This is a genomic window from Streptomyces sp. NPDC057950 (assembly GCF_042887295.1).
Taxonomy (GTDB): Bacteria; Actinomycetota; Actinomycetes; order Streptomycetales; family Streptomycetaceae; genus Streptomyces; species Streptomyces kaempferi.
Window position 1 is genome coordinate 1 of sequence record NZ_JBHVPP010000040.1, and the last position, 48,517, is coordinate 48,517.

The 48,517-nt window shown below is 69.5% G+C and carries 49 protein-coding genes, 3 tRNA genes and 2 pseudogenes; 26 read left to right on the plus strand and 28 right to left on the minus strand.

Annotated features, from left to right (window positions below; all coding sequences use genetic code 11):
• The 7 genes and pseudogenes from ACFVTC_RS41025 to ACFVTC_RS41055 all read left to right on the plus strand — a co-directional run.
• A pseudogene (locus tag ACFVTC_RS41025) lies at nt 1-105 on the plus strand (6-phosphogluconate dehydrogenase); the annotation flags it as partial.
• Between the two features lie 83 nt (nt 106-188).
• Nucleotides 189-1,313 (plus strand): DNA replication/repair protein RecF, encoded by a 1,125-nt coding sequence (gene recF, locus ACFVTC_RS41030; protein WP_390134713.1) that lies wholly within the window; start codon nt 189-191, stop codon nt 1,311-1,313.
• Nucleotides 1,310-1,882, plus strand: coding sequence for a DUF721 domain-containing protein (locus tag ACFVTC_RS41035; protein WP_390134714.1), 573 nt, complete (start codon nt 1,310-1,312; stop codon nt 1,880-1,882). Before recF ends, ACFVTC_RS41035 begins: the two co-directional genes overlap by 4 nt.
• Before the next feature lie 389 nt (nt 1,883-2,271).
• Nucleotides 2,272-4,332: a DNA topoisomerase (ATP-hydrolyzing) subunit B gene (gene gyrB, locus ACFVTC_RS41040; protein ID WP_390134715.1), complete on the plus strand. Its 2,061-nt coding sequence runs from the start codon at nt 2,272-2,274 to the stop codon at nt 4,330-4,332.
• A gap of 42 nt (nt 4,333-4,374) precedes the next feature.
• Nucleotides 4,375-6,966: a DNA gyrase subunit A gene (gyrA, locus tag ACFVTC_RS41045; protein WP_390134716.1), complete on the plus strand. Its 2,592-nt coding sequence runs from the start codon at nt 4,375-4,377 to the stop codon at nt 6,964-6,966.
• A gap of 18 nt (nt 6,967-6,984) precedes the next feature.
• The gene (locus ACFVTC_RS41050; RefSeq protein WP_390134718.1) at nt 6,985-7,764 is read left to right on the plus strand and encodes a DUF3566 domain-containing protein; all 780 of its coding nucleotides are present in this window, start codon (nt 6,985-6,987) and stop codon (nt 7,762-7,764) included.
• 111 nt (nt 7,765-7,875) lie between these two features.
• Nucleotides 7,876-7,952 (plus strand) — tRNA-Ile (locus ACFVTC_RS41055).
• 69 nt (nt 7,953-8,021) lie between these two features.
• Here ACFVTC_RS41055 and ACFVTC_RS41060 read toward each other — a convergent pair.
• The 11 genes from ACFVTC_RS41060 to ACFVTC_RS41110 all read right to left on the minus strand — a co-directional run bounded on the left by ACFVTC_RS41060 (nt 8,022) and on the right by ACFVTC_RS41110 (nt 14,374).
• The gene (locus ACFVTC_RS41060) at nt 8,022-9,179 is read right to left on the minus strand and encodes a tyrosine-type recombinase/integrase (RefSeq protein WP_390134720.1); all 1,158 of its coding nucleotides are present in this window, start codon (nt 9,177-9,179) and stop codon (nt 8,022-8,024) included.
• The gene (locus ACFVTC_RS41065) at nt 9,179-9,367 is read right to left on the minus strand and encodes a helix-turn-helix domain-containing protein (protein ID WP_351636716.1); all 189 of its coding nucleotides are present in this window, start codon (nt 9,365-9,367) and stop codon (nt 9,179-9,181) included. The genes ACFVTC_RS41060 and ACFVTC_RS41065 overlap by 1 nt, the downstream gene beginning before the upstream one ends.
• A complete protein-coding gene (repSA, locus tag ACFVTC_RS41070) occupies nt 9,364-10,755 on the minus strand; it encodes a replication initiator protein RepSA (protein WP_390134722.1) in 1,392 nt (463 codons plus the stop codon). The genes ACFVTC_RS41065 and repSA overlap by 4 nt, the downstream gene beginning before the upstream one ends.
• Nucleotides 10,752-10,922, minus strand: a complete 171-nt coding sequence (locus ACFVTC_RS41075) for a hypothetical protein (protein WP_390134724.1) — start codon at nt 10,920-10,922, stop codon at nt 10,752-10,754. Before ACFVTC_RS41075 ends, repSA begins: the two co-directional genes overlap by 4 nt.
• 5 nt (nt 10,923-10,927) lie before the next feature.
• On the minus strand, nt 10,928-11,107 hold the full coding sequence (locus ACFVTC_RS41080; RefSeq protein ID WP_390134726.1) for a hypothetical protein: 180 nt from the start codon (nt 11,105-11,107) through the stop codon (nt 10,928-10,930).
• A gap of 92 nt (nt 11,108-11,199) precedes the next feature.
• Nucleotides 11,200-11,475, minus strand: coding sequence for a hypothetical protein (locus ACFVTC_RS41085; protein WP_390134728.1), 276 nt, complete (start codon nt 11,473-11,475; stop codon nt 11,200-11,202).
• Nucleotides 11,476-11,492: 17 nt separating this feature from the next.
• A complete protein-coding gene (locus tag ACFVTC_RS41090; RefSeq protein ID WP_329322244.1) occupies nt 11,493-11,678 on the minus strand; it encodes a mobile element transfer protein in 186 nt (61 codons plus the stop codon).
• 20 nt (nt 11,679-11,698) lie between these two features.
• A complete protein-coding gene (locus ACFVTC_RS41095; RefSeq protein WP_390134730.1) occupies nt 11,699-12,367 on the minus strand; it encodes a DUF2637 domain-containing protein in 669 nt (222 codons plus the stop codon).
• A 74-nt stretch (nt 12,368-12,441) separates the two neighbouring features.
• Nucleotides 12,442-12,615: a hypothetical protein gene (locus tag ACFVTC_RS41100; RefSeq protein WP_390134732.1), complete on the minus strand. Its 174-nt coding sequence runs from the start codon at nt 12,613-12,615 to the stop codon at nt 12,442-12,444.
• Nucleotides 12,616-12,700: 85 nt separating this feature from the next.
• Nucleotides 12,701-14,041: an FtsK/SpoIIIE domain-containing protein gene (locus ACFVTC_RS41105; RefSeq protein WP_390134734.1), complete on the minus strand. Its 1,341-nt coding sequence runs from the start codon at nt 14,039-14,041 to the stop codon at nt 12,701-12,703.
• A gap of 3 nt (nt 14,042-14,044) precedes the next feature.
• On the minus strand, nt 14,045-14,374 hold the full coding sequence (locus ACFVTC_RS41110) for a hypothetical protein (RefSeq protein ID WP_390134736.1): 330 nt from the start codon (nt 14,372-14,374) through the stop codon (nt 14,045-14,047).
• Between the two features lie 205 nt (nt 14,375-14,579).
• On the opposite strand from ACFVTC_RS41110, the gene ACFVTC_RS41115 reads away from it, so the two are divergent.
• Nucleotides 14,580-15,338, plus strand: coding sequence for a GntR family transcriptional regulator (locus ACFVTC_RS41115; RefSeq protein WP_390134738.1), 759 nt, complete (start codon nt 14,580-14,582; stop codon nt 15,336-15,338).
• On the opposite strand, the gene ACFVTC_RS41120 is transcribed toward ACFVTC_RS41115, so the two are convergent.
• Together ACFVTC_RS41120 and ACFVTC_RS41125 are read right to left on the minus strand one after the other, a co-directional pair.
• Nucleotides 15,339-15,515: a hypothetical protein gene (locus ACFVTC_RS41120; protein ID WP_390134782.1), complete on the minus strand. Its 177-nt coding sequence runs from the start codon at nt 15,513-15,515 to the stop codon at nt 15,339-15,341. It lies immediately after the preceding gene.
• A gap of 6 nt (nt 15,516-15,521) precedes the next feature.
• Nucleotides 15,522-16,031: pseudogene (locus ACFVTC_RS41125) on the minus strand (nuclease-related domain-containing protein); the annotation flags it as partial.
• Here ACFVTC_RS41125 and ACFVTC_RS41130 point away from each other — a divergent pair.
• On the plus strand, nt 16,030-16,182 hold the full coding sequence (locus ACFVTC_RS41130) for a hypothetical protein (protein ID WP_390134739.1): 153 nt from the start codon (nt 16,030-16,032) through the stop codon (nt 16,180-16,182). The pseudogene ACFVTC_RS41125 and the gene ACFVTC_RS41130 sit on opposite strands and share 2 nt — an antisense overlap.
• Nucleotides 16,183-17,376: 1,194 nt before the next feature.
• Nucleotides 17,377-17,730: a VOC family protein gene (locus ACFVTC_RS41135; RefSeq protein WP_390134741.1), complete on the plus strand. Its 354-nt coding sequence runs from the start codon at nt 17,377-17,379 to the stop codon at nt 17,728-17,730.
• Nucleotides 17,731-17,889: 159 nt separating this feature from the next.
• Here the strand turns inward: ACFVTC_RS41135 and ACFVTC_RS41140 are convergent, their stop codons facing one another.
• Complete coding sequence (locus ACFVTC_RS41140) at nt 17,890-18,255, minus strand: DUF6344 domain-containing protein (RefSeq protein WP_390134743.1); 366 nt, start codon at nt 18,253-18,255, stop codon at nt 17,890-17,892.
• A 337-nt stretch (nt 18,256-18,592) separates the two neighbouring features.
• On the opposite strand from ACFVTC_RS41140, the gene ACFVTC_RS41145 reads away from it, so the two are divergent.
• Together ACFVTC_RS41145 and ACFVTC_RS41150 are read left to right on the plus strand one after the other, a co-directional pair.
• Nucleotides 18,593-18,721: a DLW-39 family protein gene (locus ACFVTC_RS41145; protein ID WP_003999697.1), complete on the plus strand. Its 129-nt coding sequence runs from the start codon at nt 18,593-18,595 to the stop codon at nt 18,719-18,721.
• A gap of 231 nt (nt 18,722-18,952) precedes the next feature.
• Nucleotides 18,953-20,413: a hypothetical protein gene (locus ACFVTC_RS41150; protein WP_390134746.1), complete on the plus strand. Its 1,461-nt coding sequence runs from the start codon at nt 18,953-18,955 to the stop codon at nt 20,411-20,413.
• Between the two features lie 382 nt (nt 20,414-20,795).
• On the opposite strand, the gene ACFVTC_RS41155 is transcribed toward ACFVTC_RS41150, so the two are convergent.
• Together ACFVTC_RS41155 and ACFVTC_RS41160 are read right to left on the minus strand one after the other, a co-directional pair.
• Entirely contained in the window at nt 20,796-22,583 is a 1,788-nt protein-coding gene (locus ACFVTC_RS41155; RefSeq protein ID WP_390134748.1) for a protein kinase, read from the minus strand.
• A gap of 129 nt (nt 22,584-22,712) precedes the next feature.
• Nucleotides 22,713-23,261, minus strand: coding sequence for a DNA-binding protein (locus ACFVTC_RS41160; RefSeq protein WP_266700296.1), 549 nt, complete (start codon nt 23,259-23,261; stop codon nt 22,713-22,715).
• 181 nt (nt 23,262-23,442) lie between these two features.
• Between ACFVTC_RS41160 and ACFVTC_RS41165 the strand changes: the two genes are divergently transcribed.
• Nucleotides 23,443-23,515, plus strand: a tRNA-Ala gene (locus ACFVTC_RS41165).
• A gap of 482 nt (nt 23,516-23,997) precedes the next feature.
• On the opposite strand, the gene ACFVTC_RS41170 is transcribed toward ACFVTC_RS41165, so the two are convergent.
• Complete coding sequence (locus ACFVTC_RS41170; RefSeq protein ID WP_390134750.1) at nt 23,998-24,699, minus strand: DUF5324 family protein; 702 nt, start codon at nt 24,697-24,699, stop codon at nt 23,998-24,000.
• A gap of 312 nt (nt 24,700-25,011) precedes the next feature.
• On the opposite strand from ACFVTC_RS41170, the gene ACFVTC_RS41175 reads away from it, so the two are divergent.
• Both ACFVTC_RS41175 and ACFVTC_RS41180 read left to right on the plus strand, forming a co-directional pair.
• Nucleotides 25,012-25,545, plus strand: coding sequence for a peptidylprolyl isomerase (locus ACFVTC_RS41175; RefSeq protein WP_390134752.1), 534 nt, complete (start codon nt 25,012-25,014; stop codon nt 25,543-25,545).
• 109 nt (nt 25,546-25,654) lie between these two features.
• Nucleotides 25,655-26,569, plus strand: coding sequence for a rhomboid family intramembrane serine protease (locus ACFVTC_RS41180; RefSeq protein ID WP_390134754.1), 915 nt, complete (start codon nt 25,655-25,657; stop codon nt 26,567-26,569).
• Nucleotides 26,570-26,849: 280 nt separating this feature from the next.
• Here the strand turns inward: ACFVTC_RS41180 and crgA are convergent, their stop codons facing one another.
• On the minus strand, nt 26,850-27,104 hold the full coding sequence (crgA, locus tag ACFVTC_RS41185) for a cell division protein CrgA (protein WP_390134756.1): 255 nt from the start codon (nt 27,102-27,104) through the stop codon (nt 26,850-26,852).
• A 142-nt stretch (nt 27,105-27,246) separates the two neighbouring features.
• On the opposite strand from crgA, the gene ACFVTC_RS41190 reads away from it, so the two are divergent.
• The 6 genes from ACFVTC_RS41190 to ACFVTC_RS41215 all read left to right on the plus strand — a co-directional run bounded on the left by ACFVTC_RS41190 (nt 27,247) and on the right by ACFVTC_RS41215 (nt 31,920).
• On the plus strand, nt 27,247-28,026 hold the full coding sequence (locus ACFVTC_RS41190; protein ID WP_390134758.1) for a DUF881 domain-containing protein: 780 nt from the start codon (nt 27,247-27,249) through the stop codon (nt 28,024-28,026).
• A 32-nt stretch (nt 28,027-28,058) separates the two neighbouring features.
• Entirely contained in the window at nt 28,059-28,757 is a 699-nt protein-coding gene (locus tag ACFVTC_RS41195) for a class E sortase (RefSeq protein WP_390134780.1), read from the plus strand.
• 37 nt (nt 28,758-28,794) lie between these two features.
• Nucleotides 28,795-28,992, plus strand: a complete 198-nt coding sequence (locus tag ACFVTC_RS41200; RefSeq protein ID WP_168524952.1) for a hypothetical protein — start codon at nt 28,795-28,797, stop codon at nt 28,990-28,992.
• Nucleotides 28,989-29,627 (plus strand): aminodeoxychorismate/anthranilate synthase component II, encoded by a 639-nt coding sequence (locus ACFVTC_RS41205; RefSeq protein WP_390134761.1) that lies wholly within the window; start codon nt 28,989-28,991, stop codon nt 29,625-29,627. The genes ACFVTC_RS41200 and ACFVTC_RS41205 overlap by 4 nt, the downstream gene beginning before the upstream one ends.
• Nucleotides 29,624-31,093, plus strand: coding sequence for a class E sortase (locus ACFVTC_RS41210; protein WP_390134763.1), 1,470 nt, complete (start codon nt 29,624-29,626; stop codon nt 31,091-31,093). The genes ACFVTC_RS41205 and ACFVTC_RS41210 overlap by 4 nt, the downstream gene beginning before the upstream one ends.
• Before the next feature lie 83 nt (nt 31,094-31,176).
• A complete protein-coding gene (locus tag ACFVTC_RS41215) occupies nt 31,177-31,920 on the plus strand; it encodes a class E sortase (RefSeq protein WP_390134764.1) in 744 nt (247 codons plus the stop codon).
• A 133-nt stretch (nt 31,921-32,053) separates the two neighbouring features.
• Here ACFVTC_RS41215 and pknB read toward each other — a convergent pair whose 3' ends face one another.
• The 7 genes from pknB to ACFVTC_RS41250 all read right to left on the minus strand — a co-directional run bounded on the left by pknB (nt 32,054) and on the right by ACFVTC_RS41250 (nt 40,350).
• Nucleotides 32,054-34,045: a Stk1 family PASTA domain-containing Ser/Thr kinase gene (gene pknB / locus ACFVTC_RS41220; RefSeq protein WP_390134765.1), complete on the minus strand. Its 1,992-nt coding sequence runs from the start codon at nt 34,043-34,045 to the stop codon at nt 32,054-32,056.
• 170 nt (nt 34,046-34,215) lie between these two features.
• Nucleotides 34,216-35,697 carry a peptidoglycan D,D-transpeptidase FtsI family protein gene (locus tag ACFVTC_RS41225; protein ID WP_390134766.1) on the minus strand — a complete coding sequence of 494 codons (1,482 nt, stop codon included), beginning with the start codon at nt 35,695-35,697 and terminating at the stop codon, nt 34,216-34,218.
• Nucleotides 35,694-37,118 carry an FtsW/RodA/SpoVE family cell cycle protein gene (locus ACFVTC_RS41230; RefSeq protein WP_390134767.1) on the minus strand — a complete coding sequence of 475 codons (1,425 nt, stop codon included), beginning with the start codon at nt 37,116-37,118 and terminating at the stop codon, nt 35,694-35,696. The genes ACFVTC_RS41225 and ACFVTC_RS41230 overlap by 4 nt, the downstream gene beginning before the upstream one ends.
• A gap of 26 nt (nt 37,119-37,144) precedes the next feature.
• A complete protein-coding gene (locus ACFVTC_RS41235) occupies nt 37,145-38,689 on the minus strand; it encodes a Stp1/IreP family PP2C-type Ser/Thr phosphatase (protein WP_390134768.1) in 1,545 nt (514 codons plus the stop codon).
• A gap of 128 nt (nt 38,690-38,817) precedes the next feature.
• Nucleotides 38,818-39,345, minus strand: a complete 528-nt coding sequence (locus ACFVTC_RS41240; protein WP_168529076.1) for an FHA domain-containing protein — start codon at nt 39,343-39,345, stop codon at nt 38,818-38,820.
• A 10-nt stretch (nt 39,346-39,355) separates the two neighbouring features.
• On the minus strand, nt 39,356-40,219 hold the full coding sequence (locus ACFVTC_RS41245; RefSeq protein WP_390134770.1) for an FhaA domain-containing protein: 864 nt from the start codon (nt 40,217-40,219) through the stop codon (nt 39,356-39,358).
• Nucleotides 40,207-40,350: a hypothetical protein gene (locus ACFVTC_RS41250; RefSeq protein WP_168529077.1), complete on the minus strand. Its 144-nt coding sequence runs from the start codon at nt 40,348-40,350 to the stop codon at nt 40,207-40,209. Before ACFVTC_RS41250 ends, ACFVTC_RS41245 begins: the two co-directional genes overlap by 13 nt.
• A 414-nt stretch (nt 40,351-40,764) precedes the next feature.
• Between ACFVTC_RS41250 and ACFVTC_RS41255 the strand changes: the two genes are divergently transcribed.
• Nucleotides 40,765-40,851, plus strand: a tRNA-Leu gene (locus ACFVTC_RS41255).
• 125 nt (nt 40,852-40,976) lie between these two features.
• Here ACFVTC_RS41255 and ACFVTC_RS41260 read toward each other — a convergent pair.
• Nucleotides 40,977-42,269 carry a hypothetical protein gene (locus tag ACFVTC_RS41260; protein WP_390134772.1) on the minus strand — a complete coding sequence of 431 codons (1,293 nt, stop codon included), beginning with the start codon at nt 42,267-42,269 and terminating at the stop codon, nt 40,977-40,979.
• A 309-nt stretch (nt 42,270-42,578) separates the two neighbouring features.
• Between ACFVTC_RS41260 and ACFVTC_RS41265 the strand changes: the two genes are divergently transcribed.
• Nucleotides 42,579-43,235 (plus strand): TetR family transcriptional regulator, encoded by a 657-nt coding sequence (locus ACFVTC_RS41265; protein ID WP_390134773.1) that lies wholly within the window; start codon nt 42,579-42,581, stop codon nt 43,233-43,235.
• Between the two features lie 568 nt (nt 43,236-43,803).
• Here ACFVTC_RS41265 and ACFVTC_RS41270 read toward each other — a convergent pair.
• Together ACFVTC_RS41270 and ACFVTC_RS41275 are read right to left on the minus strand one after the other, a co-directional pair.
• On the minus strand, nt 43,804-44,430 hold the full coding sequence (locus ACFVTC_RS41270; RefSeq protein WP_390134775.1) for a ScbR family autoregulator-binding transcription factor: 627 nt from the start codon (nt 44,428-44,430) through the stop codon (nt 43,804-43,806).
• 227 nt (nt 44,431-44,657) lie between these two features.
• Complete coding sequence (locus tag ACFVTC_RS41275) at nt 44,658-45,452, minus strand: response regulator transcription factor (RefSeq protein ID WP_390134776.1); 795 nt, start codon at nt 45,450-45,452, stop codon at nt 44,658-44,660.
• A 473-nt stretch (nt 45,453-45,925) separates the two neighbouring features.
• Here ACFVTC_RS41275 and ACFVTC_RS41280 point away from each other — a divergent pair, with 473 nt between their 5' ends.
• From ACFVTC_RS41280 to ACFVTC_RS41290, 3 genes are all read left to right on the plus strand, one after another.
• Nucleotides 45,926-46,960: a ScbA/BarX family gamma-butyrolactone biosynthesis protein gene (locus ACFVTC_RS41280; protein WP_390134777.1), complete on the plus strand. Its 1,035-nt coding sequence runs from the start codon at nt 45,926-45,928 to the stop codon at nt 46,958-46,960.
• Nucleotides 46,961-47,015: 55 nt separating this feature from the next.
• Nucleotides 47,016-47,939: an NAD-dependent epimerase/dehydratase family protein gene (locus ACFVTC_RS41285; RefSeq protein WP_390134779.1), complete on the plus strand. Its 924-nt coding sequence runs from the start codon at nt 47,016-47,018 to the stop codon at nt 47,937-47,939.
• A gap of 410 nt (nt 47,940-48,349) precedes the next feature.
• Nucleotides 48,350-48,517 (plus strand): biotin carboxylase N-terminal domain-containing protein (locus ACFVTC_RS41290; RefSeq protein ID WP_390134781.1); only part of this gene is annotated, 168 nt, incomplete at its 3' end.

A 48,517-nucleotide genomic window follows, 5' to 3' on the forward strand; every position in this document is an offset into this window, starting at 1 on the left:
TCACTGTTCGCCCGCTTCGCCTCACGCCAGGACGACTCGCCGCAGATGAAGATGATCGCGGCACTGCGCAACCAGTTCGGCGGCCACGCCGTCGAACCGAAGTGATCCACAGATCCACATCCGTATCCACAGATCCGCGGGCCTGAAGGCCGGGGATCCGAGTCCCCGGGGGAGGTCGGCGAACGACCATGCACGTCACGCATCTGTCGCTGGCCGACTTCCGCTCCTACGCCCGGGTCGAGGTCCCGCTCGACCCGGGCGTCACCGCGTTCGTTGGCCCCAACGGACAGGGCAAGACGAACCTGGTCGAGGCGGTCGGCTATCTCGCGAGCCTCGGCAGCCACCGGGTCTCCTCGGACGCGCCCCTGGTGCGGATGGGCGCCGAGCGGGCGGTCATCCGTGCCAATGTCAGACAGGGTGAGCGTCAGCAGCTCATCGAGCTGGAGCTGAACCCCGGCCGGGCCAACCGCGCGCGCGTCAACAGGTCCTCGCAGGTCAGGCCCCGTGACGTGCTCGGCATCGTACGGACGGTGCTGTTCGCACCCGAGGACCTCGCGCTGGTCAAGGGCGACCCCGGTGAGCGACGCCGCTTCCTCGACGAACTGATCACCGCCCGCTCCCCGCGGATGGCGGGCGTCCGCTCCGACTACGACCGGGTCCTCAAGCAGCGCAACACCCTCCTCAAGACGGCCGCGCTGGCCCGCCGCCACGGCGGCCGCACCATGGACCTCTCCACGCTCGACGTCTGGGACCAGCACCTCGCGCGGGTGGGCGCCGAACTGCTCGCCCAGCGCCTCGACCTGGTCGCCGCGGTCCAGCCGCTGACCGACAAGGCATACGAACAGCTGGCGCCCGGTGGGGGCCCCGTCGCCCTGGAGTACAGGCCCTCGTCGGCCGTCCTCACCGGGCACACCCGCGAGGAGCTGTACGAGCAGCTGATGGAGGCCCTCGCCGAGTCCCGCAAGGCGGAGATCGAGCGGGGCGTCACCCTGGTGGGCCCGCACCGGGACGAGCTGCTGCTCAAGCTGGGCGAGCTGCCCGCCAAGGGATACGCGTCACACGGCGAGTCCTGGTCGTACGCGCTGGCGCTGCGACTGGCCTCGTACGACCTCCTGAGGGCCGAGGGCAACGAGCCGGTCCTGGTCCTGGACGACGTCTTCGCCGAGCTGGACAACCGCCGCAGGGAACGTCTGGCGGAACTCGTGGCCCCCGGCGAGCAGGTCCTCGTGACGGCGGCGGTCGACGACGACGTGCCGGGCGCCCTGGCGGGGACGCGTTACGCCGTCTCCGAGGGCACGGTGGAGCGGGTATGACGGAGAACACACCTCGGATCCCGGGGCCGTCCGCGCCGGCCGGTGAAGGCGCCGGGAAGACCCCCGAGCCGTCCGGCGTCGACCTCGCGCGCGTGGCACTGCGCGCCGCGAAGGAACAGGCACGCGCGCGGGGGGACGCGGCGCAGCAGAAGAAGCAGGCGCGCCGCGGCGGTCTGCGCTCCGGCGCGCGCGCCGACGGGCGCGACCCCATGGCGCTGGGCGCCGCGATCAACCGGCTGCTGACCGAGCGCGGCTGGGAGACGCCGGCCGCGGTGGGCGGGGTGATGGGGCGCTGGCCGCAGATCGTCGGAGACGACCTGGCCAAGCACTGCGTCCCGCTGCGGTACGACGACGACCCGGCCGAGCGGGTGCTGACCGTGCAGTGCGACTCGACCGCCTGGGCCACCCAGCTGCGGTTGCTCGCCCCGCAGCTGGTCGCGCGGCTGAACCAGGATCTCGGGCACGGCACCGTGAGGCTGATCAAGGTGCAGGGTCCGGGGGGGCCCGCGCGCCGGTTCGGGCCCCTGCGCGCCCCCGGGAGCACGGGTCCGGGCGACACCTACGGGTGACCGGGGCCAGTGGGAACCGGCCGCCGGGCGCGGGTGTCCGCGGTGGGTACGGGCAATCGCACGCGGTTGCGAACACCGACCTGACTCCGCAGTAGCGAAGGGTTGACACCCGGAAGCGCTGAGTGCCTCTGTGAGCCTCTTTGGGGCCGGGGCCGCATATGGGGAGTCGGGAGAGGCGGGTTCAGGGCGGCACATGCGGACTCAGGTACCGGCAAACCCCCATCACTGTCTGCGCTACCGGTAGACTGGAAGCTAATCCCGCCCCACTTGTGGGGACCGTCCGGGAGAAGCTGAGCAACGCTGATCAAGGCTTACCAACGCAACGTGCCGCAGCCGCTCCGGCAACCCGCCGACGAGCCTGGTTTGTGCTGTGCCAGAAAGGGCGCTTCGTGGCCGATTCCGGCAACCCCAACGAGAACATCCCGTCCACCGACGCAGGCGCCGTCGCCGGGGCAACCGCCTCGAACGGCGAGGTCACGGCCTCGTACGACGCCAGTGCCATCACCGTCCTCGAGGGTCTGGACGCGGTCCGCAAGCGACCCGGCATGTACATCGGCTCGACCGGTGAGCGCGGACTTCACCACCTCGTGTACGAGGTCGTCGACAACTCCGTGGACGAGGCGCTGGCCGGACACGCGGACACGATCGACATCACGATCCTGCCGGACGGCGGCGTGCGCGTGATCGACAACGGCCGCGGCATCCCGGTGGGCATCGTCGCCTCGGAGGGCAAGCCGGCCCTCGAGGTCGTGCTGACCGTCCTGCACGCGGGCGGCAAGTTCGGCGGCGGCGGCTACGCGGTCTCCGGTGGTCTGCACGGCGTGGGCGTCTCCGTCGTGAACGCCCTGTCGAGCAAGGTGTCCGTCGAGGTCAAGACGGACGGCCACCGCCACACGCAGGACTACAAGATGGGCGTCCCGACGGCCCCGCTGGTCCAGCACGAGGCCACCGAGGAGACGGGCACGTCGGTCACCTTCTGGGCCGACGCGGACATCTTCGAGACCACGGAGTACTCCTTCGAGACGCTCTCGCGGCGCTTCCAGGAGATGGCGTTCCTCAACAAGGGCCTGACGATCAACCTCACGGACGAGCGTGAGTCGGCGAAGGCCACCGCGGGCGCCGACGAGGCGGGCGCGGACGAGAAGGACGAGGTCAAGTCCGTCACGTATCACTACGAAGGCGGCATCGTCGACTTCGTGAAGTACCTCAACTCCCGCAAGGGGGACGTGGTGCACCCCACCGTCATCGACCTCGAGGCGGAGGACAAGGACAAGAGCCTGTCCCTCGAAGTCGCGATGCAGTGGAACAGCGGATACAGCGAGGGCGTGTACTCCTTCGCCAACATCATCCACACGCACGAGGGCGGTACGCACGAGGAGGGCTTCCGTGCGGCGCTGACCTCGCTGATCAACAAGTACGCGCGCGACAAGAAGCTGCTGCGCGAGAAGGACGACAACCTCACGGGTGACGACATCCGCGAGGGTCTGACCGCGATCATCTCGGTCAAGCTGAGCGAGCCGCAGTTCGAGGGCCAGACGAAGACCAAGCTGGGCAACACGGAGGCGAAGACCTTCGTCCAGCGCGCGGTCTACGAGCACCTCAACGACTGGCTGGACCGCAACCCGAACGAGGCCGCGGACATCATCCGCAAGTCCATCCAGGCGGCCACCGCGCGCGTGGCGGCCCGCAAGGCGCGCGACCTCACCCGCCGCAAGGGCCTGCTGGAGTCGGCGTCCCTGCCCGGCAAGCTGTCCGACTGCCAGTCGAACGACCCCACCAAGTGCGAGATCTTCATCGTCGAGGGTGACTCCGCCGGCGGCTCGGCCAAGTCCGGCCGTAACCCGCAGTACCAGGCGATCCTCCCGATCCGGGGAAAGATCCTCAACGTCGAGAAGGCGCGGATCGACAAGATCCTGCAGAACCAGGAGATCCAGGCGCTGATCTCCGCCTTCGGCACCGGAGTCCACGAGGACTTCGACATCGAGAAGCTCCGCTATCACAAGATCATCCTGATGGCGGACGCCGACGTCGACGGCCAGCACATCAACACCCTGCTGCTGACCTTCCTGTTCCGCTTCATGCGGCCGCTGGTCGAGGCCGGTCACGTGTTCCTGTCGCGCCCGCCGCTCTACAAGATCAAGTGGGGGCGGGACGACTTCGAGTACGCGTACTCGGACCGTGAGCGCGACGCGCTGATCGAGCTGGGCCGCCAGGCCGGCAAGCGCGTCCGTGAGGACTCCATCCAGCGATTCAAGGGTCTCGGCGAGATGAACGCCGAGGAACTGCGCATCACGACCATGGACCAGGAGCACCGCGTCCTCGGTCAGGTCACGCTCGACGACGCCGCCCAGGCCGACGACCTGTTCTCGGTCCTCATGGGCGAGGACGTCGAGGCGCGTCGCGCGTTCATCCAGCGCAACGCCAAGGACGTCCGCTTCCTCGACATCTGAGTCGGTCTCAGCTGACCGCGTCAGAAAGGATCTGCACCAGCAATGACCGACGAGAACACTCCGAGCGTCCCTGAAGAGGGCGAGATCGCCCTGCGCATCGAGCCCGTCGGGCTCGAGACCGAGATGCAGCGCTCGTACCTGGACTACGCGATGTCCGTCATCGTGTCGCGTGCGCTGCCCGACGTGCGGGACGGTCTCAAGCCCGTCCACCGCCGCGTCCTGTACGCCATGTACGACGGCGGCTACCGGCCCGAGAAGGGCTTCTACAAGTGCGCCCGCGTCGTCGGTGACGTCATGGGCACCTACCACCCGCACGGCGACTCCTCGATCTACGACGCGCTGGTCCGCCTCGCGCAGCCGTGGTCGATGCGGATGCCGCTGGTGGACTCCAACGGCAACTTCGGCTCTCCCGGCAACGACCCGGCCGCTGCCATGCGGTACACCGAGTGCAAGCTGAAGCCGCTGTCCATGGAGATGGTCCGCGACATCGACGAGGAGACCGTCGATTTCACGGACAACTATGACGGCCGCAACCAGGAGCCGACGGTCCTGCCGGCCCGCTTCCCGAACCTGCTGATCAACGGTTCGGCGGGCATCGCGGTTGGTATGGCCACGAACATCCCGCCGCACAACCTGCGCGAGGTCGCGGCCGGCGCCCAGTGGTACCTGGAGAATCCCGAGGCATCCCACGAGGAGCTTCTGGACGCCCTGATCGAGCGCATCAAGGGCCCGGATTTCCCCAGCGGCGCCCTGGTCGTGGGCCGCAAGGGCATCGAGGAGGCGTACCGCACGGGCCGTGGCTCCATCACGATGCGCGCGGTCGTCGACGTCGAGGAGATCCAGAACCGCCAGTGCCTGGTGGTCACCGAACTCCCGTACCAGACCAACCCCGACAACCTCGCCCAGAAGATCGCCGACCTGGTCAAGGACGGCAAGGTCGGCGGCATCGCCGACGTCCGCGACGAGACCAGCTCGCGTACGGGCCAGCGGCTCGTGATCGTGCTCAAGAGGGACGCGGTCGCCAAGGTCGTCCTGAACAACCTCTACAAGCACACCGATCTGCAGTCGAACTTCGGCGCCAACATGCTGGCGCTGGTCGACGGCGTCCCGCGCACGCTGTCGCTGGACGCGTTCATCCGGCACTGGGTGACGCACCAGATCGAGGTCATCGTCCGCCGGACGAAGTTCCGGCTGCGCAAGGCCGAGGAGCGCGCGCACATCCTGCGTGGCCTCCTGAAGGCCCTGGACGCCATCGACGAGGTCATCGCGCTCATCCGGCGCAGTGACACCGTGGAGATCGCGCGAGAGGGCCTGATGGGCCTCCTGGAGATCGACGAGATCCAGGCGAACGCCATCCTCGAGATGCAGCTGCGCCGACTGGCCGCCCTGGAACGTCAGAAGATCATCCAGGAGCACGACGAGCTCCAGGCGAAGATCACCGAGTACAACGCGATCCTGGCTTCGCCGGTGCGTCAGCGCGGCATCATCAGCGAGGAACTCGCCGCGATCGTCGAGAAGTTCGGCGACGACCGGCGTTCCAAGCTGGTGCCGTTCGACGGCGACATGTCCATCGAGGACCTGATCGCCGAAGAGGACATCGTCGTCACCATCACGCGCGGTGGCTACATCAAGCGCACCAAGACCGAGGACTACCGGTCGCAGAAGCGGGGCGGCAAGGGCGTCCGCGGCGCGAAGCTGAAGCAGGACGACATCGTCGACCACTTCTTCGTGTCGACGACGCACCACTGGCTGCTGTTCTTCACGAACAAGGGCCGTGTCTACCGGGCGAAGGCGTACGAGCTGCCGGACGCCGGCCGGGACGCCCGCGGGCAGCACGTCGCGAACCTGCTGGCCTTCCAGCCGGACGAGGCGATCGCCGAGATCCTCGCGATCCGCGACTACGAGGCGGCGTCCTACCTGGTCCTGGCCACCAAGGGCGGCCTGGTTAAGAAGACGCCACTGAAGGATTACGATTCCCCGCGCTCGGGCGGCGTCATCGCGATCAATCTTCGGGAGACGGAGGACGGATCCGATGACGAACTGATCGGAGCCGAACTCGTCTCGGCCGAGGATGATCTGCTTCTGATCAGCAAGAAGGCCCAGTCGATCAGGTTCACCGCAACGGACGACGCGTTGCGACCGATGGGCCGTGCCACCTCGGGCGTCAAGGGCATGAGTTTCCGCGAGGGGGACCAACTGCTCTCGATGAATGTTGTTCGACCCGGTACGTTCGTGTTCACTGCCACAGACGGTGGGTACGCGAAGCGCACCGCCGTCGACGAGTACCGCGTCCAGGGTCGCGGCGGCCTCGGTATCAAGGCCGCCAAGATCGTCGAGGACCGTGGTTCCCTGGTCGGCGCGCTGGTGGTCGAGGAGACCGACGAGATCCTCGCCATCACCCTGTCCGGCGGTGTGATTCGTACGCGAGTCAACGAGGTCAGGGAGACGGGCCGTGACACCATGGGCGTCCAACTGATCAACCTGGGCAAGCGCGATGCCGTGGTCGGTATCGCACGCAACGCCGAGGCAGGCCGCGAGGCCGAGGAAGTCGACGGCGAGGGTGCCGAGGACGAGACCGCCGAGGCCATCGAGGCCGTCGGTACGGACGAGGGCGAGCAGTCCTCGTCCGAGTAGCGCGAGGAGTGAGTCATCGTGAGCGGAGCCACGGGCGCCGGATCGGCCGGTACGGACACGGACGGCGGCCGTGGCCCCGCCACGAACTCGACTGACTCCCATGACTCTCATGGATCCCAGGGGGGAACTGTGACGGACACCCGAGGTTCGCAGGGCCAGCAGTACGCGGCCGGAGCGGGCCCCGCGGCTCCGGGCGGGCCGGCCGCGGCCGGCCCTGCCACGACCAAGGCGGCGCCCGGCGCGCCGGCCACTTCGCCGACGCCTCCCGCGGGCCCGGCCACGGCCGCTCCGGCGGGCGCATCCGCACTGCCGGGGGAGCGGCAGCCGCAGCAGCCCTCGCAGCCGTACCACCCACCGCAGGCGTACGCGGCCCAGACGCCGTCCGGCGCCGTGCGCCGGCCTCGGACCGGGGCGCGTACCACGCCGCGCACCCGCAAGGCGCGGCTGAGGGTGGCCAAGACCGACCCCTGGTCGGTGATGAAGGTCAGCTTCCTGCTCTCCATCGCGCTCGGCATCTGCACGGTCGTGGCGGCGGCGGTGCTGTGGATGGTCATGGACGCGATGGGCGTCTTCTCGACGGTCGGCGGCACGATCTCCGAGGCGACGGGGTCGAACGAGGCGAACGGTTTCGACCTGCAGTCGTTCCTCTCCCTGCCGAACGTCCTGTTGTTCACGTCGATCATCGCGGTCATCGACGTCGTGCTCGCCACGGCGCTCGCGACGCTCGGATCCTTCATCTACAACCTCTCCGCGGGCTTCGTCGGCGGCATTGAGCTGACCCTCGCCGAGGACGAATAGCGGCGGCCCGCGAGCCTCCGTGAGGGGCCCGGGATACCGATTTTGGGACTGGCCGCGTCGTGCGCTAATCTTCAGAGGTCAGCGCGCGGGACACACACCGCAAAGCGCGGCGGGGCTATAGCTCAGTTGGTTAGAGCGCATCCCTGATAAGGATGAGGCCACAGGTTCAAATCCTGTTAGCCCCACCAGCAGAAAGACCCCCGGTCCACTAGGGCCGGGGGTCTTTTGACACCCATGATTGACACCAACAGCGGCGATCAGCCGATGAGCGGGTCTTCTAGCAGCTCCGCAAGCAGCGTGACGGCTTCCCGTTCGCTGTCGCCCACCACGTGCGTATAGACGTCCATGGTCATGCTGATCTGGCTGTGCCGAAGGATCGCCTGAGCGACCTTGGGGTGCACCTTCAGGAAGGCGAGGAGGGTGCCGCAGGTATGCCGGGCGAGCCGGACCGTGATGCGGCGGACGCCGGCGCGCTTCACGAGACGATCGAAGGTCCGGGAGAATCCGGTGGGGTCGATCATGCCGCCGTGCTCTGAGGAAAAGATCAGATCGTGGCCTTCCTCCTGCACCCACCGGGCTCCAGCGATCTTCTGTTCCAGCTCTTGAAGAGTCCGGCGCTCCCTCAGGGCGCGGGCGCAGAACTCCGGGAGGGGGAGCACCGCCTGTGAGGACTCGGTCTTGAGGTCCTTGAGGACCAGGCCGACGCCCTTCTCACGCTGCACCTGTTTGACCGGGATGAACCGGTTTGCCTCGAAGTCGATGTCCTGCCACCGCAGGCCGAGGACTTCACTCCGCCGAAGGCCGAGCACCAGGACCAGCACACAGGCCGCGTACAGGCGGTGCGCGCGGACCGAACGAAGGAAGGCGATCGCCTCCCGCGCGTTCCACGCTGCGCCCTTGTCCTTGGAGACCTTGGGCATGTCCACCAGGAGCGCGACGTTTCGAGTGAGCAGTTCCTCCTGCATTGCCCGGTTGAGGGCGTTGCGAAGGACCCGAAGCACCTCGAAGCGGGTGGCCGCGCCGACCTTCTCGCGCTTGAGTGCCGCCATGAACGTACGGAGCTGCGCCGGCGTGAGCTTGACGAGCGGCTTCTTGCCGAGGTGAGGCAGCAGGTAGAGACGGACCTTGGACTCGTACTTTGCGTAGGTGTTGTGCTCGCGCTCCGGCAGGACGATGTGCTCCAACCAGTACGTCAGCCACTCACCCAGCGTCCAGGCACGAGACGGCACCGGGACCCCGTTACGCTCCTGATTCTGGAGGCCCCCGAGCTTCTCGTTCGCTTCGTCCCAGGTGGCGCCATACACGGTCTTACGGACACGATTCCCGTCCGTGTCCGTGACGTACGCACGGCCCATGTAGCGGCCGTCCGCACGCCTGGAGATGCTGCCCCCGCCGTTGGGGCGACGCTTAGCCATCAGGCAGCCTCTCCGATCTGACCAACGATGAAGGTGCGCACCGCGTCCGTGGGGATACGACGGCAGCCGTCGACCTTGATGGACACGAGCCGATGAGTGCGGATCAGGTCGTAGACCTTGGTACGGCCCACGTTGAGCCGTTGCATGACCTCGGGAACGGTCAGAAGCTCGGGCGTGGCAGCGGTCATGCAACGGCTCCTTCCAAGTCGAGCAGGGCGGGCAGTTCCTCGCGTGCGGTCTCGCGGTTGAGTTGGATGTCGCGGTGGATGTTGGCGGCGAGCCAGGATTCGCCGGGGGTGTGGCCGTGGCCGGCGTAGGTCCAGTGGGAGAGCACGAGGGTGGTGGCTTCCGGGTGGTCGTCGGGGTCGGGCAGGCCGAGGGCGGTGCGTTGCTGGGCTGCGCGGTAGTCGGCTCTGACCTGGCGGAGGGCGCCGAGGGTGGTGGAGTAGCGGCGGGATTTGGTGGAGAAGTGGCCGCGGAAGCCGAGCATGTGGGCCCACTCGCGTAACTTCCGGTCGGGGTAGAGCGCGTGGAGGTCGAGGCAGGCTTCCATCAGTCGGCGAGGATGCTCGGGCACGTCCAGGAGCACGAGGGCTTCCTTGTTGCCGACCCTGCGGTCCACGGCGCCCGTGTTCTCAGCGGCCTTCGTGGCGTACTTGGCGACGTAGGAGGCCACGGCCGCTTCCGTGATCTCCTTCCCCTCCCCGAAGGCGCTGATCGGCTGGACGTCGAGCTGTGTCCCCCACCGCAGCGTCCGAGCCGACTGGTCCCCCACGGCAGCCACGTCGACGGCTACGCGGGCAGCGGCGGCGCCGATTGCGTCGGTGAGAAGGTCGAGGGTGGCCCAGTGCGGGGGCGGGGTGTCGGGTCCTTCGGGTCCGTCGAAGCGGATCACGGCGTGGAAGTGGACGGCACCGCGCTTCTGATACTCGGCGACCTTCCCGAACGAGATCCGGGACTGTTCGCGAGCGTCCTTCTGTGTCAGGCCGGCGCGCTTGGCGATCTCGCGGCGGAGGTAGATCGAGAAGTAGCGCCACAGGTCGGATGCGTGGTTGTTCCACAGCACCGCCCCCGCGTAGTCGTACGACTCGGGATCGAGCGGCGTACCCAGCTCTGGCGCGTCCTCCGGGTGCCGGGCGCCGCAGCGGCAGGGCCGGTTGCCGGGCCGGTTGTGGACGGGGCCGAAGGAGGGGGCGGTGAGGGTGGCGAAGACGCGGGGGTGTTCGCGGACGGTGTGCGGGGTGCCCTTGTCCGGGTCTCCGGTGAGTCCGGCTCGGATGAGGTGGTAGGTGTCGCCGGCGTAGGTCCAGGCGCAGGCCGGGCAGCGGGAGGCGCGGCGGTTGCCGCACGCGATGCGGAGCATGCCGCCCGGCTCATCCTCGGTCGAGTAGTAGTGGAGAACGGTCTTCGTTGTCGGGTCGATGGTCTTGGTTGCGCCGGTCAGACGGATGGGGTCGGAGCAGCCTCCGGTGCGGCGGATCTGGTCTTGCCAGCGGTCGAAGTCAGCCGAACCGGCCACCCTCAGCACATCGGCGAGGGTGGCCGGGTCGAGACCCACCGCGGTGGGGGTCGTCACTGGTCGTCGTCCTTACGGGTGTGGGCATTGATCCAGTCCTCGGCGCAGACCTTGTGGACGGGCTTGCCCCGGTCGGAGCGCAGCGGGGTGGGCTTGGTGCAGATCACGCAGGGCTGGTCACCGGTGTGGTCGAAGTGCTCCGGAGAGCGCCAGTCGAGGAGAGCCATGCCCGTCACCTCCCGGCCCGGGCGAGGGCGGAGCGGCGGACCGTACCGGTGCCCTTGCAGGCCCGGCAGGCGATCTGGAGGGTGGTGCGGGAGCCGTCGCGGTCGCGTCCACCGGTGGTGATGGCGACGACGGGGAAGCCGTCGCAGTTGCGGCAGACGGGCGTGTTCGGGACGTGCTGAGGCATGATGAGCGAGCCCTTTCGGGTCGGAAGATCAGGAAGCGGTGGAGCCGTCCGGGGCGGCGGATACTTGGCGGTAGAGGCCGTCCCGGAGGGTGTTACTTGTGGCGGCGGTTGATCGTGTAGCTGATTCCGCCGCTCGCGGAGATGACCGCGACCGCAGCGGCGGCGATGACCTGGACGACGTAGGCGACCACCAGCAGGACCGCGATGGAGCCGGCGGCGATGACCAGGGTCAGGACGATGGGGCCCTTGTAGGAGCGGGGCGCTTCCTGCACGATCACCAGCCGGCGGACGTCGGTGCCGGGCGGGATCTGCCGGTAGAGGTCGGCGGGGATGTGACCGGCGCGAAGTTGGTCCTCGGGTATCTGCACGGTTCGGCCCTCCCGGCTCAGGCGGTGCAGCGGTGGGTGCGGGCGGCGAGTTCCGCGGCCGAGCGGTCGCGGTGCTCGGTGGAGAAGCCGCAGTTCGGGGCCGTGCAGGCGGCGGTGTGTCGGGTCTGGCCTCGGCCGTTGTTGAACGTGCCGACCTTGACCGGACCGATGCGGATCACGTCGTAGAAGCGGTTCGGACGCATGCGAGGGATCTCCCTTCTGATCAGGTGAGTTGGAGTTCAGCGGCGATCGCGTCGAAGGTGGGGCCGGGCAGACCGAGCCGGGCGGAGAGTGCGTCCGCCGGCATCGGGGCGCCCGTCGTGGCACGGTGCGCGTCGGCGATCTTCCGGGCGTGGTCGACCAACGCAGCCGGAACAGCCACCGCGGCCGCGGCAGGAACGTCGGGCCGTGCGGGTGGCAGCTCGGGAGCAGCCAGCGGGGACGGGGTGGGGTCGTCGCGGTGCATGTCGACCTCGGTCACGGCCGGTTCGCCCACAGGCTGTGGGCGAGGTTCGGTCGGGGCCGGGGTGTCGGTGGGCGAGTGGACGAGGAGGGTGCCGCCCAGGAAGGCGAGGGCGGGCCAGCCGGCGACGAGGATGCGCAGCCAGGCCGGGACGTCGCGCAGGTCGAGGAGTCCGGCGGTGGCGATGTTGGCACCGAGGGAGGCGACCAGGGCGATCACGAACCAGACCCAGGCCGCCCGGTCCCGGCGGGCCGTGCGCAGCCGGCGCCAGGCGGCGACCATCAGCAGGTCGACGCTGATCGGGTAGACCCATCCCTTCCACCCGGACTGGCCAGCGGCTTCGGCCAGGTCATGCAGGTGGGCGAAGGACAGAGCACCAGCGATCACGGCCTGGACGAGGACGGCATCGGGGCGCAGCGAGCGGGGCATGTCTTCACCTCCTTCACGGAGATCAGGCCGGGGACGGGGCGGGAGCGGTGTCCGTGCCGCCCCATCCCGGCAGGTCAGTTGGTGGCTTCGCCGGTGCCGAAGCAGGCCAGGCAGATACCGGCCTGTTGGCCGACCGTGCGGCGGTTGCGGCCCACACGGACCGCGGCGGGAACCTCTCCGGTGCCGCCGCAGGGGCCGCACTTCGGTGTGACCGGCGCCGGGGGCGGGGGCGGCTTTTTCGAGGCCACGGGATCAGTCCTCCTGTCTTGTGGCATGACGGGGTAGGGACTTGGCGCGAGGCGGTCACGCCAACCGGATGGGGCAGGGGATGCGCTATTCGGTGACCGGCCGGGGCTTCACGAGCGGCGGCGCGGTGGGCATCGGCACAGGGCGGACGGCCGGGCGGAACGGGGCCAGGAACGGCAGCTCCGGGGTCAGGTGGGCGAACTCCCGGCAGACGGCCGCAGCCTCATCCGGGGTGATCTCCGGGGTACGGATGCGGGACCAGCCACCGGAAGTGTCGCCGGCCACCGCGACGCCGGGGCGGTCCGGAGCGATCCCGGTCACCGCGACCACCGCGTCCGGGGCGATGTCGCCCAAGCCCATCTCTGCCGTCTGTTTGTCGTTGACGCGGTGCACGACACGGCCGGTGAGCTGGGCACGCAGGGCTGTGGCGCCCTTGCCGAGGTCGGAGCCGAAGCGCTGCCCGCAGACCTCCAGGTAGATCCCGACCGCACGGGCCATCTGTCCCAGCCGCACCAGTTGCATGACTGCCCGGTCGCGGGCCGGCTCCTCCTTCTTGGATGCCACGAGGAACAGTTCGGCGATCTCATCGATCAGGACCACCAGCGGCACCGGCCGCACCTTCTCCGGCAGGTCCCACAGCTCGGAGACCCCGTGACCGGCGAGCAGGTCGAAGCGGTCTTCCATCTCGGCGACGAGCACGTCGAGCAGGGCGCCGGCGGTCTCCGGGGTGGTGGCCAGGGCGGAGAGGCGAGGCGCGTAGCGGCCTTGTTCGACACCGCGCTTGCAGTCGATACCGACCAGGCCGATCGGCAGGCGTGCCAGGCCCGTCACCAGGTTGCGTTGGAACATCGACTTGCCCGACAGCGTGGCGCCGAGGGTGAGGGCCATCGGGACCTTGCGGTAGTCCCGCTCGAAGACCGTGCCGTCCTCCCGCAGAGCGACCGGGACGACCATGTCCGCGGGCACCGCCCGACGCGGCAGACGGACCCGGTTGAGGACGTCGTAACCGGTCATCCGCAGTTCCACGAACCCCGGCTTCGTCTCGACCACCGACACCGACCGCACGCCCCACGCATGACGCAGACGCTCCGCGGACGCGGCCAGATCGGCGGGCTCCAGACCGGCAGGCAGACGCAGGGTGATGCGCAGGCCGGCCGAGGTCGGACGGACCCGGCGGACCTTCGGCGGCACCGGTCGAACCTCACGCCGGGCGACGTTGCGAGTCATGAACGCCCTAAAGCCGGACGGCTGCACCGTCAGCCCGCAGACATCCATCGTGGACCGGTACGTCAGCGTGAACCGGCCCCACGTGGCCGGCAGTCCGACCAGCGACCAGTACACCCGCGGGGCCCGGACCTTCGCGTAGCCGAGACCACCAGCGCCGGTTAAGGCCCCGGTCGCCTCCAGCCACAGGGACAGATCGGTCATGGCTCAGACCCCGGCCGCGACGGCGACGGCGCGGAACGAGATGCCGTGGCGCTTCTGCCCGTTGAACTCGTTCTCCCAGTCACGGGCCTTGAGCCCGATCACCTTCACCGGGGTACCCGGCGCCAGGCCCTCCGGGATACCCGTCTCGGGAACAGCGACCTGGTAGAGGTTGCCCTCCCCCTCGTCGGAGACCAGCAGGCCCACCGTGGTCATGCCCGCACCGGTCTCCCGGTCCACGGCCCGCTCCCCGGTCTTCTTGTTGACCATCTTCGGCTCCGGCGCAGTCGCGACGAAGACCACAGCGGTCGAAAGGTCGATCTTGAACGACGGCATACGTCACTCCTCGTTCATGGAGGCGCTTGTGCAACCTCTCTAGACATCTCTATTTGAGCGCACATCTCTAGAGACGTCAACGCCTCTCTAGAGATGTTTCGAAGGCGGAGGTATGGCCAGTCGAGTTGCAAGGTTGTAGCGGCAGGCTGGTGTGGCCGTGTAGCTACAAACCCCTAAGGTGTCTAGAGAGGAAGGGAGGGATCACATGACCACCCAGGGCGGCGAACGCCAGCCGAAGTACCAGCGCATTGCCGACAAGCTGCGGGAAGCGATTCAGGCCGGCGAGTACGGCCCGGGCGACCGGCTACCAGGAGAGAACGAGCTCATGGCCACCTACGAGGTGGCCCGAATGACTGCACGGCAGGCTCTCGGCATGCTCCAGAACGAGGGACTGACCGAGTCCCGCAAGGGCGCCGGAGTGTTCGTACGGGACTTCAAGCCGCTTAGGCGTCGAGGAATTCAGCGACTGTCGCGGGACCAGTGGGGTTCGGGGCGGTCCATCTGGTCGGCAGACATCGAGGACCGCACTTTGGTCGTCGACCAGGTGCAGGTCTTCGAGGCGACTGCCCCCGAGCGGATCAGCCAGGTGCTCGACATCCAGGCCGGTGCGTCAGCATGCGTACGCAGCCGCCGCTTCGTGCTGGACGACAAGCCCGTTCTTCTGTCTACGTCGTACCTGCCCGCGGACATGGTGGCGGGGTCGGCGATCACTCAGGAAGACACCGGCCCTGGCGGCACCTACGCCCGTCTGGCCGAGCTTGGCTACAAGCCGGTCCACTTCCGCGAGGAGATCCGCGGGCGGATGCCGTCACAGGAGGAGGCAAGTCGCCTCCAGCTCTCCATGGGCACCCCTGTAATCATGATCTGCCGTACGGCATTCGCGGACGAGGGACGTCCCGTAGAGGTGAACGAGATGATCCTCGACTCTGCCGCCTATGTGTTGGAGTACGACTTCGACGCCTGATCAGCCGGCCCAGGTCCGAGCGTCCCGCGCCACACCGTAGATGTGCGCGACATGGTCGGGTGAGAGCGTGGGTGAGAGTCCCGACAGGACGCGGTCAAGGTGTTCCACGGCGAGGACGAGCACCGGAGGGCTTGCGCTCTTGATCGTGAGTTTCGCCGCGTGGACCACGGAGATCACAGGGCGGACAGAAACGTCAGTTCCGGAGCGCCTGGACAGGACACGCGACACGCGACGCGCTTCGGACTGACTGATCGCAATGTGCCGAGTGACGGACCCGTTCACGGTAATGGCGGAGTCGCCGTACCAAACGGACTTGCCCCGATGCCGCTTGGAGTTGATGGAGAAAACGCCGGCAGGGCCGATGGCGAGGTGGTCAATGTCTGCGCCGCTCGCCCACTGAACGGCGTGGAGGGTGAACCAGCCACGGCTCCGGAGTCTGTTCAATCGCCTACCGGTGGCCCGCTCACCGACAAGCCCGTCCGACCAACTACGGGTTTCCGAGCCCGGCACCCAGCGGTTGATCAGCCTCAGCGCCGGGTTCGGCTGGAGCTCCTGGATCTTCCGGCGCACCGCGTCGCCCGGCCGATTCCGTGCCAAGTCATCCGGTAACGGTTGCACCCTGCCCCCTTGTGAGCACCCTTTGCCGTCAGACGACCACGGAGGCATCCCGGCGCCAAGGCCCGTATCAGCCATGAGCTGTTACAGGTTTCTCTACCTCATCAAGCCCCGGCTGCGCTCCGCTCCGCCGGGCGCGCTCCCGGCTCTGGCTGCGCCCGCGCTCCTGCCTTCGGCCCGCTCGGCGCTGCCGCCGCCGACGCGCGCCCACATGTGGGTGGGCCGGTAGGCGTGAGTCGATCACCGCGTAGAGCGGCCTACGGTCAAGACGATGCCTCCGGCGGGGGATCGGCCGGCACCGGGATGGAGGGGGCGCCGTTCCCGACTGCGGGCCCGTAGTGGCGTGCGCAGGGTGCTCCCATCCCGTCCACCGTCGACCCAGGCAGAGCCGAGCAGACGCGGCCCATGGCGTCCAGGTCGTTCGTACAGTGGTGCGCTCCACCTGGACGCCATGAACCACGCCCGCTCCACGGTGTGTGGGTCGACGGCGGACGGGATGGGAGCTGGGGTGGGTGGTGGGCCGAGGTGGGGAAGCTTGGTTCCACGTGAAACGTCGATGAGTAGCGAAGGGTAAAACGATGCCCCCGGACCGCATCGAGGTCCAGGGGCAGGGGTGGCTAGGCAGGGGCGCCTACTGGGTCGGGCGGTGAACCATCACTCGCTCGTAGATCACGAGGAAAGGCGCCACATATCCGGAGGCTTCCGCAGGCGTAGCGCTATGAGTCGCGATCAGCGCCGCTCCAGCCATGAGAGCGCCGATGTAGGTGAGCCCGGTGACCCACGGCGGCGGAGGTGGAGGGGGCGTGTGGAAAACCTTCTCGGGCTTGCCCATAATGAGGCTGTTCCCTTCTATTGGGACCAACGGCCACCCGCATGTGTTTGAGAGCGCGCGCGGGTGGCCTTAAGTGTTCGTGCGGCAACGTCACCGCGCGTAGGGATTCTTCACCATGTGCCACGCGAAGTGCAAATCATTCGAAGGCTGAACGCCTGTTTCACGTGAAACATCGAAGGTGAAGTGCGCCTGGAACGGTATCAAACCTTTGATTCAAAGGCTCGCTGATCCCTTCGTGCCCAGGAAGCGGCAGCAGGTCGGGGAGTGTGGCGAAACTGTCAGGTCCACCCCAGGTAGCTGACACCAGCGCGTGACACCAACAGGCTTGAACGGCAGCGGTCAACGCCGAACCTCAGTGGATGCGCCGTCAAAGGTCGCGGCCGGTTGACCCGTATCGCCGCCCCTGCGTGATCGACCTGATAAGGATGAGGCCACAGGTTCAAATCCTGTTAGCCCCACCAGCACGAAGACCCCCGGTCCACCAGGACCGGGGGTTTTTGGCGTCCACGGCGGACATCAGCCGCCGCGTGGCTTTCCTCCGGGCGTTTCAAGCGCCTGTTGTCGACGCCTCCGTGGACCTAGGCTCTGCGGATGACCTTGGAATGGGAACAGGTAATCGTTCACTCGGCGGATCCGGTGGCCCTGGGGCAGTGGTGGGCGAAGGCTCTCGGCTGGGTCGTGGTGCACTCCTCCGACGAGGAGTTCGAGATCCGCCCGGAGCCGGATCGCCTGCCGGGGCTGGACTTCGTCCGGCTCGATGAGAGCAGGAAGGTCAAGAGCCGGCTGCATCTCGACTTCAGGCCCGATGACCAGGACGCCGAGGTGGCTCGTCTCGAGGCTCACGGCGCCAAGCGTGTCGACATCGGCCAGGGCGACCAGTCGTGGGTGGTCCTGGCGGACCCCGAGGGCAACGAGTTCTGTGTCCTCGGCCAACGGCGTCAGTGAGAACCGCCGAGCGGGATTCCCCGGCCGTCGTCCGCGCATGAGAAAGCCCGGCAGCTCTTTCGAGGTGCCGGGCCTTCGGTTTCCGGGTGTGGCGGTGTACGCAAGTTCGCCGCTACGTCGGGCAGGAGGGGCAGGGTCGGTGAGGTGGTGCGGTGCGCGTCAGCGCTGGAGCGGGGCCTCGCCGTGCTGGAGGGACGTATCACGGTCGGTCGTGGCATCGGGGGCGCACGGGGCGGTGAGGCCGTTCGCTTCGGCGTCGACCCGCGGGCGGTGCCGGCAGCTCGGTGAGGAGCCGTGGGCCTCGGCGTGGATTCGTTGTTTCATCGTGGGGGGCAGGGCCCGACTGTAGGACGCTGTCCACGGGGCCGGTGCCGGCACCGTCACGGGGGCCGCGCTGTTGTGCGCCGCTCCGGTCTGCGGTACGGCCGCGGCCGCGGTGGTCGTGATGAATCCGAGCGTCGTGCAGAGCGCCAGGAAGGCGGTCACGATGACGGTCCACAGCTTCATGACCTTGTTCTGGGTCATGGCCCCTCACTTTCGGGTCAGGCGATTTGCGTACTTTCCTCATGATGTGTAAGCGGGCCGCGAAGTGGTGGACCGACGCTCATGGCGCGTCGATGTTCCGATGAACACCACCCGTATGGGTGCAAGAGGTCGCGAAAGCCCATAAAAACCGCAAAAACGCAGGGAAGGGTCACCGTGTGTGAGGTGTGATCACCGTGAGATCGGTGTGGTCACGCCCCGTCCTACTGCTCTCCACCGGGCGGGAGTTGGGGGTGGATGCAGGTCACCGATCGATATCGGTCGGTGTGTATAGTCGGGCGCCAGAGGTCCCCTACGTCAAGAAAGACGAGGTCGCGCGGTGAAGAAGCTTCTCCTGGTCGCACTGGCCGCCATCGGCGGACTCCTCGTGTACCGCCAGATCCAGGCGGATCGCGCCGAGCAGGATCTGTGGACGGAGGCGACTGACTCCGTACCCACGGGTTCGTGAGTACCGACACCAGTCTCAGAGCAGACCCCGGCCGCCTCGCGGTCGGGGTTTTGTGTTTCCCGGGCCGTCCATCCGCCGGCCATTCGCTTCCGCACACGAACTGATTGCGAGAGTGAAGCGTCCTGCTCTACGGACAGGCGGTTTCGGCCGCTTGTCCGATAGCAAGGGCGAACCCGCGCCCGGCGCGGCAGGATGGCCACGGTCCGGGGACACGACGAGGGGTGGCGCGTGATGGGGCGGCGGGTGGGACGGCGAGCGTCGTCACGGTACGGACGGGCGCCGGCAGCCCTGGCCCTGGGAGCGGCGCTGTGCGCGACGGCCGCGCTCACGGGGAGTGCCTCGGCGGCCTCTCCCGTGACGGAGTCCGGCAACCCGAAGCCGTACGCCTACGCCGAGGGCGACACGACGGTCGAAGGCGCCGCGAGCACCACCGACGCCGCACGGCTGGAGCCCGGAAGAACGTACCGGAGTTCCATCGGTGAGGGCGGCAAGCTGTACTACCGCCTGGCACTCGACGCCGGCTCCGACGCCTACGTCTCCGCCACCGCGGTTCCCAGGCCGGGCACCGCGGTGTCCTACGCGGACGGCGTCAGGGTCTCCGTCCAGGACGACAACAGCCGCCGCTGCTCCTCCTCCGCGGCCGCGCACTTCGGCGCCTCCGAGAGTCCGCGTCCCATCGCCGCCTGGGCGTCCCGCGAGATCGGCCCCACCAAATACTCCTGCCAGACGGCGGGGACGTACTACATGGTCGTCGAGCGCGTCGACACGGCCGGTTCGTCGGCGTCCGCGTCCCTCTCCCCCGGCGACTGGGACCTCGAGCTCGCCTATGTGTCGGAACCCGCCCTGAAGAAGGCCGGTTCGACGAAGGCCCCCGAGGTGTGGAACTCCGCCTCGCCCGAAGCCCTTCAGGGAGACGCCCGGACCCGGGAGGGCGGCGCGGGGTTCGCCACGGCCGCCGCTCTCGAGAAGGGCGTCTGGAAGGACGGGATCAGACCCGGGCAGACGCTCTTCTACAAGGTGCCGGTCGACTGGGGACAGCAGATCTATGCCGGCGCGGAGCTCGGCAGCTCGACCGGTGGCGACGGGTTCCTGGGTACGGCCCTGGTCGTCTCCCTCTACAACCCCGTCCGCGGCTTCGTCGAAGACGTGGGCTGCGGATACGACGGCAGTCAGCGAGCCGCGGTACTGGATCCGCTGCCGCCCGTCGCGTACCGGAACCGCTACGCCCTCAACGACCGCACCAGCGGTATGCGGTTCGCGGGTTCGTACTACCTCGCCGTGCACCTCGCCGCGCAGGTCGCCGACAAGTTCGGCGACGGGCCGTTCGGGCTGACGCTGCGGGTACGGGTGGAGGGCGCCGCCCGGCCGGGGCCGGCGTACGCGGGGCGGGCGGATCCCCGGGACGTGTTCGACGCCGCGGCCGGTGCCCCGGTGGGGGCATCCGGCGGGACGACGGCGGGATCCGGGGACCGTGCGGTGGACTCCGGCAGTGGCACCGACCCGCACATGAGGGTGGTCGCCGCGGGCGGACTCGGCACGGGGACGGCCCTGTTGCTGGTGCTCGCGGTGTGGACGGCGGTAGCACGGCGGCGGGCGAGGAGGTGGGCGGCGGCCGGGGACACGTCCGCGCCGGCTTCGTCCACGGCTCCCCCCGCCCTGCCCTGGGACCCAGAGGCGCCGCGGGGCCGGTAGAGCCGCTGGGGCGTGTTGTGTGAAAGTCCCGCCTACCTCCCGACGCCTGGCACGTTCCCCCGCTGCCTCGAGGGCGTGGGAGGTGCCCCCACTCGCCGCACCGGGCGAAAACCCGAGTACGGTCCCGTACGCGGGCTTTCGCACGCCTGGCACGTTCCCCCGCTGCCTCGAGGGCGTGGCACGTGCGCCCACTCGCCCACTTGCCGCACCGGGCGAAAACCCGAGTACGGTCCCGTACGCGGGCTTCCGCCCGGCACACCGAGAGCATGTATCGGACGGTGCGAGGCCCGCCCTCCGGGCGGACGACGGGACTTTCTCAACACGGCCCTCCGGGCGGACGACGGGACTCTCGCAACACGGCCCAGCGGGCGGACGACCGGGTTCAGAGCCGCGTCAGCGCCCAGAAACCCACCGCGAAACAGGCCAGCGCGAGGAGCAGGAGCGGGACGGCCACCCGCCTGGGTGGTCCGGGGCGGGCCGCCCGCCGGGACACGGCCCGGTGGGAACCGGCGGAACCGGGCAGGTGCTGCTGGACCACGACGGTCGGATCCGCGGGCCGCTGCGGGACCGGCACCGGCGCGGACCGGAGGCCGAAGGGCTGTGCGTGCGCGGGAGTCGTGCTCGGCACGTTGACCGCGGTGGGGGGAGTGGGCGGCTGTTCGGGCGGACGCCACGGGTGGCCAGGGACGGGACGCCGCTGAGTCTCGTGCCAGGCGTGTTGCGGCTGGGGCTGGGGCTGGGGCTGTTGCTGCGGTGAGTCGTGGGACGGGGGCTGGTGTCGGGGCTGCGGTGTCGGTTGCGGCCGGGACTGGGACCGTGGTGGTTCCTGGGGGGCGGCTGCCCGGGGCGGCGGCAGGAGGAAGCTCCCGGTGTCCGACATCGTGGACGGCCTCGGGGTCACGGAGTCCGGCGCGGGGCGCGGTGTCACGTCACCGGGGGCGGCCGTCCCGGGCCACGCGGCTTCGACAGCATCCCAACCGGAGGCGGGGCCGGGAGCGGGGACCGAGCCGGGATCGGGGCCGGGGACCGAGCGGGGATCGGGGCCGGGGGCGGAACGACGGCCGGGGGTGGAACCTGTTCCGGGCGCCGGGTCCTCGTCAGGAACGGCGCCTCGGCCGTGAGCGGGGCTCCGGCCGGAGGGGAGACTCCGGTCGGGAAGGGGAACCTGGTCGGGATCCGTCCCTCGGGCGGCGGCCGGGCCGGAGAAGGTCCCGGGCCGGGAAGCCGTGTCCGCGGTGGTCCCGGGTGCCGTCCCGGCCGGTCCGGTGGGTCCGGTGCGTCCGGTGGGGACGGTGGGTCCGGTGGGGCCGAACCCCGAGGGAAGCGGGCCGACTTGGTCGAAGACCTCGACCAACTCGTCGTCGGGGCCGGGTTCGGGCAGCAGCTCGGCGGCCGAGGCCAGCGCCTTGCGCGCGCCCGTCGCCGTGCGGAACCGCGCCTGGGGGTCCGGCTGCAGCAGCGTGGCCACGACCTGCCACAGCGGCTCGGGTATGCCCTGCGGCGCGGTCGGTGTGCCGTTCTCCGCGAAGTACTCGATCAGCGCCTTGGCGTCCGGCTTGGCCCCCTCCAGCAGGTACAGGGCGACCAGACCCACGGCGAACAGATCGGCGGGAAAGTCCGGCTCGGCGCCCATCATCTGCTCGGGCGCGAAGTAACCGGGCGTTCCCACCACGTAGTCGGTCTCGGTCAGCCGTGGTTCGCCCAGCCGCATCGAGATGCCGAAGTCGGACAGCCGCAGCCGCGGCCGGGCCGTCCCCGTCGCTTCGAGCAGCACGTTGGCGGGCTTGATGTCACGGTGCACGACCCCCTCGGCGTGCACCGCGGCGAGCCCCGCGAGGAGCTGGTCGAGCAGGGTGCAGACGAAGGCGGGAGGCAATGGGCCGTAGTCGTTGACCAGATGGACCAGGGATCCCCCCGCGACCAGGTCCATGGTGAAGAGGACCTTGTCGTCGTCGGCGGCCCAGCTGGCGGGCGCCAGCACATGAGGGTGATCGATCCGCAGCGCCTGCTCCCGTACGAAGCGCAGTAGCGCGTGCGCGTCGCTCTGCTGGAGCACCTTGGCGGCCACGTACCGGCGGCGCCGCCGGTCCCAGGCACGCCATACGGCACCGACTCCCCCGTGGCCGATCGGGTCGACCAGCTCGTACCGTCCGGCGAAGACCTCACCCATGGTCGTGCGTCGCTCCCCTTCGGCAGTCGGTCCTGCGGCTTCCGCGAGGTGCCCGGTGGCCCGGGACGCGGCGCTGGACGGCGTTGCGAGCCCTCCAGCGCGGGGCGTGCGGCCGGCCGGACCGTCGGCTCAGTTCTGGTGCGACTGGTAGTGGGCGACGGCGTCGGACGTGCGGCCGGCGCCGTACACCCGGAGGAACTCTGCCAGTTCCGGATGGGTCGGAGCGAGGGTGTCGGCGGCTTCGATGATGTCCCCGGCGGCCGCCACGGAGCGCAGCAGCGACTGGATCTCGCGGACCACCCGCTTGACCGTGGGCGCACCGGAACTGCTCGTCGACTGCGTGGTGTTGTTGAGCACGGAGCCCCCCTGCGACTTCTTGATCTCGTCCATGCGCTCGGTCGCCTCGGCGGCGCTGACACTGCCGTCCGCCACCTGCCCCGCGAGATCCTGCAGCAACTGGACTCGCTGCACCACCGCGGGGTTGCCGATCTTGGCACGCTGGCCGCTCATCAGCTGCGACAACATGGGCGCGGACAGGCCCAGTACTCCGGCAAGACGCGCCTGGTTGAGGCCCAGATCGTCTATGAGCCTGCGGAAGAGCGTCCCCAGCGGCTCCCCGTACCAGTTCCGCTGCAGCTCCTGGGCTCTTGCGGTTGCTTCTTGCTGTGCGGCGTCCATTGCGTCTCCCCATCGCTTCCCCAAAACCGCGGTTCGCTGTCGCGAACCACGTCGAGCATCTTACGGAGAGTGGTCGCCCACGGGGACCCCCAATCTTTTTGCGAGATACCGGGGGTGACCCGGTACTCTGGTCCCCGGCGCCAGTCGGTATCCGAATCAACCGGCCGGACGCTTCCCTTCAGGGGCCTTAGCTCAGTTGGTAGAGCGCTGTCTTTGCATGGCAGATGTCAGGGGTTCGACTCCCCTAGGCTCCACACCTCGGACCGGCCAGACGCCTTCACGGCGACTGGCCGGTTTTCGTATGCCCCGCTTTGGGCGTCCATGGTGACCTGTGTCACAGGGTCCGATTCGCAGGCGTTGCATTTGTTTGCGCAAATGGATGGGGTGGGGAAGGGTGCCGGGGCCGTCGCACAGGTGGTCGCGGCGCCTCACGGGATGCCGGGCTCCGATCTCGGAGCCGTGCGTGAACTGGTGCGAGCAGACCTGCGTAATCGGGGCAATGCACACGGTGAAGAGAGTCTGTGTGGATGTTGTGCGGGGCGGCCGTTGCAAACGTCATCACGGACGGGATCCGTAAACGGACGCCTTCCCCGTCGTCCTCCCCGCCGCCTTTCCCGCCGTCGTCCCCGTGCGGTGGGCGCCGCCGTTGCGGCCCGTTCCACGTGAAACACCGCTGTGGGGCAGGAGACCCTCAAGTCTCCTGCCCCACAGCGGTGTTGATGTTTTGCGTCAGGACTCAGTGGCGATCGTCGCGCTTCGCCGCTTCCTCCTCGGCCTGCTTGGCCTGGACCTCGGGGTCGAGGTCGGGCCGGCCGCTGCCGTCGACCGACGTCAGGCGGCCGGGCTCGGGTACCTCCGTGGCGGCGGGAGGCTCGACCAGCCAGTCGGGGTTGGCCTGCTTGTCCCACCACTTCCAGGCGGCGTAGGCGCCACCTGCCAGCAGCCCCAGGACGGCCAGTCCCTTGACGGCCCGGCCGGCCTTCGCCCGCCGCCGGTGCTTGCGGACCAGCTTCTCGATCTCCTTGGGGGAGACCTGTCCGCGCAGAGCGGCCAGCGCCGCCGCACCGCGCGCCGCGGCCTCCTCCCGCACCGGCCCGGCCGCGGCCACGGCCTGCTCGATTCTCGGCTTGGTGTAGTCGGCGGCCTGGAGCGCCGCCAGGCGGGTACGGACGGCGGCCGTGTGGGCGGCGTGGTCGACCTTCGGCGGCACATGGGTACGCGCCTGCTCGAGGCGCGGTGCGAGATGGGCGCCGTACTGCACGCGGGCCTGCTCTGCGGCCAGCGACATCTTGGGCGCGAGCCGTACGCGTGCCTCGTTCGCGTAGTGCGAGGCCCGGTCCTTGGCCGTGTCGGCGTAAGGCGCCACCACTTCCGCGGCGTGCAGCACGCTGTCCTTCGCCGAGCCGGTCGCGGCGCGCACGCTGTCAATGCGGGTCACGGGTTTTCCTCCTCCTCGGTGGCGTACTTGGGCGTTCGAGTACCCCAAACAGGCACAGTCCACCTTTCCACCCTTTTCGAGATCATGCCCCTCGCGCGACCGCGGGGCATGCGAGATAGGGCATACGGGGCAACAGGGCCTTGTCGCCGACCCTGCCACGGATCGGCGCTCCCGGCGCCGCCCGCGGGAGGACTCGACGCGTTTTCCGCAAGAGGGAGGACGGGATGTTCCCCCGGAGGTGGCGGTCGGGCGACGCGAGGCGCGGTCCGTGCGAGGATCGGGGGGTCAAAAAAAGGCAACGGAAGGCAGATCGTGGCCGAGCAGCTTTACGCCACCCTGAAGACCAACCAAGGCGACATCGAAGTCCGGCTCCTGCCGAACCACGCGCCCAAGACGGTCCGGAACTTCGTCGAGCTCGCCACGGGTGAGCGTGAGTGGGTCAACCCGGAGACGGGTGCGAAGTCCACGGACAAGCTCTACGACGGCACGGTCTTCCACCGGGTGATCAGCGGATTCATGATCCAGGGCGGTGACCCGCTCGGCAACGGCACGGGTGGCCCGGGCTACCAGTTCGAGGACGAGTTCCACCCCGACCTCGCCTTCGACAAGCCGTATCTGCTGGCCATGGCCAACGCGGGCCCGGGTACCAACGGCTCGCAGTTCTTCATCACCGTCTCCCCGACGGCGTGGCTGACCCGCAAGCACACCATCTTCGGCGAGATCGTCGGCCCGGCCAGCCAGAAGGTCGTGGATGCCATCGCGGGCACCCAGACCAACCCGCGCACCGACCGTCCGGTCAACGACGTCGTCATCGAGTCGGTCGTCGTCGAGACCCGCGAGGGCTGATCCCGGAGGTCCGAGGGGCCCCGAGGACTCCCGCAGGGAACCATTCGCCCCGTTCATCCGTAAGGATGGGCGGGGCGGTGCAGTGCGTACGACCGATTGAGGGGACCCCATGGACCAGGCGCCAGGCAGCCCACAGGGCCCGAAGGACCAGGGATCTCCGGATGCCCAGGGCCTGCCGACCTGCTACCGGCACCCGGACCGCGAGACCGGGGTGCGCTGCAGCCGCTGCGAGCGCCCGATCTGCCCCGCGTGCATGGTCAGCGCGTCCGTGGGCTTCCAGTGCCCCGAATGCGTCCGGGGCGGCTCCGGCACGGGGCATTCGCCGGCGGCCTCCCAGCCCCGCACCCTGGCGGGCGGCACCGTCGCCGCGGACCCCCGGCTCGTCACCAAGATCCTGATGGGGATCAACGTCGCCCTCTTCCTGGTGCAGCAGGCCGTGGGAGACCGCTTCACCGACAGTTTCGACCTCATCGGCCGGGCGTACGTCCCCGTTCTCGGCTCGGTCGGGGGCATCGCGGAAGGCCAGTGGTACCGGCTGCTGACGTCTATGTTCCTGCACGCCGGCTATGTCCACATCCTGTTCAACATGCTCAGCCTGTGGTGGATCGGCGGCCCCCTGGAAGCCGCCCTCGGCCGGGCCCGCTACCTCGCGCTGTACTTCGTCTCGGGGCTCGCCGGCAGCGCGCTCACCTACCTGCTCGCCGCCCCGAACCAGCCGTCGCTCGGCGCCTCCGGCGCGATCTTCGGCCTCTTCGGCGCGACCGGGGTCCTCATGCGCCGGCTCAACTACGACATGCGCCCGTTGATCGGCCTGCTGGTGGTCAACCTGATCTTCACCTTCACCCCCGCGTTCGGCATCTCCTGGCAGGCCCACATCGGCGGCCTCGTGGGCGGTGTCGTCGTCGGCTACGCGATGGTCCACGCGCCGCGCGGGCGGCGGGCCCTGGTCCAGTACGGGGTGTGCGCGCTGGTGCTGGTCGCGGTGGTGGTCGCGACGCTGGTCAGGACGGCTCAGCTCACCTGAGCCGCCCCGCTCACCGCTGTTGTCCACAGACGGTGGCGGATCTTGTGCACGCTGTGGGGGAACAGCTGTGCCCCCTGTCATCGACCCGAGTTTTCCCAGGTCGGACAGGGGGCGAACAAGCTTGCGGATCCCGGTAGGCCAGTCACACCGGCGTCAACCCTGGATGAGTTATCCACAGATCGTCGTTCTTTTTCCACCTGTGGAAAACAGTTGTGGATAACTCAGTGGACAGCCCTGGGGAGAGCTGTCGGAAAGCTGCTGGAACGTCGGTCGCGGAGCGCTACTTCCACTGGGTGGAGACGCCGAATCCCGCCGCGATGAAGCCGAAACCGACCACGATGTTCCAGTTGTCCAGCGCGTCGACCGGCAGTGAGCCGTCGGTCACGTAGAAGACGACGATCCAGGCGAGGCCGATGAGGAACATGGCCAGCATGACCGGTGCGACCCAGCCGCGATTGGTGAGCTTGATGTTGGCCGTCTGCCTCGCCGGGGGTGGCGTGTAGTCGGCCTTCTTGCGGATACGTGACTTCGGCACGAGGGTCTCTCCTGTCGATGCGCTGCGTGGCCGCGCAGGGAACTGGGGCGGGCTCCGGGGCAGCGTACAAGGGGACACTGAGCGCTCCCCCGGGCGTCCGTTAGCGTAGTGCTTCCGCGGCGCCGAAGGAGATAAGGGTACGTTGAGCAATTCTGCCGACTCTCCAGGGACGGGTTCCAGTCCTGCCGATACGCGCCGTTTCCGGCCCGTTCGCGTGCTCACCGTGGCCGTCTTCGCCCTCGCCGGGCTTATTTTCTTCACCAGCTTCAACACGGCCAAAGGCACCAATATCCGCACCGACGCGTCCCTGCTGAAGCTCTCCGACCTGATCCAGGAGCGCAGCCACAAGAACGCGTCGCTCGACGATTCCAACGGCGCGCTGCGGGACCAGGTCGACGCCCTGGCCGGCCGGGAGAACGGCGGCAGCACGGCGGAGACCGCCAAGGTCGCCGCGCTGGAGAAGAAGGCGGGCACCCGGCCGCTCAAGGGCAAGGCCGTCACGGTCACCCTCAACGACGCCCCGCCGAACGCCACGGCCAAGCTGCCCGGCTACCCCGCGCCGCAGCCCGACTATCTGGTGATCCACCAGCAGGACCTGCAGGCCGTGGTGAACGCCCTGTGGCTGGGCGGCGCCCAGGGCATCAAGGTGATGGACCAGCGGCTGATCTCCACGAGCGCCGTGCGCTGCGTCGGCAACACGCTGATTCTGCAGGGACGCGTCTACTCACCCCCGTACAAGATCACCGCGGTCGGTGACCCGCAGAAGCTCCAGAAGGCGCTGGCGGACTCCCGGGCGATCCAGAACTACATGGTGTACGTCAACGTCTACGGGCTCGGCTGGAAAGTCGAGGACAACGGGACGGTGACTCTTCCCGGCTACTCGGGCACAGTGGATCTCCACTACGCGAAGCCTGTGGAGTAGCCGGAGCCGCTGCCGCTGGGGGGCCTGTGTCGGTGCGAGTGGTCGTCAGGACGCTGAGCGAACTCTGCATCACCGTCGGCACGCTGATCGTGCTCTTCGTGGTCTACGTGCTGTTCTGGACGGGCGTGAAGGCCGACAGCGAGATGGGCCACCAGATCGACCAGCTCCAGCGGCAGTGGTCGAAGGGGGCACTCGCGCAGCGGCCGGGGACACCCACCGCCGCCCCGGCCACCGGGAGCCCGAAGGCGCCGCCCTCCTACACGTACGGCAAGCCCTTCGCGGTGATGTACATCCCGCGTCTTGGTTTCACGTGGAACAAGCCCGTGCTCGAAGGCACCGGAACGAGTGTCCTGAAGAAGGGCCTCGGCCACTACCGGGGGACCGCCCAGCTGGGGCAGACGGGGAACTTCGCCGTCGCGGGACACCGCCGGACCTACGGCGACCCGTTCAAGGACTTTCCGAAACTGCGACACGGCGACGCGGTGGTGCTGACCGACGGGACCACCTGGTTCACGTATCGGATCGACAAAGGCCCCTACAAAACCGTGCCCGCGGACGTTGAGGTGATCGACCCTGTGCCACGTAAGTCCGGGTATACGGCTCCAGGCCGCTACCTCACGCTGACCACCTGCGAACCGGAGTGGGGGCACAGCCACCGGCTGATCGTCTGGGCGCACCTGGATTCCACACAGCCCGTGGAGGCTGGGAAACCGGGGGCGCTCCGCCGTTAGTCTGGTCCCGTACGGCGTGGGTCCGGTGGTGCGGGGCGTGGCTCTGACGCCGTGGTGCGACGGAAGGGACGGCATGTACGGCTTCATCTGGCGGCATCTGCCGGGGAACGCGTGGGTCAAGGCGCTGATTTCACTCGTGCTCGCCCTGGCGGTGGTCTACGTGCTCTTCCAGTACGTCTTCCCCTGGGCCGAACCGCTGCTGCCCTTCAACGATGTGACGGTGAACAACCAGTGAGCGCGCGGATCCTGGTCGTCGACAACTACGACAGCTTCGTCTTCAACCTGGTCCAGTACCTGTACCAGCTGGGCGCCGAGTGCGAGGTGCTGCGCAACGACGAGGTGTCCACCGCGCACGCGCAGGACGGGTTCGACGGAGTGCTCCTGTCGCCCGGCCCGGGGGCTCCCGAGCAGGCCGGCGTCTGCATCGAGATGGTCCGCCACTGCGCGGACACCGGGGTACCCGTCTTCGGCGTCTGCCTCGGCATGCAGTCGATGCAGGTGGCGTACGGCGGGGTCGTGGACCGTGCCCCGGAGCTGCTGCACGGCAAGACCTCGCTGGTGGAGCACGAGGGCGGCGGCGTCTTCGCCGGGCTGCCGTCCCCCTTCACCGCGACGCGTTACCACTCGCTCGCGGCGGAGCCGGAGACCGTGCCCGCCGCGCTGGAGGTCACCGCTCGCACCCACGACGGGATCATCATGGGCCTCAGACACCGTGAACTCCCGGTCGAGGGGGTTCAGTTCCACCCCGAGTCGGTGCTGACCGAACACGGGCACCGGATGCTCGCCAACTGGCTCGTGGAGTGCGGCGACCAGGGTGCCGTGGCGAGGTCGGCGGGGCTCGCCCCGGTGGTGGGCAGGGCCACGGCGTGACCGCGCTGCGCCCCGAGCGCGAGTCCGGTGCCGCCTACGGCGCCGCCGGAGGAGACGGGTCCTCGTACGGGCAGCAGCCGTACGGGGCGCCCGGCGCGTTCGAGGTCGCGGTCGAGCAGCTGGCGGACCCGCTCACCGATCCCCTTCCTGGCACCGCCCCCGCCCCCGGCCACTCCGTGCCGGCCGCGCCCGTCGCCGGGCCGCAGGCCGGTCCGGGGCAGCAGTGGCCCGGCCACCACCAGTACGCGGGGGACGATTCCGCCGGGTACGCGCAGCAGTGGCAGGGCGCGGCACAGGGCGGCTACGACGGTGCGCGGCAGCGACAGCCGTACGCGGACCCGGCGACGACGGCCATGCCGGCCACGCCGTCCTTCCAGGAGTCCACGCCCCGGTACGGGGCGTCCGCCACTCCGCCCCCGTACACGCCGCCCGGCACCCCGTCCGCGCCGGTGTACGAGGCCTCCACGGCCTCGCCCGGTCCCGCGTCCGGTGCGGGCTACGGCGTGCCTCCTGCGGCGGCCCGGCCGCTGGACGACGAGACCGTGGCCCTGCGGGCCTCGGAGGTATCGCAGGCACGGCTCATGGCCGCGCCTGCGACGCGCGCGGACGCCCCGGACGACGCGGGGGCCGCGCCCGGGGGCCGCGCGGCCCGACGCAAGGCGGCACGGCGCCATGGGCGCCACGGAGGGCCTCTGGAGTCCCAGGAGTCCCAGGTGCCCACGGAAGGGGCTCAGGAGGCCGCTGAGGCGCCGCTGAGCCGTGTCGCGGCCCGGCGCGCGGCGCAGGCACGGAAACCCGGCGCCGCGGTCATGGTGAGCCGGATGATCGGCGAGGCCTTCATCACCACCGGCGTCCTGATGCTGCTGTTCGTGACCTACCAATTGTGGTGGTCGAACGTACGGGCGCACCAGCAGGCCGGCAGCGCCGCGCACCACCTCCAGGAGGACTGGGCGAGCGGCAAGCGGAGCCCGGGGACGTTCGAGCCGGGACAGGGCTTCGCCATCCTGCACATCCCGAAGCTGGACGTCGTCGCGCCGATCGCGGAGGGAACGAGCAAGACGAAGGTGCTCGACCGCGGGATGGTGGGCCACTACGGCGAGGGTGGCCTGAAGACGGCGATGCCGGACGCCAAGACGGGCAACTTCGGTCTCGCGGGCCACCGCAACACGCACGGCGAGCCGTTCCGCTACATCAATCACCTCAAGCCGGGCGACTCGATCGTCGTCGAGACGCAGGACGACTACTTCGTCTACAAGATGACGTCGATCCTGCCGGTGACGTCCCCTTCGAACACAAGTGTGCTGGCCCCCGTCCCCAAGGGGTCCGGATTCACGGGGCCCGGCCGCTACATCACCCTGACCACCTGCACGCCCGAATTCACCAGCACCTACCGGATGATCGTGTGGGGCAAGATGGTCGAGGAACGCCCGCGCAGCAAGGGCAAGCCGGACGCCCTCATCGGCTAGGCGCATCCAGCGGTGCGCTGTCGGCCCCTCGGGCGAAGAGCACGTGAGACAACCTGAGACAGACCAGACGGGGCAGATGCACAGTGGCAGCGCGGACCGACCACGACGAACGCACCGACGCCGACGCCGAGGCGCCCGCACCGAAACGGCGTGGTCCCGGCCGGATCGCGATGGTGGTCAGTGTCTTCGGTGAACTCCTCATCACCGCGGGCCTGGTGCTCGGCCTCTTCGTCGTCTACTCGCTGTGGTGGACGAACGTCGTCGCGGACCGCGCGGCGCACACGCAGGGCGACAAGGTCCGCGACAACTGGGCGGGGGACAAGGGCCCCGGAGCGCTGGACACCAAGGACGGCATCGGCTTCCTGCACGTCCCGTCCATGAAGAACGGTGAGGTGCTCGTCGAGAAGGGCACCTCCACGGAGATCCTCAACGACGGCGTCGCCGGCTACTACACGGACCCCGTCAAGTCGTCCCTGCCGATGACGGGCAAGAACGGCAACTTCACGCTCGCCGCCCACCGTGACGGCCACGGCGCCAAGTTCCACAACATCGACAAGGTGGAGAAGGGCGACCCGATCGTCTTCGAGACCAAGGACAAGTGGTACGTCTACAAGGTCTTCGGCATCCTCCCCGAGACCTCGAAGTACAACGTCAAGGTCCTCCAGACGGTCCCCAAGGAGTCCGGCAAGAAGAAGCCGGGTCACTACATCACCCTGACGACCTGCACGCCGGTCTACACGTCCCGCTACCGGTACGTCGTCTGGGGCGAGTTGGAGCGCGTCGACAAGGTGGACGGCGCGCGGACGCCGCCGAAGGAACTCCGCTGAGCGGACGCACCGCACCGCGGCCCGCGGGCGGCGTCCCGGCGAGGGGCCGCACACACGACGGATCCCCGGCACCTCTCCTCGAGGTGCCGGGGATCCGTCGTACGGGAGGGGCGGCGAGGGCCCCGCGGCCCGCCTACCCGGTGACGCCACCGAAGAAGTTGGTACCGCCGTTGTTCCCGCCGTTGTTGCCGTTGCCGCCGATGGTGGTCAGATTGATCGTCGTCGCGTTCGGATCGGCCTGGCCCTGTTGCGGGTCCTGCGCCACGACGCGGGCGTTGTCGTTCTGATCGCCGTTGACCTGGATGTTGTTGAAGCCGTTCTGCTGCAGGATCTGCCTGGCCTCCTGAAGCGTCCTGCCCCTGACGTCCGGGATGGGCTTCTGCGGGGCCTGGGCCTTCTTGCCGATCTGGACGTTCACCGTGGAGTTCTTGTCGACCGAGCTGCCCGCCTGCGGGCTGGTCGAGACGACCTTGTCGACCTGGCCGTCGTCCGCGGTGTCCACCTGGGTGCAGTTGCCGACCAGGTTGTTCGCGGTCATCAGCGCCTTGGCCTCGTCACAGGACTTGCCCGTCACGTCCGGCACGGTCGACTTCTCCTGCACCTTGGCGATGGTGAGGGTGATCGTCGAACCCTTCTGGACCTCCGCGCCGAGCTTCGGGTCCTGCTCCAGGACCGTGTTCGGGTCCTCCGTGGAGATCTGGGTCTTCGTCTTGACCTGGAACCGGTACCCGTCGCCCTCGAGCTTCGCCTTGGCGTCGTCGAGGCTCTGGCCGGTCACGCCGGGCACGACCACCTTCGGCGCGCCCGTCGAGACGACCAGGTCGACGGTGTCGCCCTTCTTGACGTCCGCGCCGGCCTTCGGGTCCTGCTCGCACACGCTGCCCTTGGGCTGGGCCTCGCACGGCTTCTTGGTGGTCGTCACCGTCAGCTCGACGTTGGTGGCCATCGCCTTGGCGTCGACCAGGGTCTGGCCGACGAAGTTCGGGGCCGCGAAGGGCTTGTTGCCGTTGCCGTTGCCGCTGAAGGCCCACTTGCCGATCAGGATCGCGCCGATGAGGACCAGGACCGCCGCCACGACCAGCAGGATCGTCGAGGTGTTCGACTTCTTCTGCTGGCGGCGCCGGGGCGGACGGTCGTCGTAGCCGCCGAAGCCGCCGTCGTCCGGGTTCATCGGCGGAAGCATGGAGGTGGCCTGGGCGTCCGTGGAGCGCAGGGCCGTGGTGGCCTGGTCGTCCGGGTAGCCGCCGTAGCCGACCGAGCCCATGGCGGCGGTGGCCGCGACCGGCTGGCCGTCGAGGCAGGCCTCGATGTCCTGGCGCATCTCGTCGGCGGACTGGTACCGGTAGTTCGGGTCCTTGACGAGCGCCTTCAGCACGATCGCGTCCATCTCGGGCGTGATCTCCGGGTCGAAGACGCTCGGCGGCTGCGGCTCCTCCCGTACGTGCTGGTAGGCGACCGCGACCGGCGAGTCGCCCACGAACGGCGGGCGGACCGTCAGCAGCTCGTAGAGGAGACAGCCGCTCGAGTAGAGGTCGCTTCGCGCGTCCACCTGCTCGCCCTTGGCCTGCTCCGGGGAGAGGTACTGGGCGGTGCCGATGACCGCGGCCGTCTGCGTCATGGTCATGCCGGCGTCGCCCATGGCGCGGGCGATGCCGAAGTCCATCACCTTGACCTGGCCGTTGCGCGTCAGCATGACGTTGGCGGGCTTGATGTCGCGGTGGACGATCCCGGCGCGGTGGGAGTACTCCAGGGCCTGGAGGATCCCGATGGTCATCTCCATGGACCGTTCGGGCAGCAGTCTGCGTCCCGAGTGGAGCAGCTCACGCAGGGTGGAACCGTCCACGTACTCCATCACGATGTACGGGATGGAGATGCCCTCGATGTAGTCCTCACCGGTGTCGTACACGGCGACGATCGCGGGATGGTTGAGCGAGGCGGCCGACTGGGCCTCCCGGCGGAACCGGGCCTGGAACGACGGGTCGCGTGCGAGATCCGCCCGCAGCGTCTTCACCGCCACGGTGCGACCGAGCCGGGTGTCATGGGCGAGATGGACCTCCGCCATGCCACCACGGCCGAGCACCTGGCCCAGCTCGTACCGGCCGCCGAGGCGACGCGGCTCTTCCATAGCTACCTACCAGCCCTCTCCGTCGATCCCGACCGCACACATGTGTGGTCCGGCGGTGTGCCGTCCGGGCATACCGTACCCGGATCGACTTGTGTGACCTGGCCGAGCCCGTCACCCGATACAGGACCGGTATCGCAACGTGCAGCGATGTGAAGGGGACGTGACAGGGTTCACTTCTTGCTGTCGATTACTGCCTTCATCACACTCTTGGCGATCGGGGCGGCGAGACCACCACCGGAGATGTCGTCCCGGTTGGCGCTCTCGTCCTCGACCACCACGGCGACGGCGACCGGAGAGCTGCCGTCGGCGAGCTTCGCGTACGAGATGAACCAGGCGTACGGATTCTCGCTGTTGGCCACACCGTGCTGGGCGGTACCGGTCTTGCCGCCCACCGTGACGCCGTTCTCGTCGATCTTGGCGTTGGTTCCGGTGCCCTCCTTGACGACCGTCTCCATCATCGACTGAAGGATCTGGGCGTTGTCCTTGGAGAGCGGCTCGCTCAGCTTCTGCGGCTCGGTCTGCGAGATCACGTCCAGGTTCGGGGCCTGCAGCTTGTCGACCATGTACGGCTTCATGAGCGTGCCGTCGTTGGCGACCGCCGAGGCGACCATGGCCATCTGCAGCGGGGTGGCCGCGGTCTCGAACTGACCGATGGAGCTGAGCGCCGTCTGCGGCTTGTCCATCGACTTGGGGAAGACGGAGGCGTTCGAGCGGACCGGCGTGAACTGCTGGGCGTTGAAGCCGAACTTCTCGGCCTCCGACAGCATCTTGTCCTTGCCGAGGTCGGCGCCGATCTTGCCGAAGACGGTGTTGCAGGAGTAGCGGAGCGCGATGCGCATGGTCGCGTCCTTGCAGGGGATGCTGCCCTCGTTCTTCAGCTCGGTCCTGGTGTCCGGCAGGGTGTACGGCAGGGGTGAGTCCGTCTTCTGGTCCGCGGACGAGTACAGCCCGTTCTGCAGCGCCGCCGCCGCCGTGACCACCTTGAAGGTGGAGCCCGGCGGGTAGGTCTCGCGCAGCGCCCGGTTGAGCAGCGGGTCGTCGGGGCTGTTCTTCTTCAGAAGCTTGTTCCAGGCCTTCGTGTCCGTCGTGGTGGAGTTCCCGGCGAAGGTCGACGGGTCGTACGACGGGGTGGAGGCCAGTGCCAGGATCGCGCCGGTCTTGGGGTCGATCGCCGCGACGGCGCCCTTGCCCTGCTTCAGCAGGCCCTGGTACGCGGCCTTCTGCGCGGCGGCGTTGAGGGTGGTGACGACGTTGCCGCCCTGCTTCTTCTTGCCCGTGAGCATGTCGAGGGTGTTGCGGAAGAAGAGCCGGTCGTCGCTACCGGTGAGGATGCCGTTCTCGAGGTTCTCGATCTGGGTGCTGCCGAAGGCCTGGGAGGCGTAGCCGGTGACGGGCGCCCACATGGCGCCGTCCTTGTACGTCCGCTTGTACTCGAAGTCACTGCCCGAGGTCTTCGTGGACCCGGTGATCGACTTGCCGTCCACGATGATGTCGCCGAGCGGCTGGGCGTAGCGCTCGATGGCGACGCGGCGGTTGTGCACGTTGTTCTGCAGGGCGTCGGCCTGCACGTACTGGATCCAGTTGTCGCGAATGAGCAGGGCGAGGACGAGGAGTCCGCAGAAGATCGCGATCCGGCGCAGGGGCTTGTTCACGGGCGGACCACCTGGGTCATCTCGGCGTCGGGGCTGGGTGCGGGAGCGGGCGCGGGGCGGCGCGCGGTGTCGCTGATGCGGATGAGGATGCCGATCAGGGCCCAGTTGGCGATCACGGAGGAACCGCCGTACGCGACGAAGGGCATCGTCATACCGCTGAGCGGGATGAGGCCCATCACGCCGCCCGCGACCACGAAGATCTGGATGGCGAAAGCACTGGCCAGACCGACGGCGAGCAGCTTGCCGAAGGGATCGCGGGCGGCGAGCGCCGTGCGCACGCCGCGTTCCACGATCAGGCCGTAGAGGATCAGGACGGCCATGACACCGGCCAGGCCGAGCTCCTCGCCGAAGGTGGCGAAGATGAAGTCGGAGTTGGCGGCGAAGCCGATCAGGTCGGAGTTGCCCTGACCGAGGCCGGTGCCGAGGACGCCGCCGGAGCCGAAGGACATGAGCGACTGGGCGATCTGGTCGCTCTGTGCCATCACCGACTTGGAGAACGGGTGCAGCCAGGCGTCCACACGCTGCTGGACGTGCGGCTCGAAGGAGGCGACGCCGACCGCGCCGGCCCCTGACATCAGCAGACCGAAGACGATCCAGCTGGTGCGCTCGGTGGCCACGTACAGGACGACGACGAACATGCCGAAGAACAGCAGCGAGGTACCGAGGTCGGTCTCGAAGACGAGGATGAGCAGGCTGATCGCCCACACGGCGAGGATCGGGCCGAGGTCGCGGCCGCGCGGCAGGTACAGGCCCATGAACCGGCGGCTCGCGAGCGCGAGTGCGTCTCTTTTCACCATGAGGTAGCCGGAGAAGAAGATCGCGATGACGATCTTCGCGAACTCACCGGGCTGGATGGTGAATCCGCCGATGCTGATCCAGATCTTGGCGCCGTTGACCGCGGGGAAGAACACCGGTGCGATCAGCAGCACGAGCGCCACGACCATGGAGATGTACGTGTAGCGCTGCAGGATCCGGTGGTCCTTGAGGAACACGATGATCAGGGCGAAGCACGCGATGCCGAGTGCCGAGTACAGCAGCTGCTTGGGGGCGTCCGGGCTGAACCCGCCGAACAGGGTCTTCGCGCGCTGCTGCAACCGGGGCGACTGGTCCAGGCGCCAGATGATGACCAGACCGAGCCCGTTCAGCAGCGTCGCCAGCGGCAGCAGCAGCGGGTCGGCGTACGCGGCGAACTTGCGGACGACGAGATGTCCGACGCCTGCGAGCAGGCCGAGGCCGAGGCCGTAGCCCAGCAGTCCCGACGGCACCGAGCCTTCCATGGCCAGGCCCACGTTGGCGTAGGCGAAGACCGGGATGACGACGGCGAACACCAGCAGTGCCAACTCGGTGTTGCGCCGGCTCGGCGTACCGATCGAGCCGATCGTCGACGTGTGGTGCGTCGGCGTGTTCGTACTACTGCTCATGGTGTGACAGGGCCCCTCACGGCTTCTTACTGCTTACCGCACAGCGAGACCAGCTTCTGCTCCTCGTCGGAGAGGCTGGGGCCGGGTGTGGGAGTAGGTGCGGTCTTGGACGGGTTCGACGACGGTGAACTCGACGAGTTCGGGGTCGGCGTCGGACTGGACGTGGCCTTGGACGTCAGCGAGGTGGTTGTGGTTCCCGTGGTCCCACCTGCCTCGCCCACACCGGCCTTTGCGTTGTTCTGCGTTCCGGCGGAGCGCCGCTCGGAGTCCTTCTTGCACGCGGACGCCTGCACGGCGAGCTCGTCGATCTTGGACCGGGCGTCGCTGAGACCGCCCTCCGCGATGGTCGCCTTGACCTGCTTCTGCTGATACGGCGGCAGGTACTTGAGTTCGATCTCGGGGTGGTCCTTCGCCACCTTCGAGAGCGAGACCCAGGCGAGGTCCTGGCTGATGCCGCGGTACAGCGCGACGTGCTGCCCGTTGCTGCCGACGTAGTACTGCGTCTGCGTCCACCGGTAGCCGCCGTACGCGCCGCCGCCGATGACGGCGAGCGCGAGCACGGAATAGAAGGATCTCTTCAGCCACCTGCGTCCGCGGCGCGGCTTGACGAAGTCCTCGTCCGAGTAGTCGGCGAAGCCGCCGGTGGGGGCGTAGCCGTCGGCCTCGCCGCTGCCGGGCGGCCCGAACTCGCCGCCACCGCCCTGTCCGGGCACCGGACGGCCGAGACCGGAGGCGCGGCCCGCGGGGGTCTGCATGGCGCCGTTGTCGTGAAGCTGGTGCTGGTTCTCGGCGACCGCGCCCACCACGACGGGGGTGTCGGAGAGCTGTGCGGCGAGGGTGTCGCCGGAGTCGATGTCGAGGACGTCGGCGACGATGACGGTGATGTTGTCCGGGCCGCCGCCGCGCAGTGCGAGCTCGATGAGGTTCTGGACGGTCTCCTGGGGGCCCTGGTAGCTGGCGAGGGTGTCCTCCATCGTCTGGTGCGAGACGACGCCGGACAGTCCGTCGGAGCAGATCAGGTAGCGGTCGCCGGCGCGGACCTCGCGGATGGAGAGGTCGGGCTCGACGTGGTCGCCGCTGCCCAGCGCGCGCATCAGCAGGGAGCGCTGCGGGTGGGTGGTGGCTTCTTCCTCGGTGATGCGGCCCTCGTCGACGAGGCGCTGCACCCAGGTGTGGTCCTGGGTGATCTGCGTGAGGACGCCGTCCCGGAGCAGATAGGCGCGGGAGTCGCCGACGTGCACGAGGCCGAGGCGCTGGCCCGTCCACAGGAGCGCGGTGAGGGTGGTCCCCATGCCCTCCAGCTGGGGGTCCTCCTCGACCATCATCCTGAGCTGGTCGTTGGCACGCTGTACGGCGGTGCCGAGCGAGGTGAGGATGTCGGAGCCGGGCACGTCGTCGTCGAGCGCCACGATGGTGGAGATCACCTCGGAGGAGGCGACCTCACCGGCGGCCTGGCCGCCCATTCCGTCGGCGATCGCGAGCAGCCGGGGACCGGCGTAACCGGAGTCCTCGTTGCCCTCGCGGATCATGCCTTTGTGCGATCCGGCGGCGAAGCGCAGTGACAGACTCATGCGCACCTCGCCCGTCGGCTCCGGGTACATCCGCACGGTGCCCACCCTCCGGTCGGGAGCGCGCCGGGGTCCTTCGGCTGGACCGCCGCTGCGTGCTCGCTCCGCTCGCGCTCATTCATGACGTGGCACTACTTCCGCAGCTCGATGACGGTCTTGCCGATGCGGATCGGCGCACCCAGCGGGATCGGCGTGGGAGTCGTCAGTCGGCTCCGGTCGAGATACGTGCCGTTGGTGGAGCCGAGATCCTCGACGATCCACTGGCCGTCCCGGTCCGGGTAGATCCTGGCATGACGGCTGGACGCGTAGTCGTCGTCCAGCACGATGGTGCTGTCGTGCGCGCGGCCGAGCGTGATGGTCTGCCCCTGGAGCGCGACCGTCGTGCCCGTGAGCGTGCCCTCGGAGACGACGAGTTTGCTGGGGGCGCCGCGGCGCTGGCGGCCGCCGCCGCTCGGCGGCGCCTGCTGCTGGCGCTGCGGCGGTGGCGCCGCAGCCTGGCGTGCGGCCTGTTGCGGCCTGGCGGCGTCCCTGCGCGAGCCGCGCTGTGTGACACGCGTTCCGAACAGGTCGCTGCGGATGACCTGCACGGCCACGATCACGAACAGCCACAGTACGGCCAGGAAACCCAGCCGCATGACCGTGAGGGTCAGCTCTGACATTGCCCCCGCTTCACCCTTCGGCTTGCCGGTAAATGATGGTGGTGCTGCCCACGACGATCCGCGAGCCGTCGCGGAGCGTAGCGCGGGTGGTGTGCTGCCCGTCCACCACGATGCCGTTGGTGGACCCGAGATCCTGGATCGTCGAGGGCGTTCCGGTCCGGATCTCACAGTGCCGGCGGGATACGCCGGGGTCGTCGATCCGCACGTCGGCTTCGGTGCTGCGGCCCAGCACCAGCGTCGGGCGGGAGATCTGATGGCGGGCGCCGTTGATCTCGATCCAGTGCCGTGTGCGGCCACCGCTCGCCGGTCCGGCGGCCGCGCCGGGCCGCTGGCCCATGGGCGAGGGACCCGGGCGTCCGGGCGGTGGCGCGGACGGCATGGGCGGAGCGGCCGCCGGCGGGTAGCCGTACCCGCCCTGGCCCCCCTGGCCGCCGCCCTGGCCGCGCGGGGACGCCGGAGCGGGGCCCGCGGGGGCGCGATCGGGCGCCTGCTGGTCGGTGGAGGAGGCGAGCGTACGGCTGCGTACCCGGTACAGGCCGGTGTCGAGGTCGTCCGCCTTCTCCAGGTGGACCTTGATGGGGCCCATGAACGTGTAGCGCTGCTGCTTGGCGTAGTCGCGGACCATCCCGGCGAGCTCGTCGCCGAGCTGGCCCGCGTAGGGGCTGAGGCGCTCGAAGTCCGGTGTGCTCAGCTCCACGATGAAGTCGTTCGGTACGACGGTCCGCTCGCGGTTCCAGATCGTGGCGTTGTTGTCGCACTCGCGCTGCAGCGCTCCGGCGATCTCCACGGGCTGGACCTCGGACTTGAACACCTTGGCGAAGGTGCCGTTGACCAGACCTTCGAGACGCTGCTCGAATTTCTTCAGGACTCCCATGGGGCACCTCCTCCTTCGTAGCCGTCCTGGTACTGCGTGCTGCCTGTGCCGTACTGCGCACGGCCCGCCGCGTCGTACGGTCGGCCGCTGTCGCGCTGGTCGTGCTGGTACTGCTTACTGATCGTATCCACGCGCCGGGAAATCGGCTGGTTCCCCCTGTCGGCTCGGTCGACGGGTTGTCGACGCCTTCCGAAGTCCCCTCCCGAGGTTCCCTGCGAGGCACCTTTTCGAACTCTTCCCTGCACTACTCCTGCCAAGGATCGTAGAGGCGGCCCGGGACCAGTGTCCCGCACCCGACTGTGCACGCTGTCCTGCTCCTGGGGAGATGGCCTGGACCGGTACGAGGTTGATACGTGAACCGGTTCTCGTCGATACGTGCGACGGAGCCGACGTGCTCGGGCCCGTCGCACGGGGCGTCGCGCGGGCCCCAGGGGCACCGGGGCCGCTCGGAAAGCGATGTGAATCCGCCCCTGCCACCGTGCTAATCTTCTGCATGTCGGAAGGCGGTCGCACCACACGGTGGGGCGCCGGAGGACACACCCAATGCGCGGGTGGCGGAATAGGCAGACGCGCTGGATTCAGGTTCCAGTGCCCGAAAGGGCGTGGGGGTTCAACTCCCCCCTCGCGCACCAGTGAAGAGGGCCCGTCGTGATCACGACGGGCCCTCTTCCGTATGCCCGTGACCGGGGTGGATCCGGGCGGCCCCGGTCGGAGTGTGTTCTGTCTCTCAATTTTCCCCGGGCCCCCGGGCGAGGTCTCAGGGGTGCCGGCGCAGGGGGAGATGGATCTCCAGGAGCGTGCCGGTGGGGGTGCCCGGAGTGACGCGCGTACGGCCGCCGAGGTCGTCGATCCGGTCGGTCAGGGAGCGCAGCGCCTCGGTGGAGCCGGCCGCGGGTCCGTGGCCGTCGTCGGCCACCTTCGCGTAGAGCCAGCGTCTGGTGACGCGTACGACGGTGTCCACGCGCAGTGCGCCCGAGCGGGCCAGGCGGTCGCGCAGGGCCTCGCGCAGGGCGAGGAAGACCTCCTCCCGGTACCGCTCGGAGAGGGTCCGCTCGTCCCCCACCACCTCGACGGAGGTCCGGATGCCGAGGCCGGCGTGCGGGCGGGGGCCCGCGAGGAAGGCCTCCAGGGCCTCGCGCAGGGGCGGCAGGGCGGCGCGGTGGCGCAGGCCGCCGATGAGCGCCTGGTTGTGCCGGTCCGCCTCGGCCAACGCCTGCCGCGCTGCGGCGAGATGAGAGGCCAGGTGGGAGGCGGGGGGCTGCGAGGAGGCGGGGGGCTGCGAGGAGGCGGGGGGCCGCGAGGCGGCGGGGGAGCCGGGGGACGAGGGCGGGGCCAGGGTCGCGCGTGTGCCGGAGGCGTCGGAGATCGCCGCGGTCGGTGTGGCCTTCGTGGCGGCGGGCGTCGTGGCGGCCTCGAGGCCGAGGCGGGCCGTGGACAGAGCGCCGCCCAGTTCGTCTCGGAGCTGCCGGGCCAGTCTGCGCCGCTCACCGCGGCCGTCGTCGCCGCACCACACGCCCTCCCCCGCGTCCCGGAGCACCTCGCCGAGGCGCCGGACGACCGCGACCGCGCGCGGCAGCGCGCTCTCCCGGTGCGTGATGCCGTGCTCGAGGACGTGCAGCAGGGCGCACTCCAGGAGCAGCGCGACGGCGGCCGCCACCTGGTGGGGGGAGGCCGAGGGCGGGGCCACGGGGGCGGGCGGATCGTCCGCGGCGGGGGGTGCGGACGAGGCCGGGGCCGTTTCCGCGGCGCGCACCAGGACGGTACGGGCGAACTCCGTCAGCGTGCCGCGCAGCGCCGGCACCTCCGCCTCTGCGGGGGTGAGTACGTCGGGCAGCCGGGCGGCGAAGCGGGCGAGGACGGTGTCGGTCTCCCAGGTCCCCAGGGCGTCGCAGGCCGGGCCGGTGGCGGGGCCGTGGCGCGGTGACATCCGGGACGCCGCACGGACCAGGCCCTCGTGCAGGGCCTCGCCGAATCCGCTGCCGGCGACCGGTACGCCGCCGGGAACGGAGACGGCCGGAGGGACGGGGGCGGGGGCGGTCGTGCTGCTCATCGGACTCCTCAACGCTCGGGTGACGCTCGGGTGCCGGGGGCGCCGTGGCCCTCGTCAACGTAACAAACAGACTTGTCTGATTGTCAAGGGTCGGCGAGGGTTCCGGGCGCGTGGTGCCCACGGGATCGCGCTTCCGTCAAGGGTCCGGTCATGGCCAAGAGCAGCGGGTTGTATGGGGATTGGATGGAGGTCTGTGTTCACAGGGCTGTCAACCAAAACAGGCATGGTTGTATGATTCCGGTTGTCGCCGGCGCCCACGGGCACCCGCGCTCCTTCATGCCAAGCGCAGGAATAGGCAGGTGCAGCCTGATGCAGACTCGGTCCGAACAGACCCGTCAGGCTCTCGTCCGTGCCGCGGCGGAACTGATAGCGAACGGCCGGCTCGCCGATGCGGGGCTGGTCAACATCTGCCGCCGGGCCGGAGTGAGCCGGGGGGCTCTCTACCACCACTTCTCCTCCATCGCGGAGTTGAACGCCGCCGTCTACGAGCAGGCGCACGACCGGGTCGTCGCGCTCATGGACGAGGCCTTCGGGGGCGGCCCCGCGCAGGACGCCCCAGAGCGCCTCCTGATCGCCTTCTGCGAGGCCCTGCGGACGGAGGAACTCGTCCGGGCCGGAATCCAGTTGGCGGTGGACGGGTCGGCGGGGCCGCCCCGGCTGCGCGACGACGTGCTGACCCTCGTACGCGGGCGTGTGGCCGACACGCACCGGGACGCCGTGCCGGCGCCGGAGGACCTCGCCGACCTCGCGGTGGTGGTGGCCGCGGGGCTGGAGACCCTGGGGCACACGGATGCCGAGTGGTGGGACGCCAGGACGTCCAAGAGGCTGTGGGCGCTGTTGCGGCCGTTGTTCTCGGTGGCAGCCGTCGGGGGCGCCGGTGCGGTGAGCGCCATCGGAGCGGGGGGCGCGGGGGGTGCGGTGGGTACGGAGGGGGCCGGGCGGCGGGGGGAGGCGGAGCGGGTTTGAGGTGCGGCGGTGGGTCGCGTCCGGCCTGGACGGCGCCGTGGCGGGACGCACCCGTGCCGTGCGGCGGTGTGCGTGGCACGGGGCAGCTGTCCTGCGCGGCCGGGTGGCGGGGCGCGCCTGGTCCGGGAGGGGCGCGGTGAGGTGTGCCGGAGCGGGCCGGATCGCGGATCGGTGGCCTTCCGTCCGGGGCGAGTCGTGTGTGCCGTGGGTACGGAGGGGCCCGGGATGTCGGCGTGGCCCGTGCGTCGGTGCCCCGGTGCGGATCAGGGGCGAAACGAGGCGAGGCGCCGGCGGTGCCGTACGGGCGGGGAGCGTGGCAGCCGTCCACGGGGTCCACGGGGTCCACGGGGTCCACGGGGTCCACGGGGTCCATGGGGTCCATGGGGTCCATGGGGTCCATGGGGACGCGAGGACGAGGGTGTCAGGGGCGCTGGTCGCGTTCCGGGCGTCCGGAGGCGGCGCGCGGTCGGGTTCCGGGTCCGGGCGGCGGCTTGGGGGCGCCTGACCGCTCGGCGGGGGTCCGGCCGGGTCAGCCGGTCCGGCGGGGTGCCGCGGGGCGCGGCCGCGCTCAGACGTCCTCGGACTCGGGCTGAGCGGTCATGGTGGTGCGCAGACGGCCGAGCAGGCCGGGAGTGGCCAGGCCGGGCAGCACGAAACGCCAGAACGCGCCGATGCGGTCGGGCAGGTCCTCACGGTTGGTGTACACCTGCGACATCAACTGCAGCCCGGTGAAGGCGCCGACGATGGTCGAGGTGGCTTCCTGGATGTCCACGCCGGGCAGGATCTCGCCCTGCTCCTCGGCCTGCCGCAGCAGCGCCAGGATCGCCGCGCCGGACTGCTCGTACGCGGTCTGCGGCGGGCGGGAGAAGGACGTCTGCTCGACCGCGAGCCGCACACTCGCGCGCAGCACCGGGTCGCGCTGGAGGCGCTGGGCGAACTCCAGGGTCAGGTCGATGACGGCCTGGAGCTTCACCGCCCGGTCCGGCACCACGAGTGCTTCGCTGTGCGCGGTCACCAGGGCCACGGCGATCGCTTCCTTGGAGGGGAAGTGGTGGTACAGCGCGCCTCGGGTGAGACCCGTCCGGGCCAGGATGTCGTTGGTGCTCGCCGCGTCGTAGCCGCGCTCGTCGAACACGCGGGCCGCGGACTCCAGGATCGAGTGCCTCGACCTCGTTCCGCGCTCTTGTGTGGCCATGCCAGGTCCTTGCTCTCGCCCGCTCAAATTTTACCGACTGGTCTGTATTGTATCGGCAAGGCGGCACGCCGCCAGAGGGCGGAAGTACTTGGTTCCGGTTCGGCTCGGTCCGGCTCGGTTTTCGGTCGGTCCGGGTGTGGCTCTCCAGCGTTCCTCCGGCGGTCCTCGAGCGGGTCGTGCGGGGCGGTCCCGGGGCGCCCCGGGCGGTCGCGGACGACCGCCCGGGACTACGGACGGCCGAGCCGGAAGCCGACCCCGCGGACGGTGATGATCCAGCCGCTCGAACCGAGCTTGCCGCGCAGGCTGCTGACGTGGGTGTCGATGGTGCGGCCGCGGTGGGACCAGGTGTCGTCCCAGACCTGTGCCATGAGCTGGCGGCGCGGCATCACGGTGCCGGGCTGCGAGGCCAGCAGGTGCAGCAGGTCGAACTCCTTGCGGGTCAGGTCCACCGGCTCCCCGTCCAGCGTGGCCACCCGGGTGCCCACGTCGATGCGCAGCGGCCCGTGGGTGATGACCTGGGCGGACGCCGGCTGCTGGCGTACCCGGCGCATCACCGCCTCCATCCGTGCCAGCAGTTCGCGGAAACCGTAGGGCTTGACCAGGTAGTCGTCGGATCCGGCCTGCAGTCCGAGCACGCGGTCGAGCTCCGAGCCGCGCGCGGTGACGGCGATGACCGGGGTGTCGCAGACCGCCCGGATGCCCCGGCACACCTCCAGCCCGTCCAGGTCGGGCAGGTCGAGGTCGAGCAGCAGGAGATCGGCGTCGCGGTGCGCCTGGAGCGCCTTGGTGCCGGTGGCCACGCTCTGCGCGGCGTACCCCTGCCGCAAAAGGCCCTGGACGAGGGAGTCGGCGGCCCTGGCGTCGTTCTCCACGACCAGGACGCGCAGGGCTCCGGCCGGCGGGCCGGGGTGGTTGGTGGCAGCGTGTGCGGCAACCGGCCGCCCGGGGTGGGGAATCGTGGGGCGGTGCGGGAGATTGCGCTGCGATCGGACGTCGAGTAGATCCACGGCTTGCCGATTCATCTGCTCCTCCTGAGGCACAGTCTCGTCAGCACGGAACGGACTGCTGAACGCTCACCTTGAGGACGATAGCAAACAGACTTGTCTGATTGTCAACGCGTTCTCCGTCCCCCGCGCGTCGGTCCGCGTCCTTCGCCAGAAGTCCTTGCTGACCTGCTTGGACGTGCGGTTCCTGGCCAATTCGAGGTCGCGTGTCCAGGAGGTCCGCAGGGGATGGCGAGCCCGGTCCGGTCGGGCCTCGGGACTCTAACCATGCAGGTCTGCACGGTTTCGAGGGAGCGAGGTCGCAAGTGGCGCGATCGTGTCGTACCCGCCGGTAATGACGGCCTGAACCTAGAGGGATACTAAAGCTTTACTTGAAGAACCGAACAGACATGTCTGTATCTTGTGCGAGCAAGAGAACGTCGGCCACGGGGGGTGGCTGCCGACAGTGCGGAGTGCTGCCCCCTGCTCGGAAACAGACAGGAGTGCCGTACATGTCGTACACCACCTCCACCCGTGTGTCCGTCGAAAGCGACGTCGCGACGGTGGCCACGAGGGCCCCGCGAACCACCACGAGGACGCCGCAGCCCCGGCTGACCACGACGGTTCCGCGCGAGTACGTGCACCGCGCCGCCGTGTCCGAAGTGCTCCTGACCGGCTGGGAGGCCGCCGCCGCGCCCGCCGGACCCGCCGGGCCCGACCGCTCCGACGTCTTCGCGGTCAGCGCCCAATGGCCGCGCAGCCACTCGTTCTTCACCCAGTCCGGCGGCTATCAGGACCCGATGCTGCTGATCGAGTCCGTCCGCCAGATCGGCTCCCTGCTCGCGCACGCCGAGTTCGGCGTCCCCTTCGGGCACCAGTTCCTGATGTGGGACATGTCGTTCAGCACCGTTCCCGAACTCCTCGTCGCGGACGCCGTGCCCACCGAGGTCGAACTGCGCACCGTCTGCCGCGACATCGTCCGCCGGGGCCGTGTGCTCGGCGGTATGCGCTACGACGTCACCGTGCTGCGTGACGGGAAGGCCCTGGCCACCGGGGGCGCCGCGTTCAGCTGCACCAGCCCGGCCGTCCACCGCAGGCTGCGGGCCGGCCGCCCCACCACCACCGACCGCGTCGTGCCGCCGGGGATCGATCCCGCCGCCGTGGGCCACTCCGGCGACCACCATGTGCTGCTCGCCGAGCCCGGGTCCGGGTCCGGGGCGGCGCCCGGCGCCGGCGACCGCTGGGAACTGCGCGTCGACACCGCCCATCCCACCTTCTTCGACCATCCCGTCGACCACATACCGGGCATGGTCCTGCTGGAGGCGGCCCGGCAGGCCGCCCTCGTCGCGACGGGCATGCCCGACGCCCTGCTGCTGGGCCTCAAGAGCAACTTCGCGCGCTACGCCGAGTTCGACGCCCCGTGCTGGATCGAACCGCGGGTCGAACCGCACGGCACCGACGGCGGCGTACTGGTGCGGGTGCGCGGCACGCAGCACGCTGAGACGGTCTTCACCGCCGAGCTCGTCCTGAGCCCGCGTGGACGCTGAACCCGTACACCGTCCGGGCCCCTTGGCGAGCGTCCCATCCCGAGGAGAGTGTTCCGTGCCCACCCTTCTGATCACCGGCGCGGCCGGCTTCGTCGGCAGCCATGTCGCCCGCGAGGCGGGGCGGCGGCGGGCCGAGTTGAGGCTGATGTCGCACCGCAGTCCCCTGCCGGGCTCCGGCCCCCGGGTCGTACGGGCCGACCTGAGTGAACCCGCGTCCCTGCGCGGGGTGTGCGAGGGCGTCGACGTCCTGATCCACTGCGCCTCGCGCATCGGTGGAGACGTCGAGGCCAACGAGGCCGTCAACGCCCGTGGTACGGCGGCCCTCGTCGAGGAGGCACGCGGCGCGGGGGTCGCGCGCATCGTCCAGCTCAGCACCGCTTCCGTCTACGGCCGCGGTACCTTCCGCGGCGGCCGGCCCGGGGAGCTGACGCGCCGCCCCGGCTCGCCCACCTCCCGTACCCGGGCGCAGGCCGAGGACGCCGTTCTCGCGGCCGGCGGCATCGTCCTGCGGCCGCACCTGGTGTACGGGGAGGGCGACACGTGGGTGGTTCCGGGACTGGCCCGGCTGCTGTCCACGCTGCCGGGCACCGTGGACGGCTGGCCCTCGCGGACGTCGATGATCGCGGTGTCCGAGCTGGCCGGTCTGCTGGTGGCGACCGCGCTGGCCCCGGCCGCCGACCTGACGGCCTCCGTGTATCACGCGGCCCACCCGGAGCCCGTCCCGGTGGACGCCCTGCTGCGCGCGGTGGCCGCCTGCGCCGGCATCGACCGGCCGGACCGGGATCTGACCGCCGACCAGGCTCGGGCGGCCCTTGAGGAACGCGGCGTACCGGCGTCGGGGCTCGACATGTTCATCACCGACCACGTCTTCGACAGCGCCCCGCTCTGGTCCGATCTGCGCCGTGCTCCCGGCCCGGGGTTCGACACCGATTTCGCGCAGGCGGAGCCCTGGTACCGCAAGGTCCTGCGTTCCGGCTGAGAGTCCCCGCGCTCCGGCCGACAGTCCCCGCACTCCGCCTGGAAGTGCCCGCGCACCGCCCGGAAGTTTCCGTACTCCGCCCGAAAGCGCTCGCACTCCGTCTCGAGGTCCCCCTACCGCGACCCTCTCGGTTCCCGCACCCCGGCCGGCGCTACCTCCGGCGGCCCGGAAAATCTGCGGGAAGGCCGAAAGCATCTCCACGGAATACTGCATTCCTTCCCTTTCCGGACCCGACGGTTCCGACCGTCGGGTCCGGTTCTTTGACGGAAGCCTGACCTTTTTCTTTCGTCTTCCGCAAACTGCTGCCCCGGGTCTGCGGATTCTGACCCAGTTCTGCAACGGACCGTATTGAAGGGGGGTGCGCGCTCGAACAGTGTTGGGGCTCCGAGCGGAGTCAGGGGAGGTTCATCGTGCGCAAGGTGCTCATCGCCAACCGTGGCGAAATCGCTGTCCGCGTGGCCCGGGCGTGCCGGGATGCCGGGGTCGCGAGCGTTGCCGTGTATGCGGAACCGGACCGGGACGCTGTGCATGTCCGAGCGGCGGACGAGGCGTTCGCGCTGGGCGGTGACACTCCGGCC

Coding starts and splice junctions, on each gene's coding strand:
- recF (WP_390134713.1), top strand. CDS start 189: ATGCACGTCACGCATCTGTCGCTGGCCGACTTCCGCTCCTACGCCCGG.
- ACFVTC_RS41035 (WP_390134714.1), top strand. CDS start 1,310: ATGACGGAGAACACACCTCGGATCCCGGGGCCGTCCGCGCCGGCCGGT.
- gyrA (WP_390134716.1), top strand. CDS start 4,375: ATGACCGACGAGAACACTCCGAGCGTCCCTGAAGAGGGCGAGATCGCC.
- ACFVTC_RS41060 (WP_390134720.1), bottom strand. CDS start 9,179: ATGGCTAAGCGTCGCCCCAACGGCGGGGGCAGCATCTCCAGGCGTGCG.
- ACFVTC_RS41065 (WP_351636716.1), bottom strand. CDS start 9,367: ATGACCGCTGCCACGCCCGAGCTTCTGACCGTTCCCGAGGTCATGCAA.
- ACFVTC_RS41075 (WP_390134724.1), bottom strand. CDS start 10,922: ATGGCTCTCCTCGACTGGCGCTCTCCGGAGCACTTCGACCACACCGGT.
- ACFVTC_RS41080 (WP_390134726.1), bottom strand. CDS start 11,107: ATGCCTCAGCACGTCCCGAACACGCCCGTCTGCCGCAACTGCGACGGC.
- ACFVTC_RS41090 (WP_329322244.1), bottom strand. CDS start 11,678: ATGCGTCCGAACCGCTTCTACGACGTGATCCGCATCGGTCCGGTCAAG.
- ACFVTC_RS41095 (WP_390134730.1), bottom strand. CDS start 12,367: ATGCCCCGCTCGCTGCGCCCCGATGCCGTCCTCGTCCAGGCCGTGATC.
- ACFVTC_RS41105 (WP_390134734.1), bottom strand. CDS start 14,041: ATGACCGATCTGTCCCTGTGGCTGGAGGCGACCGGGGCCTTAACCGGC.
- ACFVTC_RS41110 (WP_390134736.1), bottom strand. CDS start 14,374: ATGCCGTCGTTCAAGATCGACCTTTCGACCGCTGTGGTCTTCGTCGCG.
- ACFVTC_RS41115 (WP_390134738.1), top strand. CDS start 14,580: ATGACCACCCAGGGCGGCGAACGCCAGCCGAAGTACCAGCGCATTGCC.
- ACFVTC_RS41130 (WP_390134739.1), top strand. CDS start 16,030: ATGAGCTGTTACAGGTTTCTCTACCTCATCAAGCCCCGGCTGCGCTCC.
- ACFVTC_RS41135 (WP_390134741.1), top strand. CDS start 17,377: ATGACCTTGGAATGGGAACAGGTAATCGTTCACTCGGCGGATCCGGTG.
- ACFVTC_RS41140 (WP_390134743.1), bottom strand. CDS start 18,255: ATGACCCAGAACAAGGTCATGAAGCTGTGGACCGTCATCGTGACCGCC.
- ACFVTC_RS41150 (WP_390134746.1), top strand. CDS start 18,953: ATGGGGCGGCGGGTGGGACGGCGAGCGTCGTCACGGTACGGACGGGCG.
- ACFVTC_RS41155 (WP_390134748.1), bottom strand. CDS start 22,583: ATGGGTGAGGTCTTCGCCGGACGGTACGAGCTGGTCGACCCGATCGGC.
- ACFVTC_RS41160 (WP_266700296.1), bottom strand. CDS start 23,261: ATGGACGCCGCACAGCAAGAAGCAACCGCAAGAGCCCAGGAGCTGCAG.
- ACFVTC_RS41180 (WP_390134754.1), top strand. CDS start 25,655: ATGGACCAGGCGCCAGGCAGCCCACAGGGCCCGAAGGACCAGGGATCT.
- pknB (WP_390134765.1), bottom strand. CDS start 34,045: ATGGAAGAGCCGCGTCGCCTCGGCGGCCGGTACGAGCTGGGCCAGGTG.
- ACFVTC_RS41230 (WP_390134767.1), bottom strand. CDS start 37,118: ATGAGCAGTAGTACGAACACGCCGACGCACCACACGTCGACGATCGGC.
- ACFVTC_RS41235 (WP_390134768.1), bottom strand. CDS start 38,689: ATGAGTCTGTCACTGCGCTTCGCCGCCGGATCGCACAAAGGCATGATC.
- ACFVTC_RS41240 (WP_168529076.1), bottom strand. CDS start 39,345: ATGTCAGAGCTGACCCTCACGGTCATGCGGCTGGGTTTCCTGGCCGTA.
- ACFVTC_RS41245 (WP_390134770.1), bottom strand. CDS start 40,219: ATGGGAGTCCTGAAGAAATTCGAGCAGCGTCTCGAAGGTCTGGTCAAC.
- ACFVTC_RS41260 (WP_390134772.1), bottom strand. CDS start 42,269: ATGAGCAGCACGACCGCCCCCGCCCCCGTCCCTCCGGCCGTCTCCGTT.
- ACFVTC_RS41265 (WP_390134773.1), top strand. CDS start 42,579: ATGCAGACTCGGTCCGAACAGACCCGTCAGGCTCTCGTCCGTGCCGCG.
- ACFVTC_RS41270 (WP_390134775.1), bottom strand. CDS start 44,430: ATGGCCACACAAGAGCGCGGAACGAGGTCGAGGCACTCGATCCTGGAG.
- ACFVTC_RS41275 (WP_390134776.1), bottom strand. CDS start 45,452: ATGAATCGGCAAGCCGTGGATCTACTCGACGTCCGATCGCAGCGCAAT.
- ACFVTC_RS41280 (WP_390134777.1), top strand. CDS start 45,926: ATGTCGTACACCACCTCCACCCGTGTGTCCGTCGAAAGCGACGTCGCG.